General features: G+C 71.5%; 54 protein-coding genes and 1 pseudogene (1 of these 55 cut by a window edge). 28 read left to right on the forward strand and 27 right to left on the reverse strand.

Annotated features, from left to right (window positions below):
* Positions 1–574 precede the first annotated feature (574 nt).
* Complete coding sequence (locus D456_RS0107745; protein ID WP_026115664.1) at positions 575–1369, reverse strand: SAM-dependent methyltransferase; 795 nt, start codon at positions 1367–1369, stop codon at positions 575–577.
* 467 nt (positions 1370–1836) lie between these two features.
* Positions 1837–2508 (reverse strand): AAA family ATPase, encoded by a 672-nt coding sequence (locus tag D456_RS0107750; RefSeq protein WP_026115665.1) that lies wholly within the window; start codon positions 2506–2508, stop codon positions 1837–1839.
* 920 nt (positions 2509–3428) lie between these two features.
* Here D456_RS0107750 and rpmG point away from each other — a divergent pair.
* From rpmG to D456_RS0107770, 4 genes are all read left to right on the forward strand, one after another.
* Positions 3429–3593 (forward strand): 50S ribosomal protein L33, encoded by a 165-nt coding sequence (gene rpmG, locus D456_RS0107755; protein ID WP_017575601.1) that lies wholly within the window; start codon positions 3429–3431, stop codon positions 3591–3593.
* A 4-nt stretch (positions 3594–3597) separates the two neighbouring features.
* Entirely contained in the window at positions 3598–3846 is a 249-nt protein-coding gene (locus tag D456_RS0107760) for a type B 50S ribosomal protein L31 (RefSeq protein WP_017575602.1), read from the forward strand.
* A 165-nt stretch (positions 3847–4011) separates the two neighbouring features.
* Complete coding sequence (locus D456_RS0107765; RefSeq protein ID WP_026115666.1) at positions 4012–6396, forward strand: lysylphosphatidylglycerol synthase transmembrane domain-containing protein; 2385 nt, start codon at positions 4012–4014, stop codon at positions 6394–6396.
* Positions 6397–6494: 98 nt separating this feature from the next.
* Positions 6495–7022 carry a glutathione peroxidase gene (locus D456_RS0107770; RefSeq protein WP_373295695.1) on the forward strand — a complete coding sequence of 176 codons (528 nt, stop codon included), beginning with the start codon at positions 6495–6497 and terminating at the stop codon, positions 7020–7022.
* A gap of 45 nt (positions 7023–7067) precedes the next feature.
* Here D456_RS0107770 and D456_RS0107775 read toward each other — a convergent pair whose 3' ends face one another.
* Complete coding sequence (locus D456_RS0107775) at positions 7068–8864, reverse strand: acyl-CoA dehydrogenase (RefSeq protein WP_017575605.1); 1797 nt, start codon at positions 8862–8864, stop codon at positions 7068–7070.
* Positions 8865–8901: 37 nt separating this feature from the next.
* Here D456_RS0107775 and D456_RS0107780 point away from each other — a divergent pair, with 37 nt between their 5' ends.
* Positions 8902–9057 (forward strand): hypothetical protein, encoded by a 156-nt coding sequence (locus tag D456_RS0107780; protein ID WP_160166720.1) that lies wholly within the window; start codon positions 8902–8904, stop codon positions 9055–9057.
* Positions 9054–9539, forward strand: a complete 486-nt coding sequence (aroQ, locus tag D456_RS0107785) for a type II 3-dehydroquinate dehydratase (protein ID WP_017575607.1) — start codon at positions 9054–9056, stop codon at positions 9537–9539. The genes D456_RS0107780 and aroQ overlap by 4 nt, the downstream gene beginning before the upstream one ends.
* A 19-nt stretch (positions 9540–9558) precedes the next feature.
* Here aroQ and D456_RS0107790 read toward each other — a convergent pair whose 3' ends face one another.
* Positions 9559–10194, reverse strand: a complete 636-nt coding sequence (locus tag D456_RS0107790; protein ID WP_017575608.1) for a histidine phosphatase family protein — start codon at positions 10192–10194, stop codon at positions 9559–9561.
* Positions 10195–10272: 78 nt separating this feature from the next.
* Positions 10273–12513, reverse strand: coding sequence for an FdhF/YdeP family oxidoreductase (locus D456_RS0107795; RefSeq protein ID WP_373295698.1), 2241 nt, complete (start codon positions 12511–12513; stop codon positions 10273–10275).
* A 218-nt stretch (positions 12514–12731) separates the two neighbouring features.
* On the opposite strand from D456_RS0107795, the gene D456_RS0107800 reads away from it, so the two are divergent.
* Positions 12732–13253, forward strand: a complete 522-nt coding sequence (locus D456_RS0107800) for a GNAT family N-acetyltransferase (RefSeq protein WP_017575610.1) — start codon at positions 12732–12734, stop codon at positions 13251–13253.
* A gap of 136 nt (positions 13254–13389) precedes the next feature.
* Positions 13390–13791 (forward strand): VOC family protein, encoded by a 402-nt coding sequence (locus tag D456_RS0107805; protein ID WP_017575611.1) that lies wholly within the window; start codon positions 13390–13392, stop codon positions 13789–13791.
* A gap of 21 nt (positions 13792–13812) precedes the next feature.
* Here D456_RS0107805 and D456_RS0107810 read toward each other — a convergent pair whose 3' ends face one another.
* The 6 genes from D456_RS0107810 to D456_RS0107835 form a co-directional block, all read right to left on the reverse strand.
* Positions 13813–14100 (reverse strand): hypothetical protein, encoded by a 288-nt coding sequence (locus D456_RS0107810; protein WP_017575612.1) that lies wholly within the window; start codon positions 14098–14100, stop codon positions 13813–13815.
* Between the two features lie 110 nt (positions 14101–14210).
* Positions 14211–15842: a glycoside hydrolase family 10 protein gene (locus D456_RS0107815; protein ID WP_017575613.1), complete on the reverse strand. Its 1632-nt coding sequence runs from the start codon at positions 15840–15842 to the stop codon at positions 14211–14213.
* Positions 15843–16014: 172 nt separating this feature from the next.
* Positions 16015–16860, reverse strand: coding sequence for an alpha/beta fold hydrolase (locus D456_RS0107820; protein WP_017575614.1), 846 nt, complete (start codon positions 16858–16860; stop codon positions 16015–16017).
* Between the two features lie 83 nt (positions 16861–16943).
* Positions 16944–17426 (reverse strand): YbaK/EbsC family protein, encoded by a 483-nt coding sequence (locus D456_RS0107825; RefSeq protein WP_017575615.1) that lies wholly within the window; start codon positions 17424–17426, stop codon positions 16944–16946.
* A 57-nt stretch (positions 17427–17483) separates the two neighbouring features.
* Positions 17484–18173 (reverse strand): phosphotransferase, encoded by a 690-nt coding sequence (locus D456_RS0107830; RefSeq protein WP_017575616.1) that lies wholly within the window; start codon positions 18171–18173, stop codon positions 17484–17486.
* A gap of 195 nt (positions 18174–18368) precedes the next feature.
* A complete protein-coding gene (locus D456_RS0107835; RefSeq protein WP_017575617.1) occupies positions 18369–18668 on the reverse strand; it encodes a hypothetical protein in 300 nt (99 codons plus the stop codon).
* 56 nt (positions 18669–18724) lie between these two features.
* On the opposite strand from D456_RS0107835, the pseudogene D456_RS28020 reads away from it, so the two are divergent.
* Positions 18725–18769 (forward strand): annotated as a pseudogene (locus D456_RS28020) (hypothetical protein); the annotation flags it as partial.
* Complete coding sequence (locus tag D456_RS25540; RefSeq protein ID WP_394297277.1) at positions 18769–19008, forward strand: hypothetical protein; 240 nt, start codon at positions 18769–18771, stop codon at positions 19006–19008. The pseudogene D456_RS28020 and the gene D456_RS25540, both read left to right, overlap by 1 nt.
* Before the next feature lie 99 nt (positions 19009–19107).
* Here D456_RS25540 and D456_RS0107845 read toward each other — a convergent pair whose 3' ends face one another.
* From D456_RS0107845 to D456_RS0107855, 3 genes are all read right to left on the reverse strand, one after another.
* On the reverse strand, positions 19108–20418 hold the full coding sequence (locus D456_RS0107845) for a YeeE/YedE family protein (protein ID WP_026115668.1): 1311 nt from the start codon (positions 20416–20418) through the stop codon (positions 19108–19110).
* A gap of 342 nt (positions 20419–20760) precedes the next feature.
* Positions 20761–21414, reverse strand: coding sequence for a DUF305 domain-containing protein (locus D456_RS0107850; RefSeq protein ID WP_017575620.1), 654 nt, complete (start codon positions 21412–21414; stop codon positions 20761–20763).
* A 73-nt stretch (positions 21415–21487) separates the two neighbouring features.
* The gene (locus tag D456_RS0107855; protein WP_230479897.1) at positions 21488–21922 is read right to left on the reverse strand and encodes a DUF6153 family protein; all 435 of its coding nucleotides are present in this window, start codon (positions 21920–21922) and stop codon (positions 21488–21490) included.
* Positions 21923–22124: 202 nt separating this feature from the next.
* On the opposite strand from D456_RS0107855, the gene D456_RS0107860 reads away from it, so the two are divergent.
* Both D456_RS0107860 and D456_RS0107865 read left to right on the forward strand, forming a co-directional pair.
* Entirely contained in the window at positions 22125–23552 is a 1428-nt protein-coding gene (locus tag D456_RS0107860; protein ID WP_017575622.1) for an N-acetylmuramoyl-L-alanine amidase, read from the forward strand.
* 67 nt (positions 23553–23619) lie between these two features.
* Positions 23620–24225, forward strand: coding sequence for an HD domain-containing protein (locus D456_RS0107865; RefSeq protein ID WP_026115669.1), 606 nt, complete (start codon positions 23620–23622; stop codon positions 24223–24225).
* 59 nt (positions 24226–24284) lie between these two features.
* Here the strand turns inward: D456_RS0107865 and bla are convergent, their stop codons facing one another.
* Positions 24285–25202, reverse strand: a complete 918-nt coding sequence (gene bla / locus D456_RS0107870) for a class A beta-lactamase (protein WP_017575624.1) — start codon at positions 25200–25202, stop codon at positions 24285–24287.
* Between the two features lie 143 nt (positions 25203–25345).
* Between bla and D456_RS0107875 the strand changes: the two genes are divergently transcribed.
* Both D456_RS0107875 and D456_RS0107880 read left to right on the forward strand, forming a co-directional pair.
* Positions 25346–26239, forward strand: coding sequence for a LysR family transcriptional regulator (locus D456_RS0107875; RefSeq protein WP_017575625.1), 894 nt, complete (start codon positions 25346–25348; stop codon positions 26237–26239).
* A complete protein-coding gene (locus D456_RS0107880; RefSeq protein WP_017575626.1) occupies positions 26232–27134 on the forward strand; it encodes a serine hydrolase in 903 nt (300 codons plus the stop codon). Before D456_RS0107875 ends, D456_RS0107880 begins: the two co-directional genes overlap by 8 nt.
* 9 nt (positions 27135–27143) lie before the next feature.
* Here D456_RS0107880 and D456_RS0107885 read toward each other — a convergent pair whose 3' ends face one another.
* The 3 genes from D456_RS0107885 to D456_RS0107895 form a co-directional block, all read right to left on the reverse strand.
* Positions 27144–28136 (reverse strand): iron-siderophore ABC transporter substrate-binding protein, encoded by a 993-nt coding sequence (locus tag D456_RS0107885; RefSeq protein ID WP_017575627.1) that lies wholly within the window; start codon positions 28134–28136, stop codon positions 27144–27146.
* An 88-nt stretch (positions 28137–28224) separates the two neighbouring features.
* Positions 28225–29016, reverse strand: coding sequence for a siderophore-interacting protein (locus D456_RS0107890; RefSeq protein ID WP_017575628.1), 792 nt, complete (start codon positions 29014–29016; stop codon positions 28225–28227).
* A gap of 144 nt (positions 29017–29160) precedes the next feature.
* A complete protein-coding gene (locus D456_RS0107895; protein WP_017575629.1) occupies positions 29161–29775 on the reverse strand; it encodes an HAD family hydrolase in 615 nt (204 codons plus the stop codon).
* Between the two features lie 345 nt (positions 29776–30120).
* Between D456_RS0107895 and D456_RS0107900 the strand changes: the two genes are divergently transcribed.
* The 3 genes from D456_RS0107900 to D456_RS0107910 all read left to right on the forward strand — a co-directional run bounded on the left by D456_RS0107900 (position 30121) and on the right by D456_RS0107910 (position 32411).
* Complete coding sequence (locus D456_RS0107900) at positions 30121–30948, forward strand: hypothetical protein (protein ID WP_026115671.1); 828 nt, start codon at positions 30121–30123, stop codon at positions 30946–30948.
* A 125-nt stretch (positions 30949–31073) separates the two neighbouring features.
* Positions 31074–31841: a thioesterase II family protein gene (locus D456_RS0107905; RefSeq protein ID WP_017575631.1), complete on the forward strand. Its 768-nt coding sequence runs from the start codon at positions 31074–31076 to the stop codon at positions 31839–31841.
* Between the two features lie 48 nt (positions 31842–31889).
* Positions 31890–32411, forward strand: a complete 522-nt coding sequence (locus D456_RS0107910) for a GNAT family N-acetyltransferase (protein WP_026115672.1) — start codon at positions 31890–31892, stop codon at positions 32409–32411.
* Positions 32412–32482: 71 nt separating this feature from the next.
* Here D456_RS0107910 and D456_RS0107915 read toward each other — a convergent pair whose 3' ends face one another.
* Together D456_RS0107915 and D456_RS0107920 are read right to left on the reverse strand one after the other, a co-directional pair.
* Positions 32483–33364: an aldo/keto reductase gene (locus D456_RS0107915; RefSeq protein ID WP_017575633.1), complete on the reverse strand. Its 882-nt coding sequence runs from the start codon at positions 33362–33364 to the stop codon at positions 32483–32485.
* A gap of 102 nt (positions 33365–33466) precedes the next feature.
* Positions 33467–34252 (reverse strand): IclR family transcriptional regulator domain-containing protein, encoded by a 786-nt coding sequence (locus D456_RS0107920; RefSeq protein WP_017575634.1) that lies wholly within the window; start codon positions 34250–34252, stop codon positions 33467–33469.
* A 195-nt stretch (positions 34253–34447) separates the two neighbouring features.
* On the opposite strand from D456_RS0107920, the gene pcaD reads away from it, so the two are divergent.
* Positions 34448–35242, forward strand: a complete 795-nt coding sequence (gene pcaD / locus D456_RS0107925) for a 3-oxoadipate enol-lactonase (RefSeq protein WP_017575635.1) — start codon at positions 34448–34450, stop codon at positions 35240–35242.
* A gap of 46 nt (positions 35243–35288) precedes the next feature.
* Here the strand turns inward: pcaD and D456_RS0107930 are convergent, their stop codons facing one another.
* From D456_RS0107930 to D456_RS0107950, 5 genes are all read right to left on the reverse strand, one after another.
* Positions 35289–36125, reverse strand: coding sequence for an SAM-dependent methyltransferase (locus D456_RS0107930; protein ID WP_017575636.1), 837 nt, complete (start codon positions 36123–36125; stop codon positions 35289–35291).
* Positions 36126–36321: 196 nt separating this feature from the next.
* A complete protein-coding gene (locus tag D456_RS0107935; protein ID WP_026115673.1) occupies positions 36322–36978 on the reverse strand; it encodes a hypothetical protein in 657 nt (218 codons plus the stop codon).
* Positions 36975–39950 (reverse strand): DEAD/DEAH box helicase, encoded by a 2976-nt coding sequence (locus tag D456_RS0107940; protein ID WP_017575638.1) that lies wholly within the window; start codon positions 39948–39950, stop codon positions 36975–36977. Before D456_RS0107940 ends, D456_RS0107935 begins: the two co-directional genes overlap by 4 nt.
* A 92-nt stretch (positions 39951–40042) precedes the next feature.
* On the reverse strand, positions 40043–41446 hold the full coding sequence (locus D456_RS0107945) for an MFS transporter (protein ID WP_017575639.1): 1404 nt from the start codon (positions 41444–41446) through the stop codon (positions 40043–40045).
* Positions 41447–41454: 8 nt separating this feature from the next.
* The gene (locus tag D456_RS0107950) at positions 41455–42279 is read right to left on the reverse strand and encodes a glycerophosphodiester phosphodiesterase family protein (protein WP_017575640.1); all 825 of its coding nucleotides are present in this window, start codon (positions 42277–42279) and stop codon (positions 41455–41457) included.
* Positions 42280–42438: 159 nt separating this feature from the next.
* Here D456_RS0107950 and D456_RS23805 point away from each other — a divergent pair, with 159 nt between their 5' ends.
* The 5 genes from D456_RS23805 (at position 42439) to D456_RS23815 (ending at position 48470) form a co-directional block, all read left to right on the forward strand.
* Complete coding sequence (locus D456_RS23805; RefSeq protein ID WP_051049423.1) at positions 42439–42882, forward strand: Rv3235 family protein; 444 nt, start codon at positions 42439–42441, stop codon at positions 42880–42882.
* Positions 42883–43007: 125 nt separating this feature from the next.
* Positions 43008–44906, forward strand: a complete 1899-nt coding sequence (locus D456_RS0107960; RefSeq protein WP_017575642.1) for a S9 family peptidase — start codon at positions 43008–43010, stop codon at positions 44904–44906.
* A gap of 457 nt (positions 44907–45363) precedes the next feature.
* Positions 45364–46398: a C40 family peptidase gene (locus D456_RS0107965; protein ID WP_017575643.1), complete on the forward strand. Its 1035-nt coding sequence runs from the start codon at positions 45364–45366 to the stop codon at positions 46396–46398.
* A 44-nt stretch (positions 46399–46442) separates the two neighbouring features.
* A complete protein-coding gene (locus D456_RS27060) occupies positions 46443–46616 on the forward strand; it encodes a hypothetical protein (protein ID WP_169335997.1) in 174 nt (57 codons plus the stop codon).
* A gap of 222 nt (positions 46617–46838) precedes the next feature.
* The gene (locus D456_RS23815; RefSeq protein WP_017575645.1) at positions 46839–48470 is read left to right on the forward strand and encodes a glycosyltransferase; all 1632 of its coding nucleotides are present in this window, start codon (positions 46839–46841) and stop codon (positions 48468–48470) included.
* Positions 48471–48478: 8 nt separating this feature from the next.
* On the opposite strand, the gene D456_RS0107980 is transcribed toward D456_RS23815, so the two are convergent.
* Complete coding sequence (locus D456_RS0107980; RefSeq protein WP_017575646.1) at positions 48479–49624, reverse strand: phosphate ABC transporter substrate-binding protein PstS; 1146 nt, start codon at positions 49622–49624, stop codon at positions 48479–48481.
* A gap of 172 nt (positions 49625–49796) precedes the next feature.
* Here D456_RS0107980 and treY point away from each other — a divergent pair, with 172 nt between their 5' ends.
* The 3 genes from treY to treZ are packed head-to-tail and all read left to right on the forward strand — an operon-like array spanning position 49797 to position 54801.
* A complete protein-coding gene (gene treY, locus D456_RS0107985) occupies positions 49797–52109 on the forward strand; it encodes a malto-oligosyltrehalose synthase (protein WP_026115675.1) in 2313 nt (770 codons plus the stop codon).
* Positions 52110–52122: 13 nt separating this feature from the next.
* Positions 52123–52974, forward strand: a complete 852-nt coding sequence (locus tag D456_RS0107990) for a putative RNA methyltransferase (protein ID WP_051049424.1) — start codon at positions 52123–52125, stop codon at positions 52972–52974.
* A gap of 45 nt (positions 52975–53019) precedes the next feature.
* Positions 53020–54801, forward strand: a complete 1782-nt coding sequence (treZ, locus tag D456_RS0107995) for a malto-oligosyltrehalose trehalohydrolase (protein WP_017575649.1) — start codon at positions 53020–53022, stop codon at positions 54799–54801.
* A 22-nt stretch (positions 54802–54823) separates the two neighbouring features.
* Here the strand turns inward: treZ and D456_RS0108000 are convergent, their stop codons facing one another.
* Positions 54824–55393 carry a hypothetical protein gene (locus D456_RS0108000; protein WP_152442514.1) on the reverse strand — a complete coding sequence of 190 codons (570 nt, stop codon included), beginning with the start codon at positions 55391–55393 and terminating at the stop codon, positions 54824–54826.
* A gap of 29 nt (positions 55394–55422) precedes the next feature.
* Between D456_RS0108000 and D456_RS0108005 the strand changes: the two genes are divergently transcribed.
* The gene (locus D456_RS0108005; RefSeq protein WP_017575651.1) at positions 55423–56097 is read left to right on the forward strand and encodes a hypothetical protein; all 675 of its coding nucleotides are present in this window, start codon (positions 55423–55425) and stop codon (positions 56095–56097) included.
* Positions 56098–56171: 74 nt separating this feature from the next.
* Positions 56172–56458, forward strand: partial view of an SCO family protein gene (locus D456_RS0108010; protein WP_017575652.1) — the beginning only. It continues 319 nt past the right edge of the window; the window shows 287 of its 606 coding nt (coding positions 1–287); it begins with the start codon at positions 56172–56174; its stop codon lies beyond the right edge, outside the window.

Genomic DNA, 56458 nt, shown 5'->3' on the forward strand with positions numbered 1-56458 from the left:
CGGTGGTTTTCGGTCTCCGGGGTCCGCACGGGGCCGCTCCAGCTCCCCCGGTGTGTTCCAGCTCCACCGGCGTGGGAGATTCTCCGAGGCAGGGGTGCACACGCCTGTGGGCCCCGGCTGCAGTGCTCCGCCGGGAGTGCGCGGGGCCGTTGCTTCCGCAGGAGCGAACGGCCGCGCCCACGCCGCAAGCGTTGACCGCAATGCCGCGCCCGAGGGGGTTGGCGGTTGGCCCCCCATTTCTTCGGGCGGATGGTTGGTCTGCGGCCGTGGGGTGTTCGGCGGCGAGAGCGGGCCGGCCCGGCGTCAAGGGGTGGACCGCACACCCCGAGGCGCCGCGAGAACCCATCACACACCCGCCACATTCACCGCAATGAAAGAGGCGTGGCGGGGGGCCGAAGCGGGTTGCGGGAAGCCCCGGCCGGGCTACGCTCGACGCTCCGACGAACACCACCCACCCGTCACCGGTCCATCGACCATCGGCCCCGGCCCACCTGCACCGGTCCATCCACCCCCAACGCACCTCCCCACTCCGGGACCAGAGCCCCCGACCCTGACACAAGCTAACGAAGTACTACTAGGCCTTGCGCCCGACCCCGCCGTAACCGTCCACCTCGGGCGGAGTACCGAACTCGGTGTCCTCGCACCGCCAACGGGTGACCGTGGTCAGGCCCGGATCGACCAGTTCCACCCCCTCGAAGAACCCTGCGATCTCCTCCTTACTGCGCAGGTTGTAGGCCACCGCACCGCTCTCGTTGTAATCCTCCTGCGCCTCGACATTGGCCTGGTGGCTGTGCGTTCCGTCGCTGAGGACCAGGTGGCTGTCCGAAGGGAGCGCCTCCAGCAGGGTTCGCACGATGTCCTTGGCCCGCCCGTAGTCGGCGACGTGGGCGAGGACACCGATGATGATCAGCCCGACCGGCTCGTCGAAGTCCAGACGCTCCCGGGCAGCGGCCAGGATCTCCTCCGGCTCCTCCAGCCCCGCGTGGAGATAGTCGGTGTAACCCTCTTCGGTACTGGTGAGCAGAGCGCGGGCATGGGTGAGCACCAAGGGATCGTTGTCCACGTAGACGATCCGCGCGTCCGGACGCATGGTCTGCGCCACCTCGTGGGTGTTGTCGGCCGTCGGCAGGCCGGTACCGATGTCGAGGAACTGGCGGACCCCGGCCTCCTCGGTCAGGTAGCGCACCGCGCGCATCAGGAAGGCCCGTGCGGCCCTGGCCTCCTGGGCGATCCCGGGGAAGGTCGCCAAGAACTGCTCCCCCGCCTCGCGGTCCACGGGATAGTTGTCCTTGCCGCCGAGCCAGTAGTTCCATACCCGTGCGGAGTGGGGGACGGAGGTGTCGATCGGGGGCTGAGAGGGATAGGTCATACCGGCGAGGGTAACCCCCGCGAAGACGGGACCGCCTCCACAGGAGTCCCTTTTGCAGGACAGGTCTGCGGGGAACGGTCGTTTCCCGCAGACACCGGAGATGTCGCGGACGCAGGAGATGATCTCCGGCAGCGCGGCGGCCGTGGTCACGGAACACGACTCCGACAGGAGAAGGAGGAAGCAGAACACGCGACCGGCGCCCTTGCCGAACGCCATCAGGGGCACGGCACCGGTTCCGGTGCAGGACTGGGCCGATGCTGTGTTTTCACTGGTGAGAGCGCCAGCAGAAACATCTCCTGCGAAGGGTCACCTGTCGGTACCGGTCAGTGGGCAGATCGGACTCGCCGGAAAAGCAACTACACATCCTCACAGCCAGTGATGAGGACGACCGCCCCGCGCATGCTCGGATCCCGACGGGCTCCCAGCGCCATGCAGATGGCGCGTTCGCCCAGTTCATGGGGCACCTTTCAGCCGGCGCGCTCCTCACCCTTCCCAGGACTGAGAGCCTCCATCACACCCGGAACGAAACAGATCCAGGCCAGCTCCCGCACCCGGTGCCGATCGAACGCGAGCAGACTGCGCGCGCCCGGCGCGAACGCCGCCGGCCCGCGCCGGGCGGCCGCACGCAGCCGTCGCCAGCGCCGCGAATGCGTCTTGTGGCTGCGCTCGGTCACCCTCCGCCCTCGCGCGTTCTGCCCCTTCCGGGCCTCCTGCGGGGTGGCGTCGATCATCAACACGTGCATCTCGTACCGGCGGAGCCGGCAGAGCAGGGCCAGCAGCACGCGTACCGGGCCCCGGGTCCCGCACTCGTGCGCCACCACCGGGCCGCCGCGCAGCGCCGCGGCCATCCGGGCCAGGTGCAGTACGTGCACCACCCAGCGCCACAGTGGGTAGGGAACCCGGCCGAGCAACGGTCCCAGCTGGTGCCGCGACTGCAGCGAATCGATCACCCGCACACCGTCCGCGGTGAGCACGGTCCGCTCCTCGTTCCCGCGGATCCCGAACAGCCGCCGCAACAGGGTGCTCTTCCCGGCCCCGGGCACCCCGGTGACCAGGACCAGGGACCGCCGGGGGTAGACCATGCCGCGCACTGTCGCCTCATTCACCGTGGGCACATGCCGCGCCGGCTCTCGGAACATCTTCGGTAGCTCCCCAAAGCCGGCCCTCGCGCCGGCGGGGCGCGGCTCTGCAGCCCGCGTCATCGACGCCATGACGCTACCGGGCATCGGCGAATCCGAAAAACGCAGGGCATACAGAGCCTCCATCGCACTCGGCACGAACAGTACCGCCCGCATCCGTACGAGCTGAAGCAGAGGTGCGCGATCGAGGCCCCGAGGCTGAGCGTCGGGGTGGTGAAGGAGGCCGGTCAAGCAGTGGGACCAACTGGGGTGTCTGGAACAGGCACCAGTGGAGGCCTTCACCATGACAGGACAGTTGCTGCGTCGGGCTCTGCTCGGGGCTGAAACCGGTCTCAGGGCGGCTGATCCCTCAGAGAATGCCTGGGGGATCGGCAAGGCACTCGGAGCCGACCGGATGGTTGGGCGGTTGCGAGTCGTGAGGACAAGGGCCAGCCCAGAACTGGTCACTTCAGTGTGTGATGTGCTCGTTGCAGGTTTTTTCTGTGCGCCCCGGGTGCGGATTGCAGAGCAGTAACGCTCTGAGCTTCAGCAGGTCGCGAAGTGCAGACCCCACGCCCGTGGGGGTGGAGCGGAGGCGGGGATCATCGCTTCCCACACGACCGTGCAGACCCCACGCCCGTGGGGGTGGAGCGCCCCGCAAGGCCTGCAAGGCGTTGGCGGCCTCGCAGACCCCACGCCCGTGGGGGCGGTCAGTCCGGCCTCGCTCGGACAGCCGCACTGCCGTCATCGTTCCTGCTGCCTTCGATGCGCCCGACAAGCTTGCCGCCGGGGGTGTTGCCCCGGCCCGTCCCGGCTCGGCCGGTGGTGCGATGGGAACGTTTCGCAATCGCCTGGTTCCGGTCGGTGTTCATCGCCGAAGTCGGGAATGAAAACGGTTGTCATATCATTCTTGTGGTCGGACACCGGAAACAGGAGGAAGCATGGCACGCAACGAGACCCGCCCCATCACCAAGCTCAAGTCCACCGCCGGAACCGGACACACCTACGTCACGCGCAAGAGCCGGCGCAACACACCGGACCGCCTGCGCCTGAAGAAGTTCGACCCCGTCGTACGACACCATGTCGAGTATCGAGAGGAGCGCTGAGCCCATGAGATCCGGGATCCATCCCGAGTACCGGCCCGTCGTCTTCCGCGACAAGGCCGGCGACTTCGCCGTCCTCACCCGGTCCACCGCAACCAGCGACCACACCGTGGAATGGAGTGACGGGAAGACCTACCCGGTCATCGACGTCGAGATCTCCAGCGCGAGCCACCCCTTCTACACGGGTGCGGCACGTGTGGTCGACACCGCCGGGCGCGTGGAGCGCTTCAACCGCCGTTACCAGCGCAAACGCTGACCATCCGCTCTGGGTGTGCGGCCGTAGCGCCCACCGGGCCGACCCGGAGCACGAGCATCGCCGCCGGAACCGATCCGGCGGCGGTCCCAGCTCCCCCGGCCGGGTCGTACGAAACACCCTCATCCTGTGAGCCCGGATCCCCGCTGGTCGGGCACTCTGGGAGACGTGACAACCCCAACCGAGACCGACCCCAGGAACGCGGGCCCCTCGCCCGTCGCAGGTGTACCACGCAGACCCGTCGACCTCTTCGTCGGCGTCGCCGGACTCCTGCTGCTGGCTGCCGTCCTCATCGCCGTGCGCGTGGCCACCGGCCCCGGACAGGCCGCCGACACCGAGGGCCTGCGCGCCCTGATCCCCTCCAGTCTGCTCTTCCTGGTCGCGCTGGGCGCCAACCTCTTCATCCTCCTCCTCTTCTGCGTCAGCGCCCTGCGCGCCCTCTTCCTGCGCCGCCTGCGCGACCTGGCCCGTTCCTCGGCCGCCGGGGTCGCTGCCTACGGGCTCGCCTCCCTGGTCAACGCCGCCCTGGCCGCCCTCGTCGGCTCCGGCGGGCCCACCCTGTCCGGGACACCCGGCGAGGTCTTCACCAGCGCCAGCCTCGGCTACGTCGCCGCTGCCATCGCCGTGGCCCGTACCCTGCCGCACGGGCTGCCGCGCGTGCGCGCCTGGCTCTGGGGCGCCACCGCCACCGCCACCGTCAGCGCCGTCCTGGCCGGGGTCACCAGCTTCCTCGCCCTGCTGGTCACCGTCCTGGTCGGTCTGGCCTGCGGGGCCCTTGCCCTGTACGCGGTCGGTACCAGGGCAGCACCCACCGACCTCGTCCGGAGTTCCCACGAGGAGCTCGCCCGTTTCGGTATGCCCGCCGACCTCATCAGCCCCGCCGGACACGACCACGACGGCAACCCCCGGTTTCTCGCCGACCTGACCGACGGGTCCGTCGTGGAACTGTCCGTCCTCAGCTCCGAGAACACCTCCGGTTTCTGGCGGCGCCTGCGCGACCTGCTCTTCCTGCGCGGGCCCGTCGCCCCGCGCATGCTCTACGGGGTCCGCCGCCGCGCCGAGCACGCCGCTCTCATGGGCCAGAGCATGCGCAGTACCGGGGCACACACCCCCAGGGTCCTGGCCGTGGGCGAGCTCTCCCCGGGAACCGTCCTGCTCGTGCGCGAGGTCGTGGCGGAGCGCTCCTTCGACACACTCACCCCTGAAGAGATCACCGACCAGCTCGCCGACCGCTGCTGGCACATGCTCGGCAACCTGCGCCGCCACCGCCTCGCCCACGGAGATCTGAGCGGGGACACCCTCGGTCTCACCGGTGACGGCGGCCTCGTCCTGACCGGTGTGGACCGCGGTACCGTGGCCGCACCCCAGCTCCGTCTCTCCCTCGACTCGGCCGCGCTGGTCACCCTGCTGGCCCTGCGTATCGGTGAACGCCGCGCCGTCGACTCGGCCGTACGTGCCCTCGGTGTCAACGGCACCGCTGCCCTGCTGCCCTTCCTCCAGCCCGCCGGCCTGCCCTACGCCCAGCGCGCGCGTCTGCGGGCCGACCGCGGTCTGCTGGCCCGGATGCGTGAACACATCGTCACCCTGGCCCCCGAGGCGCCCGCCGCCCCGGCCCGCCTCGAGCGGATGCGTCCGCGCACCGTCGTCAGCGTGGTCGTGGTCACCGTCGTCGGGTTCGTACTGCTCAACCAGCTCACCGGTGTCGACTTCGCCACGATCGTCGGCGCTGACCTGTCCTGGTCGGTGGCGGCCCTGGTCATGGCCACCGTGTGCATGGTCGCCGCCGCCATGGTCCTCATCGGGTTCGTGCCGTTGCGTCTGCCGTGGTGGCGCACGGTCCTGGTGCAGTACGCCGGTTCCTTCGTTCGCATCGCCGCGCCGGCCGGGCTCGGGTCGATCGCGATCAACTCACGTTTCGTGGTCAAGGCCGGGGCGTCCACATCTCTGGCCCTGTCCGCGGTCGGCCTGAGCCAGGTGGTCGGGTTCCTGGTGCACGTGCCGCTGCTGCTGGTGTGCGCCTACCTGACCGGGACCTCCTACTGGACCGGTTTCACCCCTTCGCCCACCGTCGTGCTCGTGTGCCTGGCCGCCACCGTCGCCATCGGCGCGGTCCTGCTGCAGCCGCGTATGCGCCGGGCCGTGGGCGAGCGGGTACGGCCCTATCTCAGCGGGGTCCTGCCGCGGCTGCTGGACACACTCCAGAGCCCGGGCGGTCTGATCCTGGGACTGGGGGGAACCCTGCTGCTGACCATCGGGTTCGTGCTGTGTCTGCACTTCTCCGTGCTGGCCTTCACGCACCCCGGTGAGGAGGTCAGTCTGGTCGCCGTCGCCGTGGTCTTCCTCGCCGGCAACGCCGTCGGGTCCGCCGCACCCACCCCCGGCGGGCTCGGGGCCGTGGAGGCCGCGCTCATCGGCGGTCTGACCGCTGTCGCCGGGATCCCGGCCGCGGTCGCCCTGCCCGCGGTGCTGCTGTTCCGGTTGCTCACCTTCTGGTTGCCCGTCCTGCCCGGTTGGGCCGCCTTCTCCTACCTGCAGCGCAGGGAAGCCATCTGACCCGGGCCGGGGAGGGACGGGTACTCGTGGTGCGGCGCGTCCCGGGCCGGGCACGGTCTGCCGTCCCGGGGGCACGGTCCGGGGCGGCGGCCGGTACGGTGGCCACCCGAGCGACCATCCAGGAGGAGACCGTGCCGGCACTGGACCGGATCCCCGTGACCCTCATCGACGGGCGCGAGACCACCTTCGGGGAGTGGGCCGGAAAGGTCCGCCTCGTGGTCAACGTCGCCTCTCGGTGCGGATTCACCCCCCAGTACGAACAGCTCGAGGCGCTCCAGCGGCGCTGTGCCGAGCGCGGCTTCACAGTCGTGGGTTTTCCCAGCAACCAGTTCCTGCAGGAGTTCGGCGGCGACGACAGGATCGCCGAGTACTGCTCGGCCACCTGGGGCGTGACCTTCCCGATGGCGAGCAGGACCAAGGTCAACGGGCGCGGCCGACATCCCCTGTTCGCCGAACTCTCGCGGACGGCCGACGCCAAGGGCAGGGCCGGCAACCTCAGGTGGAACTTCGAGAAGTTCCTCGTGCTGCCCGAGGGCACCGTGCACCGGTTCCGTTCCACCACCCGCCCGGACGCACCCGAGATCGTCGAGCCCCTGGAGAAGGCCCTGCCCGGACCGGCCGGTTGAGCCGCAACGGCGGCCGCCCCCGGGGAGCGGCCGCCGGGGGAGGGGTCACAGCAGGTCGGCCGGGGTGTCCAGCACGGTCGTCTCGCGTGCGGCCACCAGATCGAACTGCGGGCCGGTGCGGGGCAGCTCGTGCCGGAAGAAGTACCGGGCCGCCGCGCGCTTGCCGTCGTAGAAGGCCCCTTCGTGTCCACTCGCGGCCACCGACTGCTCCAGCCACATCCACGCCAGCACCACATGGCCCACTGCTTCCAGGTAGGGCGTGGCGTTGGCCAGCGCTACTTCCGGCCGGCCCCCCGACCAGGCCGCCGCAGCTGTGTGCGCGGTACGTTCCAACGCCGACTCCAGCAGTTCCGCGTGTTCGGCCTCCTGCCCGCCCAGGGCCCGGGCCCGCCGCACACATCCGCGTGCCTGTTCCACCAGCAACGACAGGCGTTTCCCGCCGTCCTGCACCGCTTTGCGGCCCAACAGGTCCAGCCCCTGGATGCCGTGTGTGCCCTCGTGGATCGCGTTGAGCCGGTTGTCGCGGTAGTGCTGTTCCACGTCGTACTCGCGGGTGTAGCCGTACCCGCCGTGCACCTGGATGGCCAGGTCGTTGGCGACCACACACCACTGCGAGGGCCAGCTCTTGACGATCGGGGTCAGGACGTCCAACAGCAGCTCCGCGCGCTCGCGTTCCCGGGCGTCCTCGTGGCTGAGGGTGTCGTCGACCAGGCGTGCGCTGTAGAGCACCAGCGCCATGGCCCCTTCGACGTAGCTCTTCTGGGCCAGCAGCATCCGGCGTACGTCCGTGTGCTCGATGATGGGCACCTGCGGTGCGCCGGGGCCCTTGGCGGCCGCTGGGCGGCCCTGCACACGCTCGCGGGCGTAGGCGAGCGATTTCAGGTACCCGGTGTAGCCGACCGCGGTCGCTCCTGCGCCGACACCGATCCGGGCGCCGTTCATCATGTGGAACATGTATTTCAGGCCCTGGTGGGCCTCACCGACCAGGTGTCCGATCGCCCCGGGCCGGCCCTGGGGGGTGTGGCGGCCCTCCCCGAAGTTGAGTAGTGCGTTGACGGTGCCCCGGTAGCCCATCTTGTGGTTGAGTCCGGCGGGGACCACGTCGTTGCGTTCGTCCGGTGCACCGTCCGGCCCGGGCAGGTACTTGGGTACGACGAACAGTGAGATGCCCTTGACCCCGGGCGGGCCGCCGGGGAGCTTGGCCAGGACCAGGTGGACGATGTTCTCGCTCAGTTCGTGGTCGCCGGCCGAGATCCACATCTTGTTGCCGAAGAGCCGGAAGGCGCCGTCCTCGGCCGGTTCGGCGCGTGTGGTGATGTCGGCCAGGGAGCTTCCGGCCTGGGGTTCGGACAGGCACATCGTCCCGGTCCAGCGGCCCTCGACCATCGGGCGGACGAACGTGTCGATCTGCTCCTGGGTCCCGTGCTCCAACAGGAGCCGTGCGTTGCCGCTGGTGAGGAAGGGGTAGGCCGAGGTGCCCAGGTTCGCGGCCTGGAACCAGGCGTTGCAGGCGCTGGAGACCACGTGCGGTACCTGCGCCCCGCCCACCGACTCGGGCATGCCCAGGGAACTCAGGCCGGTCTCGGCGTAGACCTTCAGGGCCTCGCCGACCTCGGGGTTGACGTGCACCTGTTCGCCGTCGAAGCGGGGCTCGTCGGTGTCGTTGGTCTTGTTGTGCGGGGCGAAGTGGTCGGTGGCCACGCGTTCGGCCAGCTCCAACGCGCCGTCGAAGGTCTCGCGGGAGTGCTCGGCGTAGTGGGGGCGTTCGGTCAGCTCCTCGGCACCGAGCCATTCGTAGAGCAGGAAACGCAGGTCACGTGCGGACAACAGGGTGGACGCCACGGAGTTCCTCCATACCATCGTGGACCGACTGGTCGGTATGTTATCCGACCTCGTGGTGCGGGTCACCCCGGAGTCCTGTGCGCGGCGGGCCCGTATGCTCGGGGGCGCCGGAACCACCCGGCGCACGAGCACCGGCGAGCCCGCCGGGGCCGCCGCCACACCCGCCACCGACCACCCGAGGCGCACCTCATGAGCCACACCCCAGAGCCCGTCCGCAAGGTCCTGCTGCTCAACGGGCCCAACCTCAACCTCCTGGGCACCCGCGACCCCGCCCAGTACGGCACCACCACCCTGGCCGAGGTCGAGGCACGGGTGGTCGCCCTGGGCGAGGAGCTCGGTGTGGAGGTCGTCTGCGCCCAACGCAACGGCGAGGGCGACCTCGTCGATCTGGTCCACGGCGCCCGCGACTGGGCCGGCGTCGTGATGAACCCCGGAGCCTACGCCCACTACAGCATCGCCCTGCGGGACGCCGTCGACGCCGTCGAAGCGCCCGTCGTCGAGGTCCACATCTCCAACGTCTACGCCCGCGAGAGTTTCCGCCACACCTCCGTGACCGCACCCGTGGCCGCCGGTTACATCGCCGGCTGCGGCGTCCTGGGCTACGAACTGGGCCTGCGCGCCGCGCTGCAGCGTTACCCGTGGAGCCCGGCCTCCGCCGACAGCCCGGCGAAGTGAGGCGCGCGCCCGGCCGGGATCAGCGGTAGGTCATCAGGTCCGTGCCGCCGTGCTCCAGGTGCGCGTGGTCGTTGAACCCGACCAGCTGGGTGCCGCCGCGCCCGTGCAGCAGCTTGGTGACCGAACCGTTGACCACGATCCGGTTCATCGCCAGGAACCCCGGCGTGGAGGTCGACAACAACACCGAACACACGGTCGATATCACCCCCGCGGAGGTGAACACCAGCGCGGTACGGCCCCGCTCCGACCGGGACACCAGGTCGGTCAGAGCTGCCCGTACACCGTCCCGGAAGTGGTTCCAACTTCCCGGACCGGTCTCACCCGAACCCGTCCACGTGGTGAGCGAGGCGTCCAACCGCTCCTGCAAGGACCCGCTCCTGTGCGGGTCCAGGGACAACAACCGCAGATGGTCGTACTCGTCCCAACGCCGATCCACCTCGGTCGGCCCCTCGACCCCGGCCTCGGCCAACGCCGCGTGCGCGGTCTGCCGCTGTCGCCGCAGCGAACCCGACACCACCGGCCCCACCGACAGGTCCCGGCGCCGCAACTCCGCGCCGAGCAGGCGCGCCTGCTCGTACCCGGTCGCGCTGAGCTCGTCGTAGTCGTCCGCCTCGGGGGAGGCCTTGCCGTGGCGGATCAGATAGATGGTCGGCATCGCCTCAGGCTACGGGGGCGCCCTCCGGACAGGGCGGGCGGGGCGCCCCCGGACGCGGAGCGGCACCACGCCCCGGGGTCAGATCCCCTGGGCCGGTGCCGCGGTGCCGGTCTCGAAACGCACCACCACCGACTTGGACGTGGGGGTGTTGCTGATGTCGGCCGTGGAGTCCAACGGAACCAGCACGTTGGTCTCGGGGTAGTAGGCGGCCGCGCACCCGCGCGCGGTCGGGTACAGCGCGACCTTGAAGTACGGAGCCCGGCGCTCGCGGCCGTCCTCCCACTCGCTGACCAGGTCCACGTGCGAGCCCTCGACCAGACCCAACTCCTGTGCGTCCTGCGGGTTGACCAGCACCACACGGCGCCCGCCGGCCACACCCCGGTAGCGGTCGTCCAGCCCGTAGATCGTGGTGTTGTACTGGTCGTGCGAACGCAGGGTCTGCAGCAAGAGCCGCCCCTCGGGGATCTGCGGCGCATAACTGCCGTTGCGGGTGAAGTTGGCCAGCCCCGTCGCCGTCGGGAACCGGCGGTCGTCACGCGGAGCGTGCGGCAACGTGAACCCGCCCGAACGGCGTACCCGGGTATTGAAGTCGTCGAAGCCCGGCACCACCGCAGCCACGTGATCGCGCACCACGTCGTAGTCGGCCAGGGAGTCCCAGTCCACCGACGAACGCTCGCCCAGGGTCCGGCGGGCCAGCTCGCGCACGATGTCGACCTCCGAACGCATGCTCTGCGCAAGCGGATCGAGGACCCCGTGGGAGGCGTGCACCTTGCCCATGGAGTCCTCCACGGTCACCCACCGCTCCTGGCCCCCGTGCATGTCGCGGTCGCTGCGTGCCAGTGCCGGCAGGATCAGCGCCCGGGTACCGGTGACCACGTGCGAACGGTTCAGCTTGGTGGACACGTGCACGGTGAGGCCCACCTGCCGCATGGCGTCCTCGGTCACGAGCGTGTCGGGGGAGGCCGAGACGAAGTTGCCGCCCATCGCGAAGAACACGTCGACCTCACCGCGCCCCATGGCCCGGATCGCCTCGACCGTGTCGTGGCCGTGCTCGCGCGGCGGCTCGAAACCGAACTCCTCGCCCAGGGCGTCCAGGAAGTCCTCCGGCGGTTTCTCCCAGATACCCATCGTACGGTCGCCCTGCACGTTGGAGTGGCCGCGCACCGGGCACACCCCCGCGCCCGGGCGCCCCACGTTGCCGCGCAGCAGCAGGAAGTTGACGACCTCGCGGATCGTGGGCACGGAGTGCTTGTGCTGGGTCAGACCCATCGCCCAGCACACCACGACGTTCTCGGCCTCGGTGACCATCGTGGTGATGCGCTCGATCAGCTCGCGCTCCAGGCCCGTGTCGCGCTCCACCCGGGGCCAGAACTCCTCGTCCGGTTCGGCCAGGAGCTCCTCGGCGTAGTCGTCGAACCCGTGCGTGAACTCCTCCACGAACGCACGGTCCAGCACCTGTTCGCCGCGGGCGTCGGCCTCCAGCAGTAGCCGGTTGACCGCCGAGAACAGGGCCAGGTCACCGCCCAGGCGGATCTGCGCGAACAGGTCGGTCAGGTCGGTGCCGCGCCCCAGGAGCCCGGCCGGGGTCTGCGGGTCGCGGAAGTTGGCGCTGCCGGCCTCCGGGAGCGGGTTGACCGTCACGATGCGCGTTCCCGCACGTTTGGCGCGCTTGAGGGAGCTGAGCATCCGCGGGTGGTTGGTGCCCGGGTTCTGGCCCGCGACGATGATGAGGTCGGCGTGCTGCAGGTCCTCCAGGGACACGCTGCCCTTGCCCACACCGATGGTCTCCGACAGTGCCGAACCGGAGGACTCGTGGCACATGTTGGAGCAGTCGGGCAGGTTGTTGGTGCCCAGGTCCCGCGCGAACAACTGGTAGACGAAGGCCGCCTCGTTGCTGGTGCGGCCCGAGGTGTAGAAGACCGCCCGGTCGGGGTGGTCGACCCCGCGCAGCTCCTCGGCGATCAGGTCCAGGGCGCGGTCCCAGCCCACCGGCTCGTAGTGGGTGGCGCCCTCGGCCAGGTACAGCGGCTCGGTCAGGCGGCCCTGCCGGCCGAGCCAGTACCCGGACCGTTCGGAGAGGTCGGCGACGGAATGGCGGGCGAAGAACTCGCCCGTCAGTCCACGGTTGGTGGCCTCCTCCGCCACGGCCTTGGCGCCGTTCTCGCAGAACTCGGCCGTGTGGCGTTCGTCGGCCTCGGGCCAGGCGCAGCCGGGGCAGTCGAAGCCCTTCTTCTGGTTGACCTTGAGCATGGCGGGCAACCCGCGCATCACGCCGGCGTTCTCGGCGACCTGGCGCACGCTCTTCAGTACCGCGGGCATGCCGGCGGCGAAGGTCTTGGGGGATCCGGTCTCGGGGGAGTCCTGAGCGGGATCTGGCTGTTCAGGGTGTTGAAGTGTCACACCTGTATCCTCCCACCTGCTCTTTACCGCTGGAAGGGCGGCTTCGTACCTGTGGACGAACACGGCCCACCGCTTGCGAGCCCGACCCGCAGCAGACGCTAACCTGCCCGGAGTCGTCGACGGCACAAGGGGAACCCATGGCACACACACGACTGGCCAGACTGGAGGACGCCGCGGAGATCGCCGCCCGCCTGGCCGAGAACCGCGCGTTCCTCGCTCCCTGGGAGCCGTCGCGACCCGAGGAGTACTTCACCGCCCAGGGCCAGTACCGGCTCCTGGACCAGCAGCTGACCGGCTACATCGACGGCCACGAGGTCCCCTTGGTCGTCACCGACGAGGCCGACCGCATCGTCGGACGCATCAACCTCAACGGCATCGTGCGCGGCGCCCTGCAGTCGGGCACCCTCGGGTACTGGATCGCGGCCGCGCACAACGGCAGGGGCCTGGCCACCGCAGCCGTCGGCGAGGTCAAGCGGATGGCCTTCGGCCCCCTGGGCCTGCACCGCCTGCAGGCCGAGACGGTCCCGCACAACGCCGCTTCCCAACGGGTGCTGCGGCGCAACGGGTTCCGGCCCTACGGACTGGCCCCGGAGTACCTGCGCATCGACGGCCGCTGGCAGGACCACGTGCTCTTCCAGGCGTTGAACCCGCGCGGCTGACCCCGGCCCGGGGTGTTTTTCCCCCGGAACCGCGGGGCCCCGGTGCGGCCCCCGGAGAATTGTCGGTGCCCGGCCCTAACGTGGTACGGGCCCGAACACCGATCCGCCCGCACGGGCGTCACCGGAGGAGCCCCCCATGGCACTGCGCTGGTACACCACCGTGATCGACTGCCGTGACCACCATGCCCAGGCGCGCTGGTGGGCCCAGGTCCTGGGCTGGCGGCTGATCTTCGACACCGAGGAGGAGGCGGTCGTCATCCCGCCGTGGCTGGAGGGCACACCCATGACCCTGCAGGAGTGGGACCGCGGCAACCCCGGGCTGGTCTTCGTGCCCGTGCCCGAGGACAAGCAGGTCAAGAACCGCCTGCACCTGGACCTGGCCGCCCACGTCGAGGACGACCGGGACGCCGAGATCGCACGCCTGGAACGGATGGGTGCGCGCAGGGCCGACGTGGGCCAGAGCGGTGAGGTGCCCTGGACGGTCCTGGCCGACCCCGAGGGCAACGAGTTCTGCGTGCTGGGGTCCCGCGAGTTCTGAGGCAGGCGCCGAGGACACCCCTCACTCGCCGGGGCGCCCTCCCTCGTCCTCCTGCCGGAGCTGCTCCTCCTGGTGCAGGGCCTTCGCCTCGCGTGCCTCCGGCTCCTCCCCGGTGAAGGCCTCGTCCAAGGGGTCGCGTTCCTCGGTCGAGCTTTCGTACTCCTCCTCCAGGAACGTGGGGTCCTCCCGGTCACCGGGCAGGGCCTCGTCCTCGGTGGTGTCCTCCTGCTCGGGGACACCCGCCTCGTCCCAGTCCTGTGCCTCGGCGTTGATGGGGTCCTCGGGGCTGTGTGGTTCTTGATGGCTCATGCCCGATTCGTAACCGTTCGAGCGGGGGCTCAATCAGGAGTGCGGGCCCGGCCCCGGAAGGCGGGCCCGCGGCCGGGCCGGAACGCGGCGCGTCCCGGCCCGGGAACGGATCAGGGCATGTAGCGCGGCCCGCTCGCGTCGCTCTCGTGGTGCAGGCGGTCCAGTGCGGTGGCGTAGAAGGTGTGCCCGCCCTCGATGTCCGGCGCCGTGAACGTCGCCGTGCCGTCCTGGCCGGCACGCACGGTCCCCAACAGGTTGCGTGCGTCCTCGATGCCGCAGACCGGCTTCCCCTCCGGCGTTCCTTCGATCGCGTACACCGCGTAGTAGGCCGGGTCCGAGCCCTTGGCCGGGGCCAGTTCCAGCTCCGGGTCGCCCTTGCCCGGTGCGGAGCCGGTCACGTACGGCGCGTCCGGGGCCTGGCCGCCCAGGTCCGGATCGACCGGTACCAGCGCCGGGTGCGCGTAGTGCTCGCGCTGGACGATGTCGAAGGCCTCCTGCGCGTTGGAGCGCAGCGAGGTCGCGCTGAAGTAGACGTCGCCGTGCACGCCCGGGCGGTCCCGGTTGAAGTCCAGGTGTGCGGAGAGTTCACCGGGGTCGTCGGTCCAGGGACCCGCCGACTGCCCGACCTTGTAGGCGGCCTGGCCGATGTAGAGGTGGGTGCCGGTGGTCGCGGCGACCTCTTCCCACCAGGGCACCAGCACCGAGTAGTCGGCCACGTCCAGGCCGATGTGCCAGTAGATCTGCGGGTTGATGTAGTCGAGCCAGCCCTCGGTGACCCACTTGCGGCTGTCGGCGTACTGCTCGTCGTAGGACTGCATGCCGCCGGTGTCCGAACCGGCCGGGTCGGTGTCGGAGTTGCGCCAGATCCCGAAGGGGCTGATGCCGAACTTCACGTGCGGTTTGGTGGCGTTCACGGCCTCACTGACCTCGCGGACCATGGTGTCGACGTTGTCGCGCCGCCAGTCGGCGATGTCGTCGAAGCCCTCCCCGTGCTCGGCGAAGGTCTCCTCGTCGGGGATCTCCTCGCCCTCGACCGGATACGGGTAGAAGTAGTCGTCGAAGTGCACCCCGTCCAGGTCGTAGTTCTCGACCGAGTGCATCATCGCCTCGATCACGAAGTCGCGTGCCTCGGGCACCCCCGGGTCGTAGTAGAGCTGGCCTCCGTAGGAGAAGGTCCACTCGGGGTTCTGCCGGGCGGGATGGTCATCGACCAGGCGCGAGGGGTCGTCGTGCATGGCCACGCGGTAGGGGTTGTACCAGGCGTGGAACTCCAGGTTGCGCTCGTGGGCCTCCTCGACGGCGAACTCCAGCGGGTCGTAGCCGGGGTCGCCACCTTGCTCGCCGGTGAGCCATTCCGACCACGGTTCGTGCGGGGAGGGCCAGAAGGCGTCGGCGGTGGGGCGCACCTGGACGATGACCGAGTTGAGGCCCTTGTCCACGGCCCCGTCGTAGAGCTCGACCAGTTCGGCCTGTTGCTCCTGCGCGCTCAGGCCCTGTTCGCTGGGCCAGTCGATGTTCTCCACACCGGCGATCCACTCCGCGCGCATCTGGCGTTTGGGCGGGGCGTCCTCCACGGGTCCGCACTCCTGGGGGCCCGGTTCCTCGGGTGTGGCCAGGGCTTGTGGTGCGTGCAGGAACGGGATGGTGAGTGCGGTGGCCAGGGCACCGCTCATGAGCGCGGTGCGGGGGATCGAAGCGGTGTGCGCCCGGCGTGGGCGGTTCCGGTTCCTGTGCGCCAACATGGCTCCTTTGTGAAAGCTCCAGCGAACGGGGCCGGGGCATGACCGTAGGTGACAAACCAAACACGCCAGGTATGCCCCGGTGGGCTCAGGAGAGAACCTTCATGATCTTGGCCGTGTTGGCAAGAGTTCTACGCAAGGTCGGGACGCGTGTGGCGGATGATTCCCAGGGTTCTCATGACTGGTGCGCCAGAAATGTCTCGATTGAGGTGGTCCAGGCTTCGGGCCGGTCCACATGGGCCATGTGGCCTGCACCGTCCAACAGAACCGTCCGTGACCGCGGCAGGAGCGCCGCGGCGCGCTCGGCCACGCGCGCGGGAAAGACCATGTCCTGGCGCCCGTGCAGGAAGAGCCACGCGGCATCCGCCTCGGCCAGGCGCCGTGGCCCCTCCGCCGGGCGTGGTGAGTCCAGCGCTCCGGCGCGCAGGGTCCGCAGCCAGTGCGCGGACCAGTGCACACGGTCCAGCACCCGCCTGTAATGGGCGATCCGGTCCTGACGCCACACGTTGGCGGGTGCCCCGGCCCGGGCGGCCCGCTCGACCAGCGCCGGAGTGGCGGGTCCGGGCGCTGCCCATACCCGGCTCTCGGCCGCGCGCCGGCGTTCCCGTTCCGGCCAGGGGCCGAAGTCGGCATCGGTGACCGGCCACAGGGTGCTGGAGGCCATGATCACCCGACCGAACGGGCCGGGATGGTCCAGGACCAGGCGTTGTACCACCTGGCCGCCGACCGAGAACCCCAGCAGATCGGGGCTCTGCAGGCCCAGGTGTGCGATGAGCCGGGCCAGGTCGCGGGCGGCCGCGGCGAAGCTGCACGGGCCGGGGGAGGAGCGCCCGCACCCGCGCAGATCGGGCAGGACCAGGCGCCGGGGCCCGAGTCGTGTGAGCGGGTCCAGGAGGTAGGAATGGTCCCAGTCGGGGCCGCCGTGCACCACCAGGAGCGGTGGTGCACCGGGCGGGCCGCTCAGGGCACAGTGCAGATGCATGCCCCCGCCGACGGGCACGGAAATGTGCTGCGGGTCCATGGGACCAGCCTGGCACGTGCGGGACGGAAGGACACCTGTCGGGGCGCCTGCTCCCGGCCCCGGGGCAGAAGGCTGCGCCGGGCTCAGTCGACCGCTGAGGGGATGCCGCCGGTCATTTTCACCAACTCGGCGAAATCGGTGGGAAAGACCGTCCGGGGCGTGCCGCCGGCGGCCCACAGGCACGGATGATCCTCCAACGCGGTGTCCACGACCGTCTCCACCGGTTCCGGGTGCCCCAGGGGCGCCACGCCGCCGATCGCCTGGCCGGTGGAGGCGCGGACCTCCTCCGGCTTCGCACGGCGGACGAGCTCCTTGCCCAGGCGTTGGGCCAGTGCCTGCGTGTCCACTCGGTGGCTCCCGCTGGTCATGACCAGCAGGGGGCGTTCGTCGGCCATGAACACCAGGCTGTTGGCGATCGCTCCCACGTCGCATCCCAGGGCCTCGGCCGCGTCTGCGGCGGTGCGGGTGGAGGCGGGCAGCTCGCGCACGTGTCCCCGGACGCCGATCCCGGCCAGCGCCCGGGCCACACGGATACTGCTCTCTGGCAGGTTCTGGATCTCCTCCACGGTTCCTCCCGGGTCGGTTCGTGGCCGACAGGCTACGTCCGCCGGGGCACGGAAGGCTCACGAGGTCAGTTCGGCCGCCAGGTCCCTCCGGTGTTCGCGGACCCACATGAGGCTGTGGGCCACCTGCTCGGTCTCGCCGTCCCGGTACTGGGCGAGCATACGCGGGTCTCCCCGGTGCGCGCCGGACTCCACGATGTTCCGGTAGCGGTCCTGCCGGGCCATGATGGTCTCGATCAGGGACCGGCGTTCCTGCAGCCCGTAGGCGTCGCAGATCAGCCGCACGCGCCGGAACGGGTCATCGGACCCCGGGCCCAGGTCCACGAACCGCCAACACAGATCGGCCACGTCGTGCAGGCGTACCCCCGGGGCGGCCGCCTCCCAGTCGACGAAGGCGTACGGGATGCCTTTCTGGCTGATGGTGTGGCGCGGGGCGAGCTGGTTGTGGCAGACCACCTCCCAGCTCCCGGCCAACCGGGTGCCCGCAGTCAGGTCGTGGAACTCACGGACCAGGGCCGCGGCCTCCTCCAGGTACTCGTCCGGCAGGTGGCGGCCGTCGTGGACAGCGGTTCCGCGCAGCACGCCGTGGATGATGCGGTTCTCGTGGTCGCGGCCGTACAGGCGTGGCGCGCCCTCCCACCCCTGCTCGTGGAAGTGGCGCAGCAACGCGCGTTCGAAACCCGCATTGCCGTGCATGGGGCGCAGTGTGAACTCGTGGTCGAAGCGGACCCGGGACGACGTGGCATACATCAGAGCGGCCCTCCCACTTCGAAGCTCGAAATATCTACGTCGTAAAGGTCATGCGTCGGCCGACGCCCCTGCACCACAACACCCCCATTGGTCATGCTGTCTCCATCGTCCGGGCCGAGCGCATCGATGTGGTCGCGGTTCGGTGACGCCCTCATTCGGATGCAGTCTCTGTTGTAAACCAGAACGAACTGCGCTTCACGTGACGTTACCTGTCATATCCCTCAGGAGTTTCTCCAGTACATCGCATGCCCACTCCAGTGCGGCGGTGTCAGCTGAGCCATACCCCAGTACCAGGCCGTGCACCGATTCCGTTCCGAAACTGCAGTGTGCTGTGTCCACGACCAACACACCCCGCTCGGCCGCACCCGCGACGACGGGGCGCACCGCTGCGGCCGGCAGTGGTAGGAACACGTGCAACCCAGCTGTGTCCCCCTGCAGCCACGGGCTCAGGCGCTGCTTGAGCAGCCGCAGGCGCCGCGCGTACTCGAGCCGCATCCGACGCAGGTGGCGATCCAGCTCACCCGTGATCGGTCGAGGACCACGACGAACACATGCGCGCACTGCGCGCCTTCGTCGAACACTTCACCCCGGGGCGTTGGGAGCAGGTGCGCCCGCCCTCCCGCAAGGAACTGGCCCGGCCCTGTCCCTGGAGGAAGCCTCCGTCAAGGTGCGCACGGGAGGCCCCGACGACGAACCCGAGGACGCCCGTCTGCCCGTATGGGCGGGAGAACTGCCCCTGACGCTGACCATGGGCGAGCCCCGCCCCGATCCCGAGCGTCAGGTCGAGGTGGCCCTGCCCGGGCATCTGGCCCGCCTGGCCGGCCGGACCTGGTGAACGGTACTTCCCGTCCCTGACACGCATCAGGGGGCGGCTCCCGGCGGTGTGCCGGGGCCCGCCCCCTGGCGTGGAGGGGATCAGCCCGTGCGGGGCCGATCAGCAGGCGCTGTCGCCGGGCTTGGGGACCCCCAGACCGAACAGCGACCGAGCCCGCAGGCCGGCCCATGTCCCGGCCAGGGCGAAGAACGCCCACAGCCATCCGTGCAGGCTGCCCGAACCGATCCCGGCCAGGTAGGCGCCGATGTTGCAGCCCCCCGCCAGACGTGCGCCGATACCCATCAGGACACCGCCGACCAGACCGGCCGCGACCAGGTTCCAGCTCAGGCCGGTGTGCACCTTCCAGGTGCCGGCCGCGCCCGCGGCCACGGCGGCGCCCAGGATGATGCCGATGTTGGTGAGGCTGATGCGGTCCTGCAGGATCGGGCCGGCCAGCTGCTCGGCCTGAGCCGGCTGGGACCAGAACGCCCACGTCTCCGGGTGGAAACCGAGGAGCTGCAGGAACTTGGCGCCCCACAGGTTGAACCCCGACGTGATGCCCCACGCGCTGCCCGAGACCGCCAGGACGGCCGCCCCCAGCCCTGCCAGTGCCACGGCCCCGGCGATCATCGGCCAGCTCCCGCGCAGCACACGCGCCAGGCCCCGGGCCGAGGGCGGGGCGCCGGTGGGCGGCGGAACGCGGCGGTTCTGCACCATGCGGGTGATGAGCACGATCGCGACCAGCACGGCGATGGTGATGCCCCAGGAGCCGAACCAGCCCACGTGGTCGGAGAGCAGTACGGCCGGGACCTCGGGCAGGTCGTTGACCAGCGGCCAGGCGGCGCTGTAGATCACCGAACCGGTGATGAACCCGATCAGGGTGATGACGATGGCCGACTGGCCCGAGCCGACGGTGAACAGGGTGCCCGAGGCGCAGGCGCCGCCGAGCTGCATGCCGATACCGAACAGGAAGGCGCCGGCGAACAGGGCGATGCCGATCGGGCCGGCCGATGCGGAGGGCTCGTTGCCGAACAGTCCGGTTCCCGTGCCGATGACCAGGGCGAACAGGGTCGCGGTGGCGCCGAGCAGGACCGCGTGCGCGCGCAGGCCCTTGCCGTTGCCCACCGCGATGAACTGGCGCCAGGCCGAGGTGAAACCGAACCGGGAGTGGAACAGGGTGAAGCCCAGGCCGGTGCCCAGCAGCAGAAGGACGGCGGGCAGGGTTCCGTGCTCCGACCACACGAAGGCCGACAGGCCCAGGGCGCCCAGCAGGGCGATGCCCAGGGGCCACCAGCGGACCGGTTCGGCCTCGGCGGCCTGTGGCGGGGGAGCGGACAGGGCCGGGCGCCATTTCAGGGCCAGGGACGGAGAGACCCGGTTGTTGTCCACTGAACCGGTGGGTTCAGGGGACAAAGTGGGTTGAGCAGACATGGTGTCCAAACGAAGGTGGCGGGGCGCAGGCGCGCCCGAGGGTCCGGGATCCGGGGTCAGCCGGTGCCGCGCCGGAAGGCAGGGGCGCGCGGGCCCGAAGGAGAGGGGTCGGGTCCGTCAGCGCGCGGCGGGGCGGCACCGGCGGCGACAGAGGCCGTCATCGGTGCTCGTGATCGACATGGAGATGAGCGCCATGCACAAGAAACGGGCGGGACCAGACATCGTGCGTGATTGTAGGACACCCGTGCGGCCCGGTGCCAATCCAGGGTGCTCCGGGCACGAGGCGGGCCCGTCCCGTGCCCGGTGGCACGGGACGGGCCCCGTGGTGGTCAGGGACCGGGATCAGCGGTCCTCACTGCCCCCGTCCCCGGTGTCGTGGTTCCCGTCGCTGCCTTCGGCGTCCTCGGCGGAGGGGTCGTTACCGAGCATGGTGCGCATCTGCTCGATCTCCTCCTCCTGGGTCTGCTCGATCTCCTCGGCCAACTGCTGTGCCTCGGGGGCCGTGCCCTCTTCCATGACGGTCCCGGCCATGTCGACCGCGCCCTCGTGGTGCTCGATCATCAGTTCCAGGAAGAGCGTGTCGAACTCCTCGCCCTCAGCGGCGGCCAGCTCCTCCATCCGTGTGTCGGAGAGCATGCCGGGCATGCCGCTGTGGTCCGTGTCCCCGCCGGTGTCGTCGGCCCCCCAGTCCTGCAGCATCTGCTGCATCCGTTCGATCTCGGGTCCCTGGGCGCCGCGGATCTCCTCCGACAGTCCACCGACCTCGTCGCCGGCGCGGTCGTGGGCCAGGTCGGCCATCTCCACGGCCTGTTCGTGGTGCGGGATCATCATCCGGGCGAACTCCACGTCCGCCCCGTTGTGCTGCTCCTGCCCTGCCGATCCGGTGTCGGGAGGGGTCTCACCGTGGCCCTGTCCGCACGCGGTCAGGGCCAGGGAGATGCCCAGTGCGGCGGCCGCACCGTTGAGGGCGTACCGGAACGTGGTCGTGGTCATCATGGGTCTTCCTCGTCAGTCCTCTGCGGTGTGTGCCTGCGGTGCCACGCCCCTGGCCGGGGGCGTGGCGGGGCATCTAGACGCGCAGGATCTGGAGGGCGGCGAGGGAGGGCCTGTTCTCGGCCTCCACACCGGAGGGGTCGAAAGCACGGACGGTGGCCGTCCACCGCGGCGGCGGTTGGGGCCAGGGGGTGGCCACCGTCGTGGCCGCCCCCGGCGTGACCACGGGGAACACGCTCGATACCGGGCACATCTCGGTGGGGTCCAGCTCCGGCAGGTCTTCCCCGGCGGCCTGTTCGACCCAGGGGGCGGCGTTGTGCTCGCCCGTGGTGTGCTCCCCCTCGGCGGGGGCCGCGGTGACCGTGGAAGCCGGGACGTGGGCCTCGCTCTCGGCGTGGCCCAGCGTGTGCATGGCCGAGAACCCGAGAAGCAGCAGAGGGAGCAGGACCAGCCTCAACCACACGGGACCCGGGCGGCCCCCTGAGGCGAATGTGCTCCCTCGGCTCGACATGCGGTCATCGTATATGCACCCGCTGGATGCGGATGGCGACCTTCGGTGCCCGGGGCCGGGGAGGGGTGGTGAGACCTTCCTTCCCCCGGCGGACATCGGCGAATATCACCGACCGGAGTGGGTAGGACACAGTGTGCACTCCCCCTGTCCCCCGGCTCGTGCCAGTGACTGATCCTCCCGTCCTCCCGAAGGGGCGATCCACATGCCCGAACCAGACAAACTCCAGTGGCGGTCCGACCTGGGCTGGCCTCCCCACTCACCGGCCGACCCGGCCGACCCCAAGGACGGCCTGGTCGTCCACTACGACAGCGCCGACCAAGGGTTGGCCGACAAGGAACACAGTTCCTGCGAGGCCTACTGGAACAGCACCCGCGACTTCCACACCGGCCCCTCCCGCGGCTGGGCGGACATCGGGTACTGCGTCGACGAGGCCACCGAGATCCTCACCGAGGACGGGTGGCGCACCTTTGCCGGGATCGATGAGGGCGACCTCGTCCTCACCCTCGACCACCGGACCGGTATGTCCCGGTGGCAGCCGGTCCAGGCGGTCAACGTCTTCCCTGCCATGCCGCGCACCCTCGTGCGTATGCAAGGCCGCGGCCACTCCTCCCTGACCACCTCCGAGCACCGCTGGCCGGTCGAACGCACCGAAGGCCTGCACGGCCCGGTGCCCCCGGCCACCACACGCCGCTGGGCCACCACCGCGACCCTCACCCGGACCGACCGGCTGCAAACGGCCGCGCCCTGCGCCGACCTGCCCCGCGAGGCCAAGTGGACCGATGCCCTCGTGGAGGCCGTGGCCTGGTACTGGGCCGACCCCGGGCCCGACGGGACCGGCCTGCACACCGCAGCACGCCTGCGTGCCGCTCTGCACGACCTGGTGAGCGAACCGTCCCACTGGGAGGAGATCCGCGAGGACGAGCACACCGAGTTCCGGCTCTCCGGCGAGGCCACCGAGGTCCTGGAACGCCACGCGCCCGCCCGCGTGCCCGGCCCCGCGTTCCTGCGTTCCCTCACCCGCGCCCAGCTCGACCTGCTGCTCAACACCGTCGGTGCGCTCGGCCCCGGCCCGAGCTGGCGCAGCCGCGCGGCCGCTGACGCCTTCCAGTTCGCCGCGGTCCTGGCCGGACGCTCCAGCACCCTGGAGAACACGGACGGGCTGTGGTCGGTGAGCCCGGGTACCCGCACCACCACCGGGGCGCAGGAGGAACTGGCCACCACACGCGAGCCCTACGAGGGACGTATCTGGTGTCCGAGCACCCCCGACACCACCTGGTTGGCCCGGCGCGAGGGCACGGTGTACTTCACCGGGAACTCGTTCATGGCGTGTGCACACGGCAACGTCATGGAGGGGCGCGGGCCCTTCCGCACCCAGGCCGCCCAGCCCGGGGGCAACACCACCCACTACTCGGTGACGCTGGCCACCGGGCCGAACGACACGATCACCCCCGAACAGATCAACGCCGTGCGCCAACTGCGCGAATGGCTCATGGAGCCCTCCAGCAGTATCGACGGCGCCGTCCTGGGCCACCGCGACTTCGTCTCCACCTCATGCCCCGGGGACGAGGCCTACGGGATGGTGCAGGACGGTACCTTCGCCGAACCCGCCGAATGGGAGGACAGCGACTGAAGGCACGCGGGGCCCGCCCGCCCCTGCGGTTGCCGTGCACCGCCTGCGCACACGTAGTCTGCTCGGTATGCAGGTACCCACCGACGACGAGATCCGTGCGCTGCATGCCGAGCACGCGCCCTCACGCGAGGCCTTCGACCTCGTGTACACCCACTGCCGCATCGTGTGCGACCTGGCCGAACACGTCATCGCTGCCGTCCCCCACATCCAACCCCTGGACGTGGCTCTGGTGCGGGCGGGGTGTCTGCTGCACGACATCGGGGTCTACCGTCTCTTCGACGCTTCCGGGCGGCTCGACCACACCCAGTACGTGCGCCACGGTGTGCTGGGCCACGAACTGCTGGCGGGGGCCGGGATGCCCGAGGTGCTGTGCCGGTTCTGCTCCTGCCACACCGGTACCGGCATCACCGAGCACGAGGTGCGCACCCGGGAGCTGCCGATCCCGCCGGCCGACTACCTCCCCGACACCTTGGAGGAGGAACTCGTCATGTACGCCGACAAGTTCCACAGCAAGTCGGATCCGCCGGCGTTCCTGACCGCCCGCGCCTACACGCAGAAAGTGAGCCGTTTCGGTCCGGACAAGGCCGCGCTCTTCGAGAAGATGGTGGAGCGGTTCGGTGAACCCCCGGTGGAGAAGATCGCTGCCGAGTACGGCCACTCCGTGCGGCACTGACCGGGCCCGGCCCTCCGCCCCACGGGCGTGCAGGACCGGGCACCGTACGGCCTCCGGGCTCAGTCCAGGGCCTCGACGGCCGTCTCGGTGGCCTCGGCCACCAGGGCGTCGTCGTACTCGGCGTCCTGTTCGCCGCGGCTGGACATGACCGCGATCACGACCGGGTCGCTCTCGGGGGGCCAGGCCACCGCGATGTCGTTGCGGGTGGCGTAGCCGCCCCCGCCGGTCTTGTCGCCGACCTCCCAGTCCTCGGGCACCCCGGCCCGGATCAGGGCGTCACCGGTGGTGTTGCGCACCAGCAGGTCGGTGAGGAACTCGCGTTCGTCCTCGGCCAGGGGCTCCTCCTCCAGCACGTAGGTGCGCAGGTTCTCGGCCATCGCACGCGGGGTGCTGGTGTCGCGTTCGTCGCCGGGGGCAGCCTCGTTGAGCTCCTCCTCCCACCGGTCGGCGCTGGTGGTGTCGTCGCCGATCTCCCGCAGCGCCTCCTGGTACCCCTCCGGGCCGCCCAACCGCTCCAGCACCAGGTTCGCGGCGGTGTTGTCGCTGTAGCGGACCGCGGCGTCGGAGGCCTCGCGCAGGGTCATGTCCGTGCGCTCCTGGTCCAGGAACTCCTCGGCGATCGGCGCATGAGTGAGCAGGTCCTCCTCGGACAGGTCCATCCTCTCGTCCAGGACCTCTGCCCCGTGCTGGTCCAGCAGCGCGCCCACGGCCAGGGCCTTGAAGGTGGAGGCGTAGGCGAACCGGTCGTCGGCACCGTACTCGACCTCCTGGCCGGTGCCGGTGTCGAGCGCGTAGACCCCCAGGCGTGCGTCGTAGTCCTCCTCGAGCCCGGTGAAGGCCTCCTCGGCCCCGGTCGACGGGGACGAGGAGGGGGAGGAGACCGGTGCGGCCTGCCCTGTGCCGCATCCGGACAGGGGGACCAGGACCAGGGTCGCGGCCAGGGCGGCCGTGGGACGTGTCAGGGTGCGTACGGACATGGAAACTCCTTCTGGGGTCACGGGAGGTCCGCCATCGGGGCGGACCGCCTCGACGGACACACCCAGGAGTCTGCTCCTGCGCACGTGATGCGGTCCAAGACCGAAACCGCTTCTTCCATGCGGTTTAGGTATAGTCACCGGTCATGGATCTGGTCGGTGCGTGCAGAGTGTTCGTCCACGTGGGCGAGCGCGGAAGCTTCACCCTCGGCGCGGCAGCCGCCGGGGTCCGCCAACCCGTCGCCAGCCGCCGGGTGGCCGCCCTGGAGGAGCACCTGGGTGCGCCCCTGTTCGACCGTGCCGCCCGGCGGGCCCAACTCACCGTGTTCGGCCGTGACATGCTGCCCACCGCCCGACGCCTGGTCGCCCTCGCCGACGACCTGGGGGAGGAGGCCGAGCGTGCGCTGCGCCGGCCGGTCTCCCTGGCGGTGCCCGACCTGTGCACCACCCTGGACCTGGCCCACCTGGACGCCGAGGCACGCAGCCACGGGCTCCACCTGGACCTGCGCCCGGTGGCCCGTGCCGAACGCCGTTCCCTGATCAACGCCCACCAGGTGCGTCTGGCGCTGGAGACCGTGCCCGCAGACGAGGCCGCCTGGGTGGTTCCGCTGGGCCTGGCCGGGACCCACCCACCGCACATGCGCGGGGTACGCCTGGAATCCCTGCGGGTGGGACGCGAACACATCGAGGCCCCGGGGCGGCGTGTGTGGATCACCCCCGAGGACGACGTCCCGCACGTACGCGACCGGCTCGCCCGGGTGCGCGATGCCGTGGGTCTGCGTCCGGGCCAAGTGGTGCTCGCCCCGAGCGTGGCCGGGGCGCTCACCGAGGTGTTGACCCGCGACGATCTGCTGCTGTGCTCGCCTCGCCAGGCCCAGGAACTGTCCTTGGACTGGCTGCCCGTGCGCGATGCCGTCCTGGAGCGCGGATATGTTCTGGCCGGGACCGACGACGACGCGGGCGCGCGGGTGCGCGCCCACCTGACCGGGGCGCTGGGTCGCTGCCTGGGCGCCCGGACGGAGAGGGAGGACGATGCGTGAGCGCGCACTGGTGCGCGACCTCGAGCAGGCCCTGGAGGAGGGCGGTCTGCGCGGCTCCTTCCTCGTGCGGGACCTGGACAGCGGCGAAGAACTCGCTCTGGGCCCGGACCTGCCCTACCCGACCGCATCCCTGGTCAAGGTGCCCCTGGCCCTGGCCACCGTCGAACGGATCCACGGGGGCGAGCTCGACGGTTCGCGCACCGTCGAGATGGTCCCGGGGCGCGACACCACCGCGGGACCGTTCGGGCTGAGCCGGTTCCGCCACCCGGCCCGGGTGGCGGTGGAGGACCTGCTGTACCTGGCCACCGCGCTCAGTGACAACACCGCGGCCCAGCTCCTGTTCGATCTCACCCCGCCCGAGCGGATCGCCGGGGTGCTGCGCCGTGTGGGTGTGCACGGCATCAGCGTGCGCCACGGCATCGCCGAACTCACCGGTACACCCATGCGCGCCCTGGCACCCGGCGACACCCATCTGGCTCTGGAACTGGCCATCGGTGCCTCCACCGAGGGCCACGGGCACCCCGTGCGCCAGCTCGACGTCACCCACGCCAGTTCCGGTTCCGCGCGTGCCTACGTGGACCTGCTGCAGGCTCTGTGGCGGCCGACGGCGGTGTCCGGTCCGGTGGCCGCACACGTGCGCGGGCTCATGGGTGCCAACATGTTGCGGCACCGGCTCTCGCCCGATTTCGCCTCCGACTCGGCCACGTGGTCGTCCAAGACCGGGACCGTGCTCAACTGCCGCCACGAGATCGGGGTGGTCGAGCACGCCGACGGTCAGGCGCTGGCGGTGGCGGCGTTGACCGAGTCGCAGGTACCGGCGGCCGCGCAGCCCGGTGCCGAGGCCCTCATGGGCCGGGTCGCCCGGCGCCTGCACGATCACCTGCGCGCCTGGTGAGACGGGGGATCACTGGTCGAGAGCCTCGACCAGCCGGGGCACGATCCCGTCCAGGGCGTGGTGCACGCCCGGGACCGAGCCGCTGGAGAAGGCGTCGATGAGGTCCTGGTCGTCGAGCACGATCAGGCGCCCGTCCCGGGCCGAGTCCAGGTCCTGCAGCACCGGGTCGCTCTCCAGTTCCCCGGCCGCGCCCGCCTCCAGGGGGAAGACCACGGTCAGGTCGGCGTCCAGGGCCTGTACGTTCTCGGCGGACAGGTCGGTGTAGAAGGCGCCGTCGGCCATGTCGGCGAGCTCGTCGTCGTACTCGAACCCGAGGTCGGTGAGCAGGTCGGCGCGGGTGTCGCCGGGAACGTAGGCGCCGAACCCGCCGTCGTAGTTGTAGGCGCCCACCGCGATGGTGCTGTCGGTGAACCCGGGGTGCTCCTCGCGCAGATCGGCGAAGCGCCCCTCCAGTTCGGTGACCAGCTCCTCGCCGCGCTCCTGTCTGTCGAGGGCGGCGGCGACCTGGCGGGTCTGTTCCTGCCACGTGGTGCCGTAGGTGGTCTCGACACCGGGCGGCGGGCCCACGACCGGGGCGACCGGGGAGAGCATGTCGTAGCGCTCCTGCGTCAGGTCCGAGCGGGTGTCGAGGATGACGTCGGGTTCCAAGGAGGCGGTGGCCTCGACATTGGGTTCCATGGTGCCGAGCTGGACCGGGTCGCCCTCGACCCGGTCCTCGACCCAGGGGCCGACCCCGTTTCCGCCGTACTCGAGCCAGTCGGCGACCCCGACCGGTTCCACACCCAGGGCCAGGCAGGTCTCGGCGTCCGACCACCCGAGGGCGACCACGTCGGTGGGGACCTCGGGCAGACCCACCTCGCCGTGGACGGTCTCGACGGTCAGGGCGTCCTCGCCGTCGGCAGAGCCGGGGTCGGGGGTCTGGCCGGCGCAGGAGGTGGCGAGCAGCAGACAGGCCGCCGCGGTGCCGAGTACGCCGGCACGGGGGAGCGGGTCGATGTTCATGGATCTCTCAGCAAACGATCGCAGGTTCAGTCTTGCCCGGTTCTGACATGTCCGGACGGGCGCGGTCCGCAGGCACGTGCGGACGGGATCAGGCGATGGCGGCGACCCCTTCGCGCCAGTACCCCATGAAGGAGATGTCCTCCTTCGGGACCCCGTGCTCGCGCACCAGCGTGCGGCGCAGCCCCGTGGGCAGGCCGTTCTCCCCGGCCACCCAGCAGTAGGGGCGCCCCTCGGGAAGGTCGGAGGACTGCACCGTGCGCAGCGCGAGCCGGCCCGGGGTCGCGTTCGGGTCCTGGCGCGGCAGCCAGTGCACCTCCGTGCCCGCGGGGGCGCGTACCGGGCGCACGTCAGCGGAGGAGGGGACCTCCAGGTAGACGCGTGCGCGCAGGTCGTCGGGGGCCTGCTCCAGGATCGCCAGCAGCGCCGGGACCGCGCTCTCGTCGCCCACCAGCAGGTGCCAGTCGGCCTCGGGCGGCGGGAGGTAGTAGACGCACTCGGGGAAGAGGCCCAGTTCCTGGCCCTCGCACGCCGCCATCGCCCATGCCGAGGCCGGGCCCTCGTCCCCGTGCGCGACGAACTCGATGTCCAGCTCGAGCGTGTCCGGATCGAAGCGGCGCATGGTGTAGTTGCGCACGTAGGGGCGGACCTCGTCGGGCATCTGCTTGTACTGGGGGAACCAGCCCTCGCCGTCGTACTCGGGCAGGGTCAGGTGCTCCTGTCCGGGGCGGGCGAAGAACACACGCACGCACTGGTCGTTGCCCAGGAACTCGAAGTGGGCCAGGTCGGCGCCGCTGACGGTCACCGTCACGAAGTTGTCGGTGGTCCGCTCGACGTGCGAGACACGGGTACGCATCATCCGGCGGTGGTCGGGAAACTGCATGCGCAAGGCGGCCCTCCGGGGCAGGTCACACGGGCGACGGCTTCAGTGAGGTTAGCCTAACCAATATCCTCGCCTTTGTGCACCCCCGGGCCCCACGCACCCGGCCCCGATCCGGTGACCGGGCCCGGGAGCAAGCGGGGACCCTCAGCCCCTCGTGAGACCGCGCGCGGCCAGCTCCTCGCGCAACCCTGCGGCAGAGGTGAAGTGGTGCCCGCCCAGGCCCAGCTCACGGGCGGCGGTGACGTTGCGTTCGGTGTCGTCGACGAACAACACACGGCCGGGCTCCACGCCCAGGCCCTCCAAGCACCAACCGAACGACTCGGGATCCGGTTTGGCGCGGCCGATCCGGCACGAGAACCCCAACACGGGGAACAGCCGAAGCACCCGGGCGTGGTCGGCCTCGAACATGTCGGCGATCTCGAAGGGGATGTTGGAGAGCATCCCCAACCGCACCCCCGATGCCGACAGGCCCTCGGCGAGGGAGACCATGTCCTCGTCCACCCGCGACCAGCTCTCCAGATCCAGTTCGAGCAGTTCGGCCACACGCCGGTCGTCGAACTCGGTGCCCGCCCGGCGTCCCACCGAACGCCAGTAGGCCGGGCCGGTCAGATCACCGCGGTCGTAGGGAAAGCGCTCGCCCCAGTAGCACTCCCAGAACAGCCCCGGCTGTATACCCGAGGCGTGTTCCAGAGCAGCCCTGCTCTGCGCCGACTGAGTGCGGGCGATCACGCCGAACATGTCGAACAGAACGGTGTCCATGAGGAGGCCTCCAAGAGCTGCGTTGTCACGGCAGCCCCACATTAGGGCGGCTCTGTCCGTCCTGCACCGCCCGCACCGAACGTTCCACCGCTCCACACGCATCTTCGGCGGTGCCCCGGGTCCTGTCGACGGAAACCTCCCCGTCGACCTCCCCGAACACCGCGCAGAGGCCCGTCGTGCCGGCCCCGTCGGTGACCGCTTCCGGCCATGTGCGCTCCTATCAGCCCCTTCCGGGCAGGTAACGGGCGGCCGCCGTGTGCACCGGTCCCACGGTCGCCCCGCCGAGGGAGGCCCCGGCGACGGGGCCTGGGCGCGCACGAGGCATCCGCACGAGAAAGGTCCTGATTGAGCACCGAGCACGACACCCGCCTCCCCGCGCCCACGCCCTCCCCCGGGCCCTCCCGATCCCGGGGGAGGGCGTGGGCGCGGTTCCTTCTGGGCCGTGCGTCCGTGGCCCTGGGGCTGGCCGCGGGGCTCGTCCTGGTCAGTGGTCTGGGGCCGCTCCTGCGGGGCCTTGCCGAGCCCGGGCCGGGTGTGCTCGACGCCATCGTGCTCACCGAACCGGCTCCGCTCCTGTATCCCTGGTACGCGGTCGTGCTGGGCCACGCACTCCTGCTGTGCCTGCTCCCGCGCGGGCCCTGGCCGCCCTTCGTGGTCCTGGCCGGGGCGTTGCTGCTCGTCCTGGCCTGGTTCTCCGTGCCTGCCCCGAGTCCCGTCGCCCTGCCCCCGGATCCCTCCGGCGGCGCGGCCGAGCTGGCCTCCGCGCTCTTCGGGGCCGATGCACCTCCGGCCGCGCAGGAGGTCACCGCCGGTGCTCTGGCCCGGATCGTGTTCGGGGTGCTGGTGGTGTGCGCGGCCCTGATGATCGCCCGCGACGTGCGTGCGCCCGTCACCCGGCCGCGTCCCTCCCGCTCCGGGGCGGCCTTGGTGGCCGCCGGTGCGAGCGCGCTCTTCGCCCTGGTCGCCCTGGTGTGGAGCGCGGCGCTGCTGTACACGCTCGTGACCGGAGGCACGGCCCTGCGCGGGGGACCCTTCGGGCCCTGGATGGCACCGGACACATTCGCGCCCGGGCGCGGCTGGGCCGAACGCAGCGCCGCGGCCCTGACACTGGTGGCCCTACCCCTGCTGTACACGGGTGTGCAGGTCACGCGCACTCTGTTGCGCCGGGGGTGAGCGGGCCCGTGGAACGGCCCGGAGGGGTGTGGGACGGTCCCTCCGGTGCCCCCGCTCTTATTACTCGCTGGTAAGTTCGCCGTGTCGCGGCAGACCGAGCCGCGTTTCGGCGACGGAGGAGAGCAGTGCACCAGGGGGTCCTGACCAGGATCAAGACCGTTCCCGACTGCCGGTTCCGGCTCTTGGTCCTGCACCACGCGGGCGGAACGGCACAGGCTTACCGGTCCTGGGTACGGCACTTCCCCCAGGACTGGGAGATCTGCCTGCTCCAGGCGCCCGGACGCGACAGCTCCGCCCACCTCGAGCCCTTCCGGGAGGCCCGCGCCCTGGCCCGCCACCTGGCCGCCTCCACCGACGATCTGCGCGACCGCCCCTACGGCCTCTTCGGCCACAGCATGGGCGCCCTCGTCGCGCACGAGCTCGCCCACCACCTGCTCGCGGACCCGGCCGAGGCCGACCCCGCCTGGCTCGGTGTCTCGGCCTGGAGCCCCGCCCACGGGCCCGAACGCGATGCACCCCGGCACCTGCGCAGCGACGCCGAACTACGCGAGATCGTCGCAGGGATGGGAGGAACGCCCCGTTCCTCCTTGGCCGACCCCGACCAGTGGGCCCGCATCGCCCCCGTCGTCCGCGCCGACCTGAACCTGGTCGACACCTGGCGCCCCGATCCGGCCCGGCCGCCCCTGCGTCTGCCCCTGTCGGTCCTGGGCGGGGCCGACGACCCGGGCATGCCGCCCTCCCGCATGGCTGCCTGGCGCGAGCACGCCGACGGGCCGGTCGTGCACCACACCCTGCCCGGCGACCACTTCTACTTCGTCGGACGCACCCGCGAGGTCGTGGCCCGCATCGTCACCGACATCCGCGCGGCCGTACCCACCGGGGTGGGAGACTGATCGTCGGCACCCCTGTTGCGGTGCTTGGTGCCGGGTTACCGTTGTGCTATGAGCCTTGAGTTGTCTACTGACCGACTCCTCATCCGGGAGTGGGAGCTGGGCGATGCCGAGGAGGCCCTGCAGGTCTACGGGGCCGACGAGGTTGCGCACTGGCTGACACCGGAATGGCGCCCGGTGAACGACACCGACGCCATGCGTTCGGTCCTGCACGCCTGGATCGAGTCGGGACCCAACCTGATGCCGCCCGCCGGGCGCTGGGCCATCACCCGCCGCGAGGACGGGCAGCTGGTGGGCGGGCTCTCGGTGAAGCTTCTTCCGCCCTTCGAGGAGGACTTCGAGCTCACCTGGGCCCTGCGACCCGACGTCTGGGGACAGGGCTACGCCACCGAGGCCAGCCGTGCCATCACCGGATGGGCGTTCAAACAGGGCATCGAGGAGATCTTCGCGGTCGCCCGGCCCGACAACGAACGCGCCATCGCCGTGGCCCGCCGGCTGGGCATGGAATGGGTCGGCGAGACCGAGAAGTACTACGACATGACCCTGCAGGTCTTCCGGCTGCGCCCCGGCTGAGGCGTCCACCTACCGCTCGTGTCGGGGCCGGGCAGCCACACCACCCGGCCCCGGGCCGTCGCCGAGCCCCTTCAAGAGCCCAGGAACTGGCTGATGCGCTCCACCTCGGCCCCCGACAGGCGAACCGAGGCCGCCGCCGTGTTCTCCTCCAGGTGCGACACCCGGGACGTGCCCGGGATCGGCACCATGACGGGGGAGCGGTGCAGCAGCCAGGCCAGGGCCAACTGCGCCGGCGCCAGCCCGCGCTCCCGGGCGATCGTGGACAGCGGCGAGTCCGCGCCCGCCATCTCCCCGCGTGCGACCGGTGCCCACGGCAGGAACGCGATCCCGTCCTTCTCGCACTGCTCCAGCACGTCCTCGGACCGGCGGAAGGAAGGCGCGTACTGGTTCTGTACCGAGGCGATCGGTGTGATGGCGCGGGCGGCGCTGAGCTCGTCCACCGTCACCTCGCTCAACCCGATGTGGTTGATCTTGCCCTGCTCCCGCAACTCCACGAGCGCACCCAGCTGGTCGGCCAGAGGCACCTCGGGGTCGATGCGGTGCAGCTGGAACAGGTCGATGCGCTCCACCCCCAAGTTGCGCAGGCTCAGCTCCGCCTGCTGCTTGAGGTAGGCGGGGCGGCCCAACCTGTGCCACTGCGAGGGCCCGGTGCGGGCCAACCCGGCCTTGGTCCCGACGACCAGGTCGTCGGGGTAGGGGTAGAGCGCCTCGCGGATCAACCGCTCACTGATCTGGGGCCCGTAGGAGTCGGCGGTGTCGATGAAGGTGATGCCCAGCTCCACCGTCCGGCGCAGCACGGACAGAGCCTCGTCACGGTCCCGGGGCGGGCCCCACACCCCCTCGCCCACCACACGCATCGCCCCGAAACCCAGCCGGTGGACCGGTAGGTCCCCGCCGATACGGAAGCTCCCCGACTGCTCGGCGATGTCCGGTGCGGCGTGTACGTCGGTCACGGTGCTCCTGAGGTCCTCATGGTCTGCGGCTCCGGGGAAGGATCTCAGGGCGGACCGGGTACCGCAAGGCGTCGCGGCACGCGGGGCCCGCGCCGGCGCGGGTCAACGCCGGTCGACCGACTGCAGGTCGGTCTCGATGCGCCCGGCGGTCGTGCGCAGCGCCGGCAGCAGTTCCTGCACCACCCCGTCGACCGAGGTGCGGTTGGCGTGCGTGGAGATGTTGACCGCGGCTACCACCTCGCCGGAGCCGTCGCGGACCGGCACCGCCAACGACCGCAGCCCCTCCTCCAGCTCTTGGTCGACCAACGCATACCCCTGCTCGGCCACCCGGTCCAACTCGGCCCGCAACTGCGCGGGGTCGGTAACGGTGAAGCGCGTCAACGCGGGCAGCTCCACCCGGCCCAGGTAGGAGGCCAACTCCTCCTCGCCACGCCCGGCCAGCAACACCCGCCCCATGGAGGTGGCCGAGGCCGGGAACCGGGTCCCCACCGTCACCGAAACGGTCATGATGCGGGAGGCCGCCGACCGCGCCACGTACAGCACCTCGTCGCCGTCCAGCACCGACGCCGATACCGACTCACGCACCCGCGCCGACAGGTCCTGCAGATGCGGCTGGGAGACCTCCGGCAACCCGGCCGAGGCCACATAGGCATACCCCAGGTCGAGTACGCGCGGGGTCAGCGAGAACAGGCGCCCGTCGGTGCGCACGTACCCCAGGTCGGTGAGGGTGAGCAGGAACCGCCGTGCGGCCGCCCTGGTCAGACCGGTCTGCCGGGCGACCTCGCTCAGCGTCATCGCCGGGTGTTCGGCCGAGAAGACGCGGATCACGGCGAGCCCGCGTTCCAGCGACTGAACGAAGTGCCCGCCGCGGGCCTGGTCGTCGGACATGGCCGAGCCTTCCTGGTGTCGGGTGTGCTCGGACCGATGTTCTCACGCCGAACGGAACCCGTGGGATCCCGTAGGGATCGCTCAAGCCCTGCGGGGCAAGCGTTCCCGCCACGTGAGCATGCACCGGCGTCACGGCACCGCACCGCGGGTAGTACCGGCGCGAGAGCCACCCGACCCGAACGGAGCACGGACACCATGAGCGTCGATCTCCACACCACCGTGACCGGGCCCTCGGAGGCCCCGCCCCTGCTGCTGGGCGGCTCCCTGGGCTCGACCGCACAGATGTGGCAGCCGCAGGCCGAGGAGCTGTCCACGCACTTCCGGGTCGTACGCTTCGACCTGCGCGGGCACGGCCTCTCACCCGTGCCCGAGGGCCCCTACACCATGGCCGACCTGGGCGAGGACGTCCTGGCCCTGATGGACCGGCTCGGCATCGCCCGCGCCCACTACGCCGGGATCTCCCTGGGCGGAATGATCGGCCAGTGGTTGGCCCTCAACGCCCCCGACCGCATCGACCGTCTCGCGCTGCTGGCCACCTCGCCCTACCCCGGCCCGCCCCAGAACTGGCTGGACCGCGCTGCCCTGGCCCGCGAGAAGGGCCCCGGCGCCCTGGCCGACGCCGTCGTGGGCCGCTGGTTCACCGAGGGCTACGCCCGTGCCCACGCGGACGAGGTGGAGGAACTGCGCGACGGCATCGCAGATACCCCCGCCGAGGGGTACGCCTCGTGCTGCGAGGCCATTTCCCGATGGGACGTACGCGAGGAACTGCCCCACGTCACCGTCCCCACCCTCGTCATCGGCGGGGCCCAGGACGAAGCCACCCCCGTGCAGGGCAACACCGACCTCATCGCCGAGCGCATACCCGGGGCCCAGCTGGTGGTGCTCGACCACGCCGCACACCTGCTGTCCTGGCAGCAGGCACCACGTGTGAACACCCTCCTGGCCCGGCACATGGCCCCCGAGGACGGAGGCCGGGACCCACGGCCCTGACCCGGGCCGCGGTGTGTCCCCGCGCGGCGGGGACACACCGCACACCTCAGGGTTTGACCGCCACCCCCGACAACTCCCACAGCGCGGTCTTCTCGTCAGCCGGCCGTTCGGCCGGCGCCCGGTCGGGGTGGCGCCAGCTCGCGCAGTCGACCACCCTCGGCCCTTCCGCACGCCCGTCCGGCCACGCACTGACCGGGACCAGGCCCTCGAATGCCGCCGCCGCCTCACGGGGGGAGCGCACCCGCCCCCACGGGGTCCCGAATCCCTGCATCCGGTCGGTCAGCCATGTGGCGGTGTCGCTGTCGTCGGAGACGATGTGGGAGTAGACCAGGTACGACCCCGACGGCAGGCGCGCCATCGTCCGGCGCACCATGTCGAAGGGCCGGTCGGAGTCGGGAAGGCAGTGCAGGATCGACACCAGCATCAGACACACGGGCAGGTCCAACTCGATGAGCGCACGTACCTCGCGTGAGGCCAGGATCCCGTCGATGTCGCGGATGTCGCTGAGCACGAACGCGGTCCCGGGCCGGTCCGTCAGCAGGGCCCGGCCGTGTACCGACACCACCGGGTCGTTGTCGACGTAGACCACACGCACGTCGCGCCCCGCCCGCTGCGCCACGTTGTGGGTGTTCTCGACCGTGGGCAGCCCCGCGCCCAGGTCCAGGTACTGCACGACCCCCTGTTGGGCCACGTGGTCGACCGCCCGGGTCAGGAAGGCGCGATTGTCCAGGGACAACGGAATGATCTCGGGAATGCGTTCCAGAAGGACATCGGCCGATTCACGGTCCACGGCGAAATTGTCCTTGCCCCCGAGAAAGTAGTCGTACATCCGTGCGACGCTGGGCGTGCGCATGTCGACACCGGGGGGAAAACGGTCGTTCATCGGCGTTGTGGGGAAACTCGCCCCGGGACGGGGTGAGCGGCCCCTGCCTCCTTCTCGGTGGTCGTCGGAGCGCGTGCTGGGTGCCCCGAAGGTACGCGGGGCACCGCCGTAAGGCGCATCGTAGAACGCGCACCGCCGACAGGAAGGGGTTTTCCGAGAGAAAAATTCGGAGGGCGGAAATTCTTCCACCGCGCGCTCACGTGCGGCGATCGAACACGGGCAGGCCGTCCAGGAGCGGCCCCGGCGCGGACGCCCGCACCCGCGCACCCGCCTCAGCCAGGCCCTCCGGCAGGGCAGGCAGGTCCGGCACCGACCAGAAGACCGCCGCCGACGCCGGGTCCGCCCCGCCCGTCCGCGGCCGGTGCGGCGCGTCCGGGCCCTCCCGGCCGTCCTGGCGCGCCGCCGCCGCGCCCACCCGCGCCACGAACTCGGACCGGTCACTGCCGGCCCACCGCACCAGCACGAACGGATCCGCGTCGGCCCGCACCCCCAGCTCTTCCACGACCGCGCCCAGGTGCCCGCACACCGAACGCCACTGCGCACACGAGCACGAGGCCGCCAACGGGCCCCACCCCGGGGGCACCAGCGGCAGACCCACCACCGCGAACACCCGCTCCGACTCCACCGGCAACCGGCCGTCCAGGGACGGGCCCCGGAAGACCGGTTGGGAGGCCAGGGCCGCACACACCCGCTCCCAGTCCTCCTCCCCGGCCACCGGACGGATCAGGCTCACCTCGTGCCCGGACACCCGGGCCCCCACCTCACCGGGGCGTACCGACCACCGCTCCACCGGCCCCGGTGCACGCTCCGGGGCGGGCAGGGCCTCGGCCACCAACCGTGCCCACGTACTCAACCTGCCACCGCCTCCGGCGCCAGGCGCACCACCTCACGCAACTCCGAGACCGACAGCTGCGCCAACCGTTCCTCGCCCGTGGCGACCACACCCTCGGCCAGCGCGCTCTTGCGCTCCATCATCTCCTCCACCCGTTCCTCGAGCGTGCCCACGCACACCATCGTGCGCACCTGCACGTCGCGGCGCTGTCCGATGCGGAAGGCCCGGTCGGTGGCCTGGTTCTCCACCGCCGGGTTCCACCAGCGGTCCACGTGCACCACGTGGTTGGCCGCGGTCAGGTTCAACCCGGTCCCGGCCGCCTTGAGGGAGAGCACGAAGACCGCCGGGCCCGCAGCGTTCTGGAAACGTTCGACCATCGCCTCCCGCTCCGCGCGCGGGGTCCCCCCGTGCAACCACAGCACCGGAACACCCAGCCGCGACCGCAGGTACGGCACCAGGCGCTCCCCGAAACGCGCGTACTGGGTGAAACACAACGCCTTGTCGCCCTGGGCCGCCACCTCGCCCAGTACCGCTTCCAGACGGTCCACCTTGCCCGACCGCCCCGCCAGCGCCGACCCGTCACCCAGGAACTGGGCCGGGTGGTTGCAGACGGCCTTCAACCGCGCCATGGTCGTCAGGATCAACCCCTTGCGCTCACGCTCGTCCGCCTCCTCCAGACGCCGCGCCATCTCGTCCACCACCGCCTTGTACAGCGAGGCCTGCTCGGAGGTGAGGGTGCACCAGGTACGCACCAGATGTTTCTCCGGCAGGTCCGAGATGATGGACCGGTCGGTCTTGAGCCGCCGCAGCACGAAAGGGCCGGTCAGCCGCCGTACCAGGTCGGTGTGCTCGCCCTCGCCCTGCTCGGCCTCGGCCCGCTCACCCATCGCCCGGCGGAAGTCGGCCGCATCCCCCAGCAGCCCCGGGTTGGCGAAATCCATCACCGACCACAGCTCGTCCAGGTTGTTCTCCACCGGTGTGCCCGTCAGCGCGATCCGGGTCGAGGCCGGCAGGGAGCGCACCGCCCGCGCCTGCCGGGTGCCGTGGTTCTTCAACGCCTGGGCCTCGTCGCACACCACCCGGTACCAGGGCAGCGCCGCCAGCTCCTCGCCGTCGCGCGCCACCACCCCGTAGGTCGTCACGACCAGGTCGCAGGAGCCCGCCAGGCGTGCCAGCGCGTTGCCCGAGGGCCGGTCGGGCCCGTGCTGGACGTGCACCCGCAGACCGGGGGCGAAACGTTCGGCCTCCCGGCGCCAGTTGCCCACCAACGACACCGGGCACACCAGCAGCGTCGGCCCCGCCGCGGTGCCCTCGGCACGTTCGTCGGTCAACAACGCCAACAACTGCACCGTCTTGCCCAGGCCCATGTCGTCGGCCAACACCGCACCCAGCCCCAGCTCACCCATGAACCGCAACCAGGACGCACCGCGGTCCTGGTAGGGGCGCAGCGTGCCCGAGAACCCCGGCGGCGCGCCCATCGGCCGCAGCTCGGCCCGGGCCCCGCCGTCCAGCAACTGCCCCAGCGGACCGTCGGCGACCACCTCGGCCACCGGCAGCGGGGCCTGCTCCGCCCCCACGGCCATCCGCAACGCCTGCTCACGACGAATCCGGCGCTGCCGGCGCATCGCCGCCAACAAGTCCTCGACCTGGCCCGGATCCATCTCCGACCACCGGCCGCGCACCCGCACCAGCGACCGTTTGAGCCGCGCCAGCTCGGCGAGCTCCTCCAGCTCCGCCCGGTCCAGGGGCTCGTCGTCGCCGCCCAACAGCGCTTCGAAGGACACCCCGACCAGGTCGTCGGGGCCCACCCCGCCCTTGCGGCGCCGCCCCTGCCCCTCGGAGACCGTCATACGCAGCCCCAGGGACCGGCGGCCCGCCCAGTCGGGCAGCACCACCGCAAGACCGGCCGCGCTCAACCGCGGGGCGTACCGGTGGACGAACTCCTCGGCACCTTCGGTACGCAGGCTCAGGTGCGTGGGCCCCGCCTGGTCGGCCACCCGCCCCAGCGCCGGGTAGTACCGGGCCGCCGCACGCAGGTCGGCCGAGACGGTGGCCGCCGTGTTCTCGGGCAACCAGGCCGCTCCCTCGCCCGACCACACCTGCTCCAGCGGCAGCCGCAGCCCGGGCTCGGCGGCCGAACGCACCCAGAACTCCACCGACCACACCTGCGGGCCCTCGTCCTCGGGCTCACGCAACAGGAACAGCAGCTCGGCCCGGCCCGCGCCCCGGACCCGCGAACGCCACCGCCGCAGGGGCACACGCAGACGTTCGACGGACTCGGGTCCCACGTGTGCGTCGTCGCCCGTCAGCGCGTGTGCGAGCGCATCCTCCGGGGACCCGGCCCGCTCGGGGCCGGGCCGCACCGGAGCGCGGGCGCGCCCGCGCGCCACGGCGTCGGTGAGCAGTTCCACCGGTGCGAGTACACACCGGCGGGTCACCGTGTCGGCGTCGGCGCCCGGAAGGTGGGCGCGGGAGGCCGCGGGCAGAGCGGCGGCCAGCGCCGACAAGTGGCGCTCGGCCTGCTCGACCGGGGCCGGGCGCCAGCGGGCCCGGGCAGGCCGGCCCACGAGGTCGGGCAGCACGCATCCGGTCCCCACCAGGTGTTCGGCGAAGGCCAGCACCGCACCCAGGTGCTCCAACGCCGGGCCGAGGACGGTGCCCTCCGGTGCCGGTGCGGACAGGAACCGCACCGCCTCAGCCGGGGACAGGTGCACCGCCGGGACCGTCCAGGGGTGGGCCCCGGCCGGGCCGGTGTCCCGACCGGCCAGGGTCGAGTGCACCGGTCCCGTGGGATCGCCCGGCAGGGTCAGGGCGAGCTCGCCGACCCGCCCGCCCACCCCGGAACCGGACAGCACCGAACGCAGTGTCCGGGCCCGGAGGGCGAAGGGGTGGGCCCCGGCGCGGGACGGCCGCCGCACCACCGGATCCGTGAGCTCGGCCTCACCCCAGACCGCGAGTGTCCCGCCGTCCCACACCCCGTGCAGCACCAGCACCCTCGACGTCCTTCCCGACCGCTCGTGTCCTTCCGCGGTCCAGTATCACCGTGGGCCACGACAGGACGGGACACGGCCGGGGCCCGCCTTTCTCACAAGTGCCGGGGCACCGTGTTGCCGACCGCCTCGATACCGGCCCGCAGGTTGGTGCGCCACAGCAGGACACCGCCGATGACGAAGAAGACCAGCAGCGAGAAGATCGCCGTCCGGTACCCGCCGGTCAGGTTCACCACCAGCGCCACCGTGGCCGAGCCCAGCAGGGTCGAACCCCGGTCCGCCAACTGGTACAGGCTGAAGTACTCCGCCTCGCGTCCGCTGGGGATCAGCAGCGAGTACAGGGCACGCGCCAACGACTGGGTCCCACCCAGTACCGTGCCGATGCCCAGCCCCAGCAGCACGAACAGCAGCGGCTCGCCCGGTGGCAGGAAGTACCCGCACGTGACGAGCACACACCACACGCCCAAGCTCGCCAGCACCGTGGCCTTGGTGCCCACCACCCGCGAGATGCGCCCCATCATCAGGGCTCCGGCGAAGGCCACGAACTGGATCAGGAGGATCGTCGCGCTGAGCACCGTCAACGACAGCCCCAGGTCCTGCACGGCGAAGTTGCCCGCGAAATAGACCGCCGCCTGGATCCCGTCGTTGAAGAAGACGAAGGCCAACAGGAACAACAGGGTGTTCGGGTAGTTGCGCATGTCGCGCAGGGTGCGCCCGAACTGTCCGAGCGATGCGCCCAGCTGCGGCCGGCCCTGCCCCAGCGCCAGCGTGCTGTACCGGTTGCGCAGGGGCCGGATTCCCAGCACCGAGAAACCGAGCCACCACACACCCACCGAAGCGAACGCGATCCGGACCGCCTCGCCGTTGCCGATCCCCAGATCGGGCGCGAAGGTCACCAGCCCCAGGTGGAAGGTCAGCAGTACCGCCCCGCCCAGGTAGGCCAACGACCACCCGGTCACCGACACCCGGTTGCGTTCGTCGGAGGTGGCGATCTCGGGCAGGAACGAGTGGAAGACGACGATCGAGAGCCCGTAACAGATGTTGCCGAGCACGAACAGCAACGAGGTGAGGCGGTAGTCGTCGGTCAGGTACAGCGAACTGATCGCCACCGACCCGCCTGCGGCGAACCAGAACAGCCATCGTTTCTTGTGCCGGGTGTGGTCGGCCAACGCGCCCACGACCGGCAACAGCACCACCAGGATCAGCACCACACCCGTGGTCAGTGTCGGGTGCAGCGCGTTCGGGTGCAGACTGATCCAGTCCACCCCGAAGGGACGGATGCGCACCGCCGGGTCCAGGCACGCCTCGGTGCCCGGAGCGCCCGCGGCTCCACAGGCCAGCCCCGACAGGTAGGGGCCGATCAACACCGTCACCACCGAGGTGATGAAGACCTGGTTGGCCCAGTCGTAGACGTACCAGCCGCGCTGTTCGCGCCGCCGCTGGGCCGGGTCCGGGGACGGGGCCTTCTCGGTCCGGCCGGGTGGGGGAGTGGAGGACATACAGGGGCTCAACCTCTCCTGGCCGTCTCGCCGTCGGAGCCCGCCGAGGCGGGCCATTGTCCGCGACGCACCAGCAGTTCGCGCAGTGCGGCGGTGTTGTCGGTGACGATGCCGTCCACACCCGCGTCGAGCAGGCGCTCCATCACCCCGGGGTCGTTGACGGTCCACACGTGCACCTGCATGCCGACGCGGTGGGCGGTGCGGACCAGATCGCGGCTGAGCACGGGGAAGGAACCCTGGCGCAGCGGGATCTGCGCACAGGCCGGGCTCCGGGGAGCCAAGGGCGACAGCAGCCCGCTCAGTGAGCCCAACCGCAGCCGCACCACGTCCAGCGGCCCGCAGGAGGTCGCCACCCGCGGGCCCACCAGGGAGCGCACGCGCTCCAGCCGGGCCTGGTCGAAGGAGCCCAGGCACACCCGGTCCCAGGCACCCGTACGGCGCAGTGCCTCCACCACCGGCTCCACGGCCGCGTCCGCCTTCAGGTCGATGTTGAACCGCGCGTGCGGCCACGAGCCGAGCAGGTCCTCCATGAGCGGCACCGGTTCGCGCCCGGCCACCAGGGCCCGGGCCACCTCGCGGTGGGGCAGGTCCCCGATCGCGCCGGTCCGGTCGGTGGTGCGGTCCAGTGTCGTGTCGTGAAAGGCCATGAGCACGCCGTCGGAGGTGGCGTGCACGTCGGTCTCCAGGTACGTGTACCCGAGGTCGATCGCGTTCTGGAACGCCACCGCGGTGTTCTCCAGCTCGGTCAGGCGCTCGCCCCGGTCGTCGGTGAGCCACCCGCCCCGGTGCGCCAGAGCCACGGGGACGGGGGCGGAGAGGTACGCGTGTGTCACGCCTTGCAGTATGCCCGCTCACCCGGAACCGGTGCGGGCCCGGGCGGAACGCTCCGGTGGCCTCACGGGAAAAACCTGGAATTCCAGGTGACCGTTCCGCGTTCCCGTGTGCTCTGTGCAGGGGTGGAGGCGCTCATCCCCACAGGAGAGGGAACGGTCATGACCCATCAGCCCTGCCGCCGTGCCCACCACCCGGCCCACCCTGCCGCCCGCCCGGACGCGTACAGGACAGCGCACGCCCGCCGCCCCGCCCGATTGCACGGACACCGCACCCCGCCCGCGGTGTGCCGCCTCGCCCAACAGATCGCCGAGGTCCTCGTCGGACAGCGCACCCCCGAATCCCTCAGCCCCGCGCTCACCGTGCCCGTGCGCGAACAGCTCCGGGCCCTGCGCAGCAGCCTGGCCTGCTGCACCGCGCCGCGCCTGACCCGGGTCTTCCACCAGAGCCCCGTGCCCCGCCAGGTGGAGGCCAGCGCCGTCGTCGGATGCCGGTGCCGCCGCCGGGTCTTCGCCTTCCGCGCCACGGTCCGGCAAGGACGCTGGGTATGCTCCCAGCTCGAGACCGACCTGCGGCCTGCCCCGGGCCGTCCCCGCTCCCGGTGAGAAGCCGGGCCCCGCACGGCAGAGCCCCGGCTCCGCGAGCACGTGCGCCGATAGTCTGAACCCTCACCCCCGAACCGAAGGAGGAGGCCCGCGGCCCGCCCTCGTGCCGCCACGGCCGACCCGTTATGAAACCTGCCGACCTCACCCGTCTGCACAGTCTCGGCACGCCCTCCCTGTCGCCCGACGGCGCCTGGGCGGTCTTCGCCCTCACCCGCCCCGACCTGGACAAGGACACCTATGTCGGCGGGCTGTGGACCGTACCCACCGACGGCTCGCAGTCGCCGCGTCCCCTGACCCGGGGCGAACACGACTCCGGTCCGGTCCATTCGCCGGACGGGCGCTGGATCGCGTTCCTGCGTCCCGATGCCGACGACCGCGTCCAGATCCACCTCCTGCCGGTGGACGGTGGCGAACCCTGGAAGGCCACGGACCACCCCCTCGGTGCGGCCGACCCCGCGTGGAGCCCCGACTCCACCCGGCTGGCCTACACCGCGCGTGTGCCGGACCAGGGCCGCTACGCCGGAACCGAACCGGCCAAGGAGGCGCCGCGCCGCATCACCACCCTCAAGTACCGCATCGACGGGCTCGGGTTCCTCCGTGACCGCCCCCGGCACGTGTTCGTCACCGCCCCCCTGGACCCCGAGGCCGCTCCCGGTGCACCCGTGCAGGTCACCGGGGCCCGCGCCGACCACGGTGCACCCGCGTGGACCCCTGACGGCAGCGAGCTCCTCTTCAGCGCCTCCCTGCACGAGGAGGCCGACACCGACCTGGTCGCGGACGTGTGGGCGTGTGCCCCGGAGGAAGGGGCACGGCCGCGCCGACTCACCCACGGCCGTATCGGTACCGAGGGGCCGGCCCCGGACCCCGGCGGCACCACCGTCTTCTTCCCCGGGGCCGCACTCGGCGACGACCTCCGTGACTTCGTGGGGCGTACCCCCGGCCTGTGGCGGGTCCCCCTCGAGGGCGGGCGCGGACCGGTGCGCCTGACCGACGAGGAGGACGGCCCCCACGTGCAGCAAAGCCTGCAGGTCCTCGACGACGGTGTCCTGCTGCTCGCCGACCGGCGCGGCGCCGTGCACCTGCTCCGGGTGCCTCTGGACGGGGGAGAGCCGCAGACCCTCCTGGGCGGTCCCGTCCAGGCCCAGTCCTTCGACCACCGGGCCGGTGTCACCGTGGCCGTGGTCGCCGACGGGCGTAGCAGCGGTGAACTCGTACGTGTCGGTCCCGAGGGGGCGAGCCCGCTGACCTCCCTCGCGGAGCTGGACCCGTACCCGGTGACCGAACTGACCGCGCACACCCCCGACGGCCACCCCGTGCACGGCTGGGTCGCCGTACCCGGGGACCGGGGACCGCACCCGGTGGTGCTGATGATTCACGGCGGCCCCTTCGCCCCTTACGGCCACCAGGTCTTCGACGAGACACAGGTGCTGGTGGAGGCCGGGTACGCGGTGGTGCTGTGCAACCCGCGCGGTTCCTCCGGGTACGGCCAGGCGCACGCGCGGGCGATCATCGGCGACGTCGGCCGGGTCAGCGCCACCGACCTGTTGGCCTTCCTGGATGCCGCACTGGCCGACGAGCGCCTGGACGCCGACCGGGTCGGGGTCATGGGTGGCTCCCACGGCGGTTACATGACCACGTGGATGGCGGCCCACCACGGGGAGCGGTTCCGTGCGGCCGTCCCCGAGCGGGCGTTGACCTCCGTCGACAGCTTCGAGGGCTCCTCCGACATCGGTTCGCTCTTCCCACACCCGCTCTACGGGCCCGAGGAGGACTGGGCGCGCCAGAGCCCGCTGGCCTACGCCGACCGCATCGACATTCCCACACTCATCATCCACTCCGAGCAGGACTGGCGCTGCCCGGTCGAGCAGGCTCAGCGCCTGTACCTGCGGCTGCGTCGCCGCCGTGAGGACACCGAGCTCCTGCTGTTCCCGGGGGAGGGGCACGAGCTCTCGCGCTCGGGCCTGCCCAGCCACCGGGTGGCCCGTTTCGAGGCGGTCCTGGACTGGTGGGGGCGTCACCTGTGATGGAGGGGGCGGCCGGGGCGGGTGTCCCGGCCGCCCTTCCTGTTCCCGTGGTGAGTCGGCTCACATGCGCGGCCGTGTTCGGTGTTCCCTTGGTCGGAAAAGTGCGCGCGCGAACCGCCGACGAGAAGGGCGCTGCGGGCCCTCGGCGGGGCCGATCGTACGTCTGTGCAGTTCAAAGCCGGTTCAGTGGAAGGTCACGATCGGGTCGCGTCGAGCCCGAGGGGTGTTTTAGGGTTCCTTTGAATCGGTTCGCCCCTTTTGCCCCTACCCGGGGGCAGCGTCCGGTTTGCCGTTGAGCTCTGCTCGTAGTTCGCCCTTTCCCAGGAGCAGAGGCCGGTGCAGCAGCCCGATCGTCCGCGGTCCTTCTCCACACGCCGCCCTCGGGACCCCCTCCCACACCTCCCCGGTCACACCTGTGCTCAGGTGTGTCCTCGGGACGTCCTGCGCCGGTAGACGGATGTGGGAGAAAGGCAGCGGTCCCTTGACTCGCAACCCCGCGGCCGGTTCCCGTGCGAGCCGCCGTTCCGCCACCATCGGATCCCTGGCCCTGGGCTCGGTCCTGCTCTCCTCCGGGGTCGCCCTGGCCGACCCGACCGAGGAGGAGGCCCAACAACGCTACGAACAGCTCCAGGAGGAGCTCTCCGGACTCAACGAGGCCTACAACCAGGCCCAGGAGGACCACGAAGCCGCCGAGGCCGAGGTCTCCGACCTCGAAGAACGCGTGGAGGAGACCGAGGAGAACCTCCAGGAGATGTCGGGCCGGGTCTCGGCCATCGCGCAGAGCACCTACACCGGCTCCACCCACAGCCTCCCCGGCCTCCTCTTCGGCGGTTCACCCGACAACGTGCTGCAGACCATCGCCGACCTGGACTTCCTGTCCGTGGGCCAGGAAGCGGTGATGTCGGACTACGTGGAGGAGGCCGAGCGCTCCGAGCGCCTGCTCTCCCAGGCCACCGAGGCCGAGGAGCGCGCCGCCACCGCGCTGGAGGAGGCCGAGACCTCCTTCGAACAGGGCGAGCAAGCCCTGGAAGAACAGTCCGAGGTGCTCGACACCCTGGGTGGGACCGACCCGACGGCCTCCACCGAACCCGTCGGCGACCCCTCCGGCGGAGGCGGGACGGCCGCCTCCGGAGACGTCCAGGCCGTCCTGGACTTCGCCCGCGCCCAGATCGGCAAGCCCTACGTGTGGGGCGGCACCGGCCCCGACAGCTACGACTGCTCCGGCCTGACCCAGGCCGCCTGGGCCCAGGCCGGGGTGAACCTGCCGCGCACCACCTACGACCAGGTCAACGCCGGAACGCAGGTCTCGCGCGACCAGGTCCGGCCCGGCGACCTGCTCTTCTTCTACGACGCCGCCGCACCCAGCCACGTGGGCATCTACTCCGGCAACGGCCGGATGATCCACGGCTCCAACCCCTCCAAGCCGCTGGAGGAGGTCAACCTGGCCGACTACTGGGACAGCGTGTTCACCACCGCCGTGCGCGTGGGATGACCCGGGGTGTTCACTTCCAGGTGAAGGTGCGTATTCTTCCCGACATGGGACGTGTACTGCTCAAGGCCGCTGCGGGTGCGGCCGCCGTCATCGCCCTCTTCTGGGTGTTGTCGGTGATCGTCGGCCTGCTCGTGTGGGTCATCGCGATCGGTCTCCTCATCGGGGTGGTCCACCTCGGCGTACGCATGATGCGCGAGAACTCGGGCAACGTCCGCTGAAGGCCCGGCCCCCGGACCGCGCGAACCTTCCGGGGCGCGCAGCAGAACGTGCAGCGCGCCCCTCGCCGTGCCCGGAGCCGGCCACACGCCACACCTGGCCGTGCATCACCGTCCGGTCCGGGCGAAGACGGCTATAGTTACAATGTGTCGCTCAATAAGTACGTAGGGTCTCAAGTTGACGGGGTCTCCCGCCGCGGACGCGTCGAGCGGGTCACCACCCGTGTGATCGGCAACGACTGGGACACACTGGCACCACCCGCCCTCGGGCAATGGACCCCGCGCCTGCCCGTCAGCGTCGTGCTGCCCGCACACGGTGAACAACACCGGCTGGACCTCGCCCTGGCCTCCCTGGCCGTACAGACCTACCCCGAGGAACTCATCGAAGCCGTCGTCGTCGACGACCACTCCGCGCCCGCCCTGCGCCTGCCCCCGGTCCGCCCCGCCAACACCCGCCTGGTGTGCACCCCCGGCGGCGGCCACGGCGCCGGCTACGCCCGCGCCTACGGGGCCCACACGAGCGTGGGCGAGATCCTGCTGTGGATGGACGCCGACATGGTCGCCGACCCGCGTTTCGTCGAGGCGCAGGCCCGCTGGCACCACACCCACCCCGAGTGCGTCACCCTCGGCCGGGTCCGTTTCGCCGACCACGTCCCCGACGACCCGGCCGCCCTGCTCGGCCTCATGCGGGCGGGCGAGCTGCACCACACCCTCGACGACGGACGCCACCACGCCTGGGTCGAACGCCGCCTCGCCGACACCGACGACCTGCGCGAGGCCGACCACCTGGGCTTCCACACCTACGTCGGTGCCGCCGCCGGCCTGCGCCGGAGCCTGTACGAGATCGCCGGAGGCGTGGACCCCGACCTCGACCTCGGGCAGGACACCGAGTTCGGCTACCGGCTCTGGCAGGCCGGCGCCGTCATGCTGCCCGAACGCACCGCGACCGCCTGGCACCTGGGCCCCGGGGAACCCTTCCGCACCCGGCTGCCCTCCGAACGTTTCCGCACCAACGTCCTGGCCGAACTCATGCCCCACCCCCACCTGTACCGCGAACGGCTGCCCGCCGAACGGCGCCGCGTCCCGCTCGTGCACGCCGTCGTCGACATCTCCGGCGCCCCCTACGACCTGGTGCGCGGCTGCGTGGACCGCCTCCTGGACAGCGCCGAGACCGACCTGCTCATCACCCTGGTCGCCGACTGGGAACGCCTCACCGGCGAGGAGGAACTGGGCGACCTCCAGCTCGGCCTGCGCCTGATCCAGGCCAACTACCTGCGCGAACCCCGTATCGCCTTCGCCTCCAGCACCCCGCGCACGGCCTTTCCCGCACCGTTCCTGCTGGAAGTGCCCGTGGCCCGGGGCCTGGGCCAGGTCGCGCTCACCCGGCTGCTGGCCGGGGCCGAACGCTCCCGGGCCGGACTCACCGAACTCTTCCCCGCCGCCACCGCCACCGACGCACCGGGCGTGCGCCTGTGGCGCACCCGCGCGCTGGCCCGGGCCCTGCGCGCGGGTGAGGAGGGCGAGGACATCGCCGAGGTCGTCTCCGCACTGCACGGGCACTACCGCATCCACGGCGGCGAGGAGATCCTCACCGACCTGTCCCTGTACCGCTCCGTCCCGTTCCTGCCGCGCCGGGCCCCCGAGCCCCGCACCCGGACCGGGGACGAGCCGCGGCGCAGCACGGCCGGCGACGGCACACCCGACCACACCCGCGACGAGGAACCGGAGACCCCCGGGACGGATCGGGTCCGCTCACCCCTGCGCCGCCTGGGCGCCTGGCTCGGCGAGTGCTGGCAGCGTGTGCGCGAGGCCCACGGCGGCGGACGCACCGACGGCCGCGGCCCCGGGGAGCGGTGACTGCACCGTCAGTCCTGGACGCCGATCGCGTCGATCGACTCCAACAGCTCCTCACGCAGCTGATCGTTGACCGGGGAGGAGTCGGTCTCGGCCGAGGCCGCCTCCTGGCCCTCCGGGCTGACCACGTACTCCAGGAACGCCTTGACCCGGTCGGCCTCCTCCTGGTCCTCGTACTCCAAACAGGCCACCTCGTAGCTGACCAGAACCAGCGGGTAGGCGCCCTGCTCGGTCGTGCCGTAGTCCAGGGCCAGCCCCAGGTCGTACTCGCTCGTGTTCTCCTCCCGGCGCGGGGAGTCGGCCACCACCTGGGCCGCCCCCTCCGGGTTGATGTCGACGAACTCGTCACCGACACCGATCGAGGCGGCGTCCAGCCCGTGCAGGTGCGACATCTCCAGATACCCGATGGAGCCGTCGGCGCGCGAGACCGTGTCGGCCACACCACTGTTGCCCTGGGCCGACTCCTGCGGCTCGATCGGCCACTGGTCACTGGCCTCGTGGGGCCAGGAGTCCGGGGCCGCCTCCTCCAGATAACGGGTGAAGTTCTCCGTCGTCCCGGAGTCGTCGGACCGGCTGACCTGGGTGATCCTCAGGTTCGGCAGATCCGCGTCCGGGTTGTCCCGGGCGATCTCCGGGTCGTCCCAGTGCGTGATGTCCTGGTTGAAGATCTTGGCGACCGTGTCCGGGCGCAGGTTCAGCTCGTCCACACCCTCGATGTTGAAGACCACACCGATCGCCACGATGTAGGCGGGCAGGCTCACCGTGTCGGACCCACCGCACCGCGCGAGCGCGTCCTCGTTCTCCGCGGGCTCCATCGCGGTGTCGGTCCCGGCGTAGGAGACGGCGCCGTCGATGAACTGGCTCCGGCCCCCGCCGGAGCCGATCGAGTCGTAGTAGATGTCCGCGTCCTCGCACGCGGACTGGTAGCCGGCGATCCAGGTCGCCATGGCGTTCTCCTGGGCGCTGGAACCCGAGCCGGACAAACCCCCGGAGAAGCACTCCAGGTCGTCGGGCACCTCCGGCGCTGCGTCTTCGGGTACCGCGTTGTCGCTGCCGCAGGCGGTGGCCGCCAACAGCAGTCCGGCCAGTGCGGCCGAGACCGCACCCTGGTGGACGCTGCGCCTGTGCGCGCGCGAGCGCTTCTTGGACGGGAGCACGACTGCTTCTATCCCCTTCGTCGGTGAGGTGTCTCGCGGGTGGCGAACACCGTCGAGAATTCAATCATCAGCGTCACCACGCCCCCAATACGGCCACGTGTGGCGTGCAGCTCACCGAGTGGGAGAAGGGCGCGCATGACACGCCGAGAACGCGGGCACGGCCCAGGACGTGATGAGCGCTCACGACAACCGCCCGGCCTCCGCGCCGACGTCAACGTACCGCCTCCAGCTGAACGCCGGGTTAACTCTTCGGGACGCTGCGGACCTGCTCGACCAGCTCGAGCGGTTGGGCGTGGGAACTCTCTACCTGTCGCCGATCCTGACGGCGACCCCCGGCTCCCAGCACGGCTACGACGTGGTCGACCCCACCTCCGTGGCCCCCGCCCTGGGCGGCGACGAGGCCAGGTCCGCCCTGGCGCACAAGGCGCACGAGCGGGGCATGGGGGTGGTCGTGGACATCGTGCCCAACCACGTGTCCGTGGCCCGCCCCGACACCAACCCCTGGTGGTGGGACCTGCTGCGGCTGGGGCCCGACTCGCCCTACGCACGCTTCTTCGACGTCGACCTGTCGCTGCCCCTGCTGATCCCGGTCCTGGGCGAGGACGCGCAGGAGGCCCTCACCCTCACCGACGGGTGCCTGGCCTACCACGACAAGCGTTACCCCCTGGCACCCGGCACCCACGAGCACGGGGACGACGCCGAAACCGTGCACCGGCGCCAGCACTACCGGCTGGTCTCCTGGCGGCGCGGCGACAGCGAACTCACCTACCGGCGCTTCTTCGACGTCGACGAGCTGGCCGCCGTGCGCGTGGAGGACCCGACCGTGTTCGAGGCAGCCCACGCCGAGATCCTGCGCTGGGCCGAACTCGGCGAACTCGACGGGTTGCGCCTGGACCACATCGACGGCCTCAGCGACCCGGGCGCCTACCTGCGACGCCTCACCGCACGGTTCCCCGGCTGGGTCGTGGTCGAGAAGATCCTCGCCCCCGGCGAGGACCTGCCCCAGAGCTGGCCCGTGGCCGGAACCACCGGCTACGACGCCCTGCGCGAGTACACCGGGGTCCTGGTCGACCCCACCGGAGAGGCCGACCTGACGGCCCTGGCCACCGGCGAGGGGGTACCCGTCGACGTCGGGGCCACCGACCACACCGCCCGCCTCCAGGCCGCCTCCACCCTGCTGCGCACCGAGGTGCGCCGTATCGCCGCGCTCGTGGCCCCGCACGCGGAGGAGGCCGTCGCCGAACTCCTGGCCGCCTTCGCCGTCTACCGCACCTACCTGCCAGAGGGCCTGCCCGAGTGGGAGCGGGCCGTGGCCCTGGCCGGCGAGCGCCGCCCCGACCTGGCCACCGCCCTGGCCGCCCTCGACCGCCACGTGCGCCAGGACCCCGGCGGGGAGGCCGCCCGGCGCATCCAACAGACCTCCGGCATGGTCGTGGCCATGGGCACGGAGAACACCGCCTTCTACCGTGCCACCCGCTTCATCGCCCTCAACGAGGTCGGCGGCGACCCCGCGCGGTTCGCCCTCACCCCCGAGGCCTTCCACACCTGCGCCGCCCGGCGCGAGGCCCGTCGTCCCCACACCATGACCACCCTGTCCAGCCACGACAGCAAACGCTCCGAGGACGTGCGCGCCCGCCTGGCGGTACTCTCCGAACTCTCCGCCGACTTCGCCGGGGCCGTGCGCCGCTGGTCGGCCACGCACCCCTTGCCCGAGCCCTCCCTGGACCTGCTGGGCTGGCAGACCCTCGTGGGCGCCTGGCCCATCGGCGAGGACCGCCTCACCGGATACCTGCTCAAGGCCGCCCGCGAGGCCCGCCTCGGGACCTCCTGGACCGAACCGGACCCCGCCTTCGAACAGGCAGTACGCGACTGGGCCCCGGCAGTACTCACCGACCTGCGCCAGGACGTCGCGGCCTTCGCCGACCGCGTGCGCGTTCCCGGCTGGAGCAACTCCCTGACCCAGAAGGCCCTCCAACTCCTCGGCCCCGGGGTGCCCGACCTCTACCAGGGGACCGAGCTCTGGGACCTGTCCCTGGTCGACCCCGACAACCGCCGTCCCGTCGACCACCGCACCCGAGCCGAGATCCTCGCCCGCCTCGAGTCCGGATGGCGCCCCGCCGTGGACAGCACCGGCGCCGCCAAACTCCACCTGGTCCGCACCTGTCTGCACACCCGGCGTGAACTGAGGCCCCGGGGCTACACACCCCTGCACGCCGAGGGCCCCGCCGCCCGCCACGCCCTGGCCTTCGCCCGCACCTCACCCGGTGCGCACGGCCCCGACCTCGCCGTCGTGGGCACCCGCCTGCCCCTGACCCTGGAGAGCACCGGAGGCTGGGAGGAGACCGTCCTGCCCCTGCCACCCGGCCCCTGGACCGACCGCCTCACCGGTAGGGCCGTACCACCCGACCGCTCGGACGGGGCCACAGCGCCCCGCCTGAGCGAACTGCTCGGCCGCTACCCCGTGGCCGTCCTGGTCAGGGGGTAAGCTGGGCCCGATCATGCCCAGAAGAACCCCGCCCGTCCCCGTGCTCGAAGCCCTGGCCTGTCCCGTCTGCCACGAACGGCTCACCCTCGGCACCCGGGGACTGGCCTGCGCTGCGGGTCACACCTTCGACCTCGCCCGCGAGGGCTACGCAAGCCTGCTCACCGGAGCCACACCGCCCGGCAGCGGCGACACCAAGGAGATGGTCGCCGACCGCCTGCGGTTCCAACAGAGCGGCCACTACGACCCCATCGGCCACGCGCTGGCCCGGGCTCTGGACGGGCTGCACGCACCCCTGGTCGTCGACGTGGGCGGAGGTACCGGCCACTACCTCGCCCTGACGCTGGAGGCCCTCCCCGGCGCACACGGGCTCACCACCGACGTGTCCAAGTTCGCCGCCCGCAAGGCCGCCAAGGCCCACCCCCGGGCCGGCGCCGTCACCGCCGACACCTGGCGCGGGCTGCCCCTGGGCACCGGCACCGCCGACGCCCTGCTCAACGTTTTCGCACCCCGCGAGAGCGCCGAGTTCCACCGTGTCCTGCGCCCCGGAGGGCTGCTCGTCGTGGTCACCCCCGACACCGACCACCTGGCCCAGCTCCGCCGGCCCCTCGGCCTGCTGGAAGTCGACCCGCACAAGGACGAACGCCTCTCCCGCAGCCTGGAAGGCCACTTCGCCCCGCAACAGAGCACCCCGCTGCGGTTCACCGTGGAGCTCGACCACGCCGACGCGGCCACCGTCGTCGGTATGGGTCCCAGCGCCCACCACATCACCCACGGGCAGCTCGCCGACCGGGTCGCCGAACTGCCCGACCCCGTCACCGTCACCGCGTCGGTGCGGGTGAGCACTTACCGGCCCCGGACGCCCTGACCCGGCCGGGGGTCGGAACCCGCGGTGCAGGGTAGGAGACCTCCCGTGACCGACCACACGGCGCCGTACGGCCCCCGATCCAGCGGCCTGGGCCTGCACGGTGACTTCTCCGTCTGGGCCCCCGACGCACACAGCGTCCACGTCCGTGCCGACGGCCGCGACCACACCATGGCACCCGGCCCCCACGGCTGGTGGCACGCCCGAGTGCCCGGGGCCGGACCGGGCAGCGACTACGCCTACCTGCTCGACGACGACCCCGTCCCGCTGCCCGACCCGCGCTCACGCCACCAACCCCGGGGCGTGCACGGGCCCTCCCGGGTCCACGACCACGGCCGGTACGAGTGGACCGACCGCACCTGGACCGGACGCCCCCTGCCCGGCGGCATCGTCTACGAACTCCACGTGGGCACCTTCACCGCCGAAGGCACCCTGACCGCCGCGATCGAGCACCTGCCCGATCTGGCCGACCTCGGCATCACCCACATCCAACTCATGCCGCTCAACGCCTTCGACGGCACCCACGGATGGGGCTACGACGGGGTCCTGTGGTCGGCGGTGCACCAGCCCTACGGCGGCCCCGACGCCCTCAAGGCCTTCGTCGACGCCGCCCACGCACAGGAACTGGCGGTCCTGCTCGACGTGGTCCTCAACCACCTGGGCCCCTCCGGCGCCTACATGCCCCGTTTCGGCCCCTACTTCCGCGGAGAGACCGACTGGGGCCCCTCGCTCAACCTCGACGGGCCCGGCTCCGACCACGTGCGGGGCCACGTCCTGGACTGCGCACTCGACTGGCTGGAGCACCACCACCTGGACGGGTTGCGCCTGGATGCCGTGCACGCCCTGAGCGACACACGCGCGGTCCCGCTACTGCCTCGACTGTCCGCCGAGGTCGAGGCGTTGGCCACCCACCTGGGCCGGCCCCTGAGCCTGATCGCCGAGTCCGACCGCAACGACCCGGCCACCGTGCTGCCCCGCGAGGCCGGCGGGCTGGGCATGAACGCCCAGTGGTCCGACGACCTGCACCACGCCCTGCACGTGGCACTGAGCGGGGAGAAACACGGGTACTACGCCGACTTCGCCGATCCCGAAGCGCTGCCCACCACCCTGACCCGGGTCTTCTGGCACGCCGGTACCCACTCCAGCTTCCGCGGCCGCACCCACGGCGCCCCCGTGGACACCACCTGCACCCCGGGCCACCGCTTCCTGGCCTACCTGAGCAGCCACGACCAGATCGGCAACCGGGCCCGCGGCGACCGCATGGCCCGACACCTCCCGCCCGGCCTGCTGCTGTGCGGCGCCGCGCTCGTGCTGTGCTCGCCCTACACACCGATGATCTTCATGGGGGAGGAGTGGGCCGCGCGCACCCCCTGGCCCTTCTTCGCCTCCTTCACCGACCCCGACCTGGCCGAAGGGGTACGCCGAGGGCGCCGCCACGAGTTCGCCGCCCTGGGATGGCGAGCCGAGGACGTGCCCGACCCCATGGACCCGGCCACCCGCGACAGCGCGATCCTGGACCGCGGCGAACGCGACAACGAGGACCACGCGTTGGTCCTGCGGACCTACCGCTCACTCATCGCCCTGCGCCGCCGCGAACCGGAACTGTCGGACCCGCGCCTGGACCGCTGCGGGGCCCTCACCGGCGACGACGGGCGCACGGTGGTGCTCCTGCGCGGCCGGCTGCGGGTGCTGTGCAACCTCGGCACCGAGAACGCCGGGATCGAGCTGGACGCGGCCCCCACCGAGATCCTGGCCTCCCACGGCCGTGCCGGGATCTCCGGGAACACCGTCCGTGTGCCCGGACAGTCCTTCGCCGTGGTACGGCTCTGAACACCGGGGGAACAGGGCAGGGTCAGACACTGCCGCCGAAGGACGCCTCGTCGTCGCCGTTCATCACCACGATGCGCACCTGGTCGGTGTCCTCGGGGATCTCGCACCACATGCGGACCCGGTGTGTGCCCTGCTCCACCGCGGACAAGGGATCCTCGGTCCGTGCGACGGGGATCTCCGGCCCCGCCTCGCACACCACCTCCATGTCCGCCAGGGGGAACGTGCGTTCCAGGTCGGGAACCTCGACGGTGACCGTGAAGTCGACCCGGCCCGCCCACGGGCGCTCCACACCGTCCACGGTGTAGACCACCTCGGCCTCCTCGTCGGCCTCCTCCGGCTCGCCCCCGGGCGGTCCCACCGCGTACGCGAAACCCAAGGCCTCACCGAAGTCGGCGGTGCTCTGCGGGGAGGGCTCCTCGTCCGGGGGATCCGGAGGCCCGGGCTCCGACAGGGTGGACCCGGGCGGGGAGGGCTCCTCGGGCGCCGCGGACGCGGTGGGCTCCTCCGCGAGCGGTGCCGACCCGTCGCCGCCACAGGCGTTGAGGCACAACACCGGGACGAGAACGGGAAGGAGCAGCAGGGGCTTGCGCATACCCACACGCTAAGGCGGCGGAGAAGCAGGTGTCCACGCTTTCCGCCCCGCAGGCGGACGGGGCCCTTCCCGGATCGGCCGGCCACCCCGGTGCGCACCCCGTCCGGGCCGGTGAGAGCATGCAGATGATGCTCGCGAACCGACCGTGCCGATTGCTGCGCGCCGGGGCCTTCACCCTGGTGTGCACCAACCTGTCCGCGCACGGTCACGCATGGTGCTCGGGGCACGGCGTCCCGCCCCTCGGGCTCGCCCTGGGCGTGCTCGTTGTCCTGGTCACCGCCTGGGCCGCTGCAGGCCAACGCCACGGCCTCGCCTCCCTGACCGCGTGGACGGCGTGGGGACAACTCGCCCTGCACGTGTCCTTCAGCTGGGCCCAGACCCTGGGCGGGGCCCACACCCACACCGCCGACGCACTCACCCACACCGACCTGCCCGCCGGGAGCATGCTCGCCCTGCACGGGGCGGCCGCGCTGGCCGGGGCCTGGTGGCTGCACCGCGGTGAACGCGCCCTCCTCGCGTTCCTGCGCTTCATGGCCCGACGGGTGCCCCCGCTGCTGCCGTGCCTGCTCGAGTCCACCGCAACACCCGTGCGCCCGCGCCAGGGCCGGTCCCGGACCGCCGCGCGGGCCGACCGTCCCCGCCGGCCCCACCTGGGCTGGTCCCGCCTCGTACGAGGCCCGCCGGCCGTGGCGCTCGCCGCCTGACCGGGACGCCCGTTCAGCAGCCCCGGCCCGCCACGTCCACGGCCCGGCACACCCGGGCCCGTCCGAGGAGAACCATGCCCACGCGCACCGCCGCGTCCCTGGCCGCACTCGCCCTGATCGGCCTGACCGCCTGCTCCGCCGACCCCGCCGACGCCGAGTACTACCTCGACCTGTCCGAGGACCCCATGCCCGCCTCCGACGTGGAACTGACCACCGTCGACGGGCAGGAATGGACCTTCACCGACGTCGCCGACGACCGCCTCACCCTGCTCTACTTCGGCTACACCAGCTGCCCCGACGTGTGCCCCATGACCATGGCCGAACTCGACCTCGCCCTGGAGGAGGCCGAGTCCGAGACCGG

It is taken from the genome of Nocardiopsis kunsanensis DSM 44524, from assembly GCF_000340965.1.
Taxonomy (GTDB): domain Bacteria; phylum Actinomycetota; class Actinomycetes; order Streptosporangiales; family Streptosporangiaceae; genus Nocardiopsis; species Nocardiopsis kunsanensis.

Excerpts from the sequence above, each read along its gene's own strand:
- D456_RS0107745 (WP_026115664.1), bottom strand. The coding sequence starts at position 1,369 with ATGACCTATCCCTCTCAGCCCCCGATCGACACCTCCGTCCCCCACTCC.
- rpmG (WP_017575601.1), top strand. The coding sequence starts at position 3,429 with ATGGCACGCAACGAGACCCGCCCCATCACCAAGCTCAAGTCCACCGCC.
- D456_RS0107850 (WP_017575620.1), bottom strand. The coding sequence starts at position 21,414 with ATGATGACCACGACCACGTTCCGGTACGCCCTCAACGGTGCGGCCGCC.
- pcaD (WP_017575635.1), top strand. The coding sequence starts at position 34,448 with ATGAGCGTCGATCTCCACACCACCGTGACCGGGCCCTCGGAGGCCCCG.
- D456_RS0107885 (WP_017575627.1), bottom strand. The coding sequence starts at position 28,136 with ATGAACATCGACCCGCTCCCCCGTGCCGGCGTACTCGGCACCGCGGCG.
- D456_RS0107810 (WP_017575612.1), bottom strand. The coding sequence starts at position 14,100 with ATGAGCCATCAAGAACCACACAGCCCCGAGGACCCCATCAACGCCGAG.
- bla (WP_017575624.1), bottom strand. The coding sequence starts at position 25,202 with ATGTCCGTACGCACCCTGACACGTCCCACGGCCGCCCTGGCCGCGACC.
- D456_RS0107860 (WP_017575622.1), top strand. The coding sequence starts at position 22,125 with ATGCCCGAACCAGACAAACTCCAGTGGCGGTCCGACCTGGGCTGGCCT.
- D456_RS0107965 (WP_017575643.1), top strand. The coding sequence starts at position 45,364 with ATGTGGGAGAAAGGCAGCGGTCCCTTGACTCGCAACCCCGCGGCCGGT.
- D456_RS0107865 (WP_026115669.1), top strand. The coding sequence starts at position 23,620 with ATGCAGGTACCCACCGACGACGAGATCCGTGCGCTGCATGCCGAGCAC.
- D456_RS0107815 (WP_017575613.1), bottom strand. The coding sequence starts at position 15,842 with ATGTTGGCGCACAGGAACCGGAACCGCCCACGCCGGGCGCACACCGCT.
- D456_RS0107890 (WP_017575628.1), bottom strand. The coding sequence starts at position 29,016 with ATGCAGTTTCCCGACCACCGCCGGATGATGCGTACCCGTGTCTCGCAC.
- D456_RS0107960 (WP_017575642.1), top strand. The coding sequence starts at position 43,008 with ATGAAACCTGCCGACCTCACCCGTCTGCACAGTCTCGGCACGCCCTCC.
- D456_RS0107875 (WP_017575625.1), top strand. The coding sequence starts at position 25,346 with ATGGATCTGGTCGGTGCGTGCAGAGTGTTCGTCCACGTGGGCGAGCGC.
- D456_RS0107795 (WP_373295698.1), bottom strand. The coding sequence starts at position 12,513 with ATGCCCGCGGTACTGAAGAGCGTGCGCCAGGTCGCCGAGAACGCCGGC.
- D456_RS0107945 (WP_017575639.1), bottom strand. The coding sequence starts at position 41,446 with ATGTCCTCCACTCCCCCACCCGGCCGGACCGAGAAGGCCCCGTCCCCG.
- treY (WP_026115675.1), top strand. The coding sequence starts at position 49,797 with ATGAGCGCTCACGACAACCGCCCGGCCTCCGCGCCGACGTCAACGTAC.
- D456_RS0107920 (WP_017575634.1), bottom strand. The coding sequence starts at position 34,252 with ATGTCCGACGACCAGGCCCGCGGCGGGCACTTCGTTCAGTCGCTGGAA.
- D456_RS0107780 (WP_160166720.1), top strand. The coding sequence starts at position 8,902 with ATGTTATCCGACCTCGTGGTGCGGGTCACCCCGGAGTCCTGTGCGCGG.
- D456_RS0107830 (WP_017575616.1), bottom strand. The coding sequence starts at position 18,173 with ATGTATGCCACGTCGTCCCGGGTCCGCTTCGACCACGAGTTCACACTG.
- D456_RS0107835 (WP_017575617.1), bottom strand. The coding sequence starts at position 18,668 with ATGCGGCTCGAGTACGCGCGGCGCCTGCGGCTGCTCAAGCAGCGCCTG.
- D456_RS0107760 (WP_017575602.1), top strand. The coding sequence starts at position 3,598 with ATGAGATCCGGGATCCATCCCGAGTACCGGCCCGTCGTCTTCCGCGAC.
- D456_RS0107880 (WP_017575626.1), top strand. The coding sequence starts at position 26,232 with ATGCGTGAGCGCGCACTGGTGCGCGACCTCGAGCAGGCCCTGGAGGAG.
- D456_RS0107845 (WP_026115668.1), bottom strand. The coding sequence starts at position 20,418 with ATGTCTGCTCAACCCACTTTGTCCCCTGAACCCACCGGTTCAGTGGAC.
- D456_RS0107790 (WP_017575608.1), bottom strand. The coding sequence starts at position 10,194 with ATGCCGACCATCTATCTGATCCGCCACGGCAAGGCCTCCCCCGAGGCG.
- D456_RS0107855 (WP_230479897.1), bottom strand. The coding sequence starts at position 21,922 with ATGTCGAGCCGAGGGAGCACATTCGCCTCAGGGGGCCGCCCGGGTCCC.
- D456_RS0107930 (WP_017575636.1), bottom strand. The coding sequence starts at position 36,125 with ATGAACGACCGTTTTCCCCCCGGTGTCGACATGCGCACGCCCAGCGTC.
- D456_RS0107990 (WP_051049424.1), top strand. The coding sequence starts at position 52,123 with ATGCCCAGAAGAACCCCGCCCGTCCCCGTGCTCGAAGCCCTGGCCTGT.
- D456_RS23805 (WP_051049423.1), top strand. The coding sequence starts at position 42,439 with ATGACCCATCAGCCCTGCCGCCGTGCCCACCACCCGGCCCACCCTGCC.
- D456_RS27060 (WP_169335997.1), top strand. The coding sequence starts at position 46,443 with ATGGGACGTGTACTGCTCAAGGCCGCTGCGGGTGCGGCCGCCGTCATC.
- D456_RS0107800 (WP_017575610.1), top strand. The coding sequence starts at position 12,732 with ATGGCACACACACGACTGGCCAGACTGGAGGACGCCGCGGAGATCGCC.
- D456_RS0107805 (WP_017575611.1), top strand. The coding sequence starts at position 13,390 with ATGGCACTGCGCTGGTACACCACCGTGATCGACTGCCGTGACCACCAT.
- D456_RS0107895 (WP_017575629.1), bottom strand. The coding sequence starts at position 29,775 with ATGGACACCGTTCTGTTCGACATGTTCGGCGTGATCGCCCGCACTCAG.
- D456_RS0107820 (WP_017575614.1), bottom strand. The coding sequence starts at position 16,860 with ATGGACCCGCAGCACATTTCCGTGCCCGTCGGCGGGGGCATGCATCTG.
- D456_RS0107910 (WP_026115672.1), top strand. The coding sequence starts at position 31,890 with ATGAGCCTTGAGTTGTCTACTGACCGACTCCTCATCCGGGAGTGGGAG.
- aroQ (WP_017575607.1), top strand. The coding sequence starts at position 9,054 with ATGAGCCACACCCCAGAGCCCGTCCGCAAGGTCCTGCTGCTCAACGGG.
- D456_RS0107750 (WP_026115665.1), bottom strand. The coding sequence starts at position 2,508 with ATGTTCCGAGAGCCGGCGCGGCATGTGCCCACGGTGAATGAGGCGACA.
- D456_RS0108000 (WP_152442514.1), bottom strand. The coding sequence starts at position 55,393 with ATGCGCAAGCCCCTGCTGCTCCTTCCCGTTCTCGTCCCGGTGTTGTGC.